Below are 56,759 nucleotides of genomic sequence, written 5' to 3'. Positions count from 1 at the left end.
GACCGGGAAGAGCCGATCCTGGTGCACCGAAATCGTGAGCACGTCCGGATCCTCCCAGTAGATCTTCTGGGCGCCGTTGCCGTGGTGCACGTCGTAGTCGAAGATCGCCACACGCGTCACCCGCCCGGCCGCGCGCAGCGCCTCGATCGCCACCGGTACGTTCGCGAACAGGCAGTAGCCGCGCCCCTGATCCGGCTCGGCGTGATGGCCCGGCGGGCGCACGAGCGCGTAGGCGTTGTCGACCGTCCCGTCGAGCACGGCTTCCGCCGCAGCGAGAGTCCCGCCCGCCGCCAGTCGCGCGAGCTCGTAGCCGCCGCGACCGAAGGGCGAGAAGCCGTCACCGGCATCGCCGCCCCCGGCCTCGGACTGCGTCCGGATCCGCTCCACGTGCCCCGGCGTGTGCACCCGGAGCAGATCCTCCTCGGTCACCTGCCGCGCGGGCACCCGCACCAGCTGCTCGAGCAGCCCGGACACCTCGACGAGGCCCGCGAAACGGGCCTTCGACTCGGGGCTCTCGAAGTTGCGGTACGGCTGCACGTACCCGCCAGACGGGTAGATGCCTGCGTGCGTGCCGGTGTCGTGCCAGGCGTACTGCTCGTGCCATACGTATCCGGTTCTGCGCTCCATTGCGAGTGTCCTTCCAGGGTTCGTGGATCCCTCAAGCGAGCCGACGCGACGTTGAGGCGAGGTGCCCACCACTGTAACCCCGTAAATTGATAAATCACAATTGAAAGTCACATTTCAGTGTCGAAACATTAATGAAACAGAAACCCTATTGACTATCGTCAGCTATTCATGGTCTTATGGGTGACGCTACAGGACCAGGGTTGGCCCAAGCCTCTACGCACCCGCGCGGAGGCCGAGCACACACGACAAGGGAGTCACACATGAAACGCTTCAGCCGCATCCTGGGTGCCGTCGCACTCACGTCAGCCGCAGCCCTCGCGCTGAGCGGCTGCACCTCCGACAGCGGGTCCGCCGGAGGCGGCGGGGACGCGGGCGGCTCCAAGGGCGCCGTCGCGATGAGCTTCGCCGGGCTCGACATCCAGATCTGGAACGACATGCTCCCCTTCATGGAGACAATCGTCACCGACGCCGGCTACGAGTTCGTCACCGACGATCCGAAGTGGAACGCGCAGACGCAGGTGCAGGACTGGGAGTCCTGGATCGTGCGCGGCGACATCAAGGCCATCATGGGCTACCCGGTGCAGTCCGACGCCATGGTCGCCGTGACCACGCAGGCGACCGACGCCGGCATCCCCGTGCTCGGGTACGGCAGCACCTGGGACGGGGTCGAAGCCGCCGTCGTGCTCGACCACGAGGCCGACGGCAGGGAAGCGGGCGAGAAGGCCGCGGAGTGGATCAAGGAGACCTACGGCGACGAGCAGGTCGACGTCGCGTTCCTGGGGTGGCCCGACACGGACCTCGGCCGCCTCCGTGGGCAGGGCATGCTCGACGCGCTGGAAGCCGCGAACCTCAACCTCAACATCACCGAGCACAAGGTGCTGAGCCTCGACGACGGCTACGCCGCCGTGCAGAACCAGCTGAACGCCGTGCCCAACACCAAGGTGTGGCTCGCGATCGCGAACGATCCCGCACTCGGCGCCTACCAGGCCCTCACCGACTCCGGTGTCTCCCCGACCGACGAGACCATGCTGCTCGCCAACCTCGACGCGACCGACGCCGAGCTGGAGATCATCCAGGAGGAGGGCTCCTTCTGGCGCTTCGCCTACATCGCACCGGCCCGCCAGCTCGCCGAGGCGAACGCGCAGATGCTCGTCGACGCGGCCGAGGGCAAGCCGGTCGAGGATCAGACGGTGCCCGTCACGGAGGTCACGAGCGCAAACGCCGAGGACTTCCTCCTGGCGAACCAGTAGCAGCTCCGGGTGCCGGGCCGCGCGCCCGGCACCCGCCCCGGTGCTGCGGCACCCCTCACCGTCGAGAGGACTTCAGGAATGGCCACTGCGGAGCATCGCCTCGCATACACCGGCGTCACCGTCGATTTCGGCGCCACCCGCGCGCTCGAGGACATCGAGTTCGCCGTCGCCCCGGGTGAGATCGTCGGTCTCCTCGGGCACAACGGCGCCGGCAAGAGCACACTGTTCAACGTCACCACTGGCGTGATCGGGGCCTCCAGCGGCGGCTTCAGCATCGACGGGGTGCACATCGACCGCCGGCTCACCCCTCGCGAGGCCGCGCAGCTCGGGATCACGGTGATCCACCAGGAGCCGGCGCTCGCCCCGAACATGTCGGTGCTCGAGAACCTCTTCCTGGCGCGCAAGGCACCGGGTGCGGCCGAGCGGCGCGCCCGCGCCCAGGAGGCGCTCGCGACCGTCGGCGCCGAGCTCCCGCTCGACATGCCGGTCGAGGCGCTCAGCCTGGGCGAGCGGCAGCTCGTCGATCTCGCGCGCGGGCTGCTCTCCGGCGAGATGAAGGTGCTGCTGCTCGACGAACCGACGGCCGCCCTCGGTCGCGCCGAGACCGACGCCCTGCACGAACTCATCCGCGGCTTCGCGGCGCGCGGCGTGGCGGTCGTCTACGTCTCCCACCGCCTCCCCGACATCATGGAGGTCTGCACGCGCATCGTCGTGCTCCGCGGCGGCCGCCTGGTCGTCGACGGGCCCGCGAGCGGGTTCACCCCGGCGAAGCTGGCAGAAGCGCTCGTGCCGGACCTGCGCTCCCTCGACTTCACGCACGTCGAGCCGGGCCGCGAGGTCATGTCGGTGACCACTCCGGGAGGTCCGATCGCGGCCCGGGCGGGCGAGGTCGTCGGACTCTTCGGCATGGCGGGCGGCGAGCAATTCGGGATCGCAGCCCAGCTCGCCGGAGCCGCCGCCTCGCCGCACGCGTACGAGCTCGACGGCACCACGCACCGCTTCGCGTCGCCCGCCCAGGCGATCCGGCGCGGCGTCTTCTTCGTCCCGCCGGATCGCGACACCGAGGGCCTCATCGCGTCTGAGACTGCGCTCGACAACGTCATGCTGCCCTGGTACGCCGCGGGCCCCTCTCGGGGCTGGTGGGTCTCGGCCCGATCCGGCGCGGAGGTCTACGCGCACGCCCGGGAGGCCCTCGACATCCGCGGGCCCTCGGCTGACGCCGAGGTCTCGCAGTTCTCCGGCGGCAATCGCCAGAAGCACCTGCTCGCGCGCTGGCTCTACCCCGCCGAGCCCGTCCTGCTCATCCTCGCCCAGCCCACCCAGGGCGTCGATGTCGGAGCCAAGCTCGACATCGTCGAGGCCGCCCGCGCGGCCGCGGGTCGCGGCGCCGCCGTCATCGTCGCGTCGAGCGAATCCGATGAGATCGCCAGCATGTGCGACCGCGCCTACACCGTGCTCGGCGACCGCCTCGCCGAGGTGCCCCGATCCGAATCCTTCAACGCCGACCTCCTGACCTCGCTGCTCACGATCGCCGAGTCGCATGCCGCCGCCTCGCATGCGACCGAGCCCCACCCGGCCACCCCCGGCCGCGCCTGAACGGAAGCCCTCATGAACGCAGAACGCATCAAGATCTTCGCCGCCAAGAACGGCATCTTCCTCGCGCTGATCGTGCTGGTCGCGGTCTTCTCGATCCTCCGCCCCAACTTCTTCAGCTTCGCGAACGGGCAGAGCATCCTGCTGCAGGCCGCCGAGCTCGGGCTGATCGCGATCCCGGCCGCCTTCCTCATCATGTCGGGCACGATCGACCTCTCGGTGGGATCCGTCGCATCCGCGGCCGCGATCACCGGCGGCCTCACGATGAGCTCGACCGGCTCGACGCTTCTCGGCTTCCTCGTCGCGATCGGCACCGGCGTGCTCACCGGGGCGCTGAACGGGTTCCTCGTCTCCTATATGGGGCTGAACTCGTTCGTGGTCACGCTGGGCGCGCTCAGCGTGTGGGGCGGATTCGCTCTGCTCCTCTCGGACGGCCGCACGATCCCGCGCGCCGAGCTCCCGGAGACGTTCCGCGCCATCGGCACGATGAAGATCGGCCCCGTGCCGATCCAGATCGTCGCCCTCGTGGTGGTCATCGCGCTCGGCTGGTACGTGCTGAACCACACCAAGTTCGGCAAAGAGGTCAAGGCGATCGGCGGCAACGAGCGCGCGGCCCGGCTCATGGGCGTGAACGTCAAGCGCTCGCGCTTCCTGCTGTTCGTCGCGACCGGGGCATTCGCCGCCCTCGCCGGCATGTTCCTCTCCGCGAAGGTGCAGTCGGCGAACCCGAACATCGGCTCGGGGCTCGAGCTCGAGGCCCTCACGGTCGTGCTGCTCGGCGGCATCGCGTTCGAGGGCGGGGTCGGCCGCATCAGCGGGGTCGTGGCCGGTCTCCTCTTCTTCCGGGTGCTGCGCGCGGGCCTCGTGTTCATGCAGGCGTCGCCGTTCCTGCAGACCATCCTCATCGGCGCAACGCTGATCGTCGCGGTCGCCCTCGACAGTTCGATCCAGCGCATGATCCGGAGCTCCTGGGCGAAGCTCGGGAAAAAGGCGGTGCGGGAGGAAACCCCGGCCGCGACCACCTAGGCGGGGCCGGGATCCTGGATCTCGGCATCCCGGACGGCTCAGGCGGTGCTCGCACGTCAGGCGGTTGGAAGCCCCGGTTTCCATCCGCCTGAGCTGTGAGCACCGCCTGAGGCGCACTCGCCCATCCCTCCAGCCGGCGGCTGTAAGCTGGGAGCCATGTCTTCCCCTGCCCTCCAGGATCCCGCCGAGCTCAGTTACGAGCAGGCACGCGACGAGCTCGTGCAGGTGGTCGGCCGCCTCGAGCAGGGCGGCTCGACGCTCGAAGAGTCGATCCAACTGTGGGAGCGGGGCGAGGCCCTGGCCGCACGCTGCGAGGAGTGGCTGCTGGGAGCGCGCCAGCGCCTGGAGGCCGCGCGGCAGGGCGCCGGCACGGCGAACGGCGCCGGCACTGACAACGCCAACACCGACAGCACTGGCAACGACAACGCCGGCACCGAGGGCACCGAGTAGCCGTGGCGAAGCAGCAGAAGCCGCCCGTGGAGGTGGCCGGTCTCGGTCGCCCGGAGACCCCCGCGGAGACGGCGGCGCGCAAGGCCATCGACTCCCACAACTACCGGGCGCGCAAGACGGTCAACAACCTCGTGCTGTCGCTGCTCGTCAGCCTGGGGCTCGTGCTCGTCATCTTCCTCATGGTTCCCCGCGGAACGGGCGGCTTCGAGGATCGCTCGGTCGACGTCGTGACCCTCGCGGCCGAGGCCTCGCCGAGTGCCGGCCGCACACTGGCGGCACCCGATGTGCCCGAGGGGTGGAAGGCCAAGCAGGCCGTGCTCCGCCAGTCCGAGGGCATCACGTACTGGCAGATCAACTACACGACCGCGGATGACGCGTACGCGGCCGTCGTGCAGGCGTTCACCGCCGACGGCTCCCCCGTCGACGAGGCCTGGATCGCGACGCAGCTCGAGCAGCAGTCCCCCACCGGCACCGAACGCCTCGGCGGCCTGGACTGGATCGTGTACGACCACTCCGACCGCAGCCCCGACCAGGCGAACATGCTCTTCGGCCTCGCCGCCGACACCGGCGACGGCGCCCTGCTCGTCTACGGCACGGACACCGCCGGCACGCTGCGGGTGCTCGCCACCGAGGTCGCCGCCTCGGTCGACGGCCCGCAGACCACCGATTCCACCCCCACCGCAGAGGAGACCTCGTGACCGCACCCCGTGTCAGCCCGCAGACCGCCTGGGACGCCCTCGCGGCGGGCAACGCCCGCTTCATCGCGGGCGGGCCGCAGCACCCGCGGCAGGACGTCGAGCGACGCAACGAGCTCGCGAGTGTGCAGAACCCGGATGCCGCCCTCTTCGGCTGCTCCGACTCGCGGCTCGCGGCCGAGATCATCTTCGACGCCGGCCTGGGCGACCTGTTCGTCGCACGCAACATGGGGCACGTCGTGGCGGAGTCGATCGTGGCGTCCATGGAGTACGCGGTGGCGAATCTCGGCGTCGCGATCATCGTGGTGCTGGCGCACGACTCGTGCGGCGCCGTTGCCGCGTCCATCGATCTGATGGCGCAGGATCCGGATCCCGTGCCGGTCGCCGTCGAGAACACGCTGCAGCCGATCCTGCCCGCTGTGCAGCACCTCTGGATGCGCGAGAACCGGAACACCCCCTACGTCGACCGCGACCTCATCGACCCCGACGCCGTCGGCCGGGTCCACCTCGGCGGCACGGTGAACGCCCTGCTCCGCAGCTCACGGATCATCAGCGACGCGGTCGCTGCGGGCCGGCTCGGGATCGTCGGCTGCCAGTACCGCCTGGCCGAGGGCCGTGCGGTGCCGATCAGCGCCGTCGGACCGCTCGACATCGCGTCGGGCGACCTGGCACTGCCCGCCCTCTAATCCGCCTGCCACGCCTGCCCGGCGTGGTCGGGCCCTCACGCTCCACCGTCGACCTGCGCGACGCCGCAGGATCCCACATCGAACCGAAGGATGAAAGTGACTGAAGAGATCGAGTACCGCATCGAGCACGACACGATGGGCGAGGTCCGCGTGCCGAAGAACGCCCTCTACGCGGCGCAGACGCAGCGCGCCGTCGAGAACTTCCCCATCTCCGGTGCGGGCCTTGAGCCCGCCCAGATCGTCGCGCTCGCCCGCATCAAGCGCTCCGCAGCGATCGCGAACGTCGAGCTCGGGATCCTCGAGGCGCCCATCGGCCAGGCCATCGTCGCCGCGGCCGACGAGATCATCGGCGGCGCCCACCACGATCAGTTCCCGGTCGACACCTACCAGACCGGGTCGGGCACGTCCTCGAACATGAACATGAACGAGGTGCTCGCGACCCTCGCGACGAAGCACCTTGGCGCCCCCGTCCACCCGAACGACCACGTCAACGCCTCGCAGTCGTCGAACGACGTGTTCCCGACCTCGGTGCACATCGCCGTGACCGGTGCGCTCATCGAGCAGCTCGTGCCCTCGCTCGCGCACCTCGCGGAGGCGTTCGAGGCCAAGTCCGAGCTCTGGAAGACCGCGGTGAAGTCGGGCCGCACCCACCTCATGGACGCGACCCCGGTCACCCTCGGCCAGGAGTTCGGCGGGTTCGCCGCGCAGATCCGCTACGGCATCGAGCGCGTCGAGGCGGCACTCCCCCGCGTCGCCGAGGTGCCCCAGGGCGGCACCGCCGTGGGCACCGGGATCAACACCCCCCTCGGGTTCCCGGAGAAGGTCATCGCCGAGATCGCGCAGTCGAGCGGACTGCCGATCACCGAGGCGCGCAACCACTTCGAGGCGCAGGCCAACCGCGACGGGCTCGTCGAGGCCTCGGGTGCACTCCGCACCATCGCCGTGTCGCTCACGAAGATCAACAACGACATCCGCTGGATGGGCTCGGGCCCGAACACGGGGCTCGCCGAGCTGCACATCCCCGACCTCCAGCCCGGCTCCTCCATCATGCCCGGCAAGGTCAACCCGGTCGTGCCGGAGGCCGTGCTCATGGTCTGCGCACGGGTGATCGGCAACGACGCGACGATCGCGTGGGCGGGCGCCTCGGGCTCCTTCGAGCTCAACGTGCAGATCCCGGTCATGGGAACCGCCCTGCTCGAGTCGATCCGTCTCCTCTCGAACGCGGCCGTGGTCCTCGCCGACAAGACCATCGCGGGCCTCGAGGCGAACCTCGAGCGCGCGGCGGCACTCGCCGGCATGAGCCCCTCGACCGTCACGCCGCTGAACCGCCTCATCGGCTACGAGGCCGCGGCGAAGATCGCGAAGCACTCGGTGAAGAAGGGCATCACCGTGCGCGAGGCCGTCGTCGACCTCGGCTACGTCGAGCGCGGCGAGGTCTCCGAGGCCGATCTCGATCAGGCGCTGGATCTCCTCTCGATGACCCACCCGGGCGTCGCGAAGTAGCTCCGCACGAACGCCGAGAGGCGCTGTCCACGATGGTGGGCAGCGCCTCTCGGCGTTTCGGCGCGCGGCGCGCAGCAGGTGGTGCCAGGCGCGGCGTGCACCTGCTCCGCGGCGCTACAGCACCTTGGAGAGGAAGGCGCGCGTTCGGCCGTGCTGCGGATGCACGAGCACCTCCTCGGGGGTGCCGTGCTCGACGACCACTCCGCCGTCCATGAAGGTCACCGAGTCGGCCACCTCACGCGCGAAGCCCATCTCGTGGGTCACCACGATCATCGTCATGCCGGTCTCCGCGAGCGACTTCATGACCTCGAGCACCTCGCCGACGAGCTCGGGATCGAGCGCGCTCGTCGGCTCGTCGAACAGCATGAGGTCCGGCTTCATCGCGAGCGCACGCGCGATCGCGATCCGCTGCTGCTGCCCGCCGGAGAGCTCGCGCGGGTAGGCGTCCGCCTTGTCGGCGAGCCCAACCTGTTCGAGGAGCGCGAGCGCGGACTCCCGCGCCTCGCTCTTGCGCTCGCCGCGCACGAAGATCGGGGCGCAGGTGATGTTCTCGAACGCCGTCATGTGCGGGAACAGGTTGAAGCGCTGGAACACCATGCCGATGTTCTCGCGCTGCTGCGCCGCGACGGACGGCTGCAGCTCGTAGAGCTTGTCCCCGTGCTCGCGGTACCCGATCAGCGTGCCGTCGACCTCGATCCGGCCCGAGTCGATCGTCTCGAGGTGGTTGATGCAGCGCAGGAACGTCGACTTGCCGGAGCCGGAGGGGCCGAGGAGACAGCTCACCTCGCCCTTCCGGATCGTCAGGTTGATGCCCTGGAGCACATGGTTGTCGCCGAACGACTTGTGGACGTCCTGCGCGAGGACCTTAACGTCGCTCATCGCTCGCTCCTTCCGTGATGCCGGGAACGACCGGATCCGCGGTCGATCCCGTGCCGGTCTCCGGGCTCGTCGTGGCGCCGGTGCGGATCGCGCCGGCCCCGCGCGCCGTGCGCTTCTTCCGCGGCGCGGCACTCCGGCCAGACTGCCCCTTCGAAAAGTGCTTCTCGAGCTGCGCCTGCCCGATCATCATCACCGAGGTGAAGAAGAGGTACCACACCGACGCGACGAGCAGCAGCGGGATCGGGTTCAGCGTCGCGGCCGAGATGTCCCGGGTCCGCGTGTAGAGATCCAGGCTGAACGGCACGGCCGTGACGAGCGAGGTCGTCTTCAGCATCGCGATCAGCTCGTTGCCGGTCGGCGGGATGATGACCCGCATGGCCTGCGGGATGACGACCTTCCGCATCATCAGCCACCAGCTCATGCCGAGGGCGCTTGCCGCCTCCGTCTGCCCGTCGTCGACCGAGAGCAGCCCGGCACGCACGATCTCCGCCATGTACGAGGCCTCGTTGAGCGCCAGGCCTATGACCGCGAGCCAGAACACCGGGATGATGTCGGCGGTCTCCAGTACGAGCCAGGGCTCCGTGAACGGGATCCCCACATTGATGGACTGGTAGATCGTGCCGAGCAGCCCCCAGAACACGAGCTGCACGTACACCGGGGTGCCCCGGAAGAACCAGATGACCCCCCAGGCGATCGCGCGCAGCACCGGGTTGCTCGTCTCGCGCATGACCGCGAGCACGATGCCGATGACGATGGCGCCGAACATCGAGAGGAAAGTCAGCGCGAGCGTGACCCCGGCCGCCGCCACGACGCGCTCGTCGAGGAGGTAGGTCGCGAACGCGGGCCAGTCGTAGGCCTCGCGCTGCGCGGCGTCGAGCACAAACGCGATGAGCAGGAAGATGAGCCCGAACGCGAGCAGGTTGCGCCACGGATGCCGGAGCGGCACCGCCGTGATTCGTTTCGGCGGTGCCACCGGGATCACGTGAGTGATCTCTGTCATCGGCTACTCCGTGCCGGCGTTGACGGTGATCGTGTCGATACGACCGGCCTCGACTCCCCAGAAGTCGAGGATCTCGTCGTAGGTGCCGTCATCGTGCAGTTCCTGCATCGCGGCGGCGAAGGCCTCGACGAGCTCGTCGTTGCCCTTCTTGAACGGCGCACCGGCGGGCAGGGTCTCGTAGATATCCGACCCGACGAGCTTGCCCTCGCTGTTCTTCACGGCGTAGCTCACGACCGGGGAGTCGGCGACGAAGGCGTACGCGCGTCCCAGCGAGACGGCCGCGACCATCTCCTCCGTCGTGTCGTAGCCCATGACCTCGATCTTGCCCTTGCCCTCGGCCAGGCACCGCTTCTCCACCTCGGGGAGGTAGTACAGAGGAGCCGAGCCGCCGTTGGGCACGGAGATCTTCTGGCCGCAGATGTCGAGCTCCGAGGTGATCGTGTTCTCCTCGAGCGAGCCGAACTGGTTGCCCGCGATGAAGAAGTCGACCATGTCGAAGTTCTCCTGGCGCTTCACGGTGTCGTAGTAGCCCGCGATGCCCGAGTCGAACTTGTCCATCTCGATCTTCGGGATGATGTTCTCGAACTTCGAGATCTGGTTGTCGGGCTCGAGGCCCAGCTTCACGGTGGCAGCGTTCATGAGGTCGACCTCCCACCCGATCGGGTTGCCGGCGTCGTCCTTGAACTCGTTCGGCGGGTAGGTCGCGTCGATCCCGAGCACGAAGGTGCCGCGCTCGGCGATGTCTGCCGGCAGCAGCGCTGCGGCTGCGTCGCTCTTCTCGATGCTCGCGAGATCGACGGCGGTGGTGGCGCTCGCGGCGCCCGCGTCGCCGTCCTTGGCGTCGGAGGCGGAGCACCCGGCGGTGAATACCAGCGCGATCGCGGCCGTTGCGAACAGTGTCTTCTTCAACATGGTGGATCCTTTCGGGGGTGATGCAGTGTGGGTGGTCGTGAGTGTGGTCATCGCGCGGCGGGGATCGTCGCGTCGTGGGCGGGGGTGACGAGGCGGCCGTCGACGTAGACGTGCTCCGCGTGCGTCGCGTGGATCTCCTCGGCCGATCCGGCGAAGGGATCGCGGTTCGTGACGACGAGGTCCGCGAGATAGCCCGGCGCGATCCGCCCGACCTCGTGATCCCGGCCGTTCGCCTCGATCCCGCCGAGCGTGTACGCGCGGAGCGCCACCGCCAGGTCGAGCTTCTCCTCGGCGAGGAAGACGCGCTCGTTGAAGTCCGGGTGCGACCGCGGCACCCGGCGGTTGACGGCGACGTGGATCCCGAGCCACGGGTCCGCCGAGGTGACGGGCCAGTCGGATCCGCCGCTGAGGTGGGCGCCGCTCCGGTGGAGCGAGCCGAACGGATACTGGTGCGCGACGCGCTCGTCGCCGAGGAAGGGCACGGTGAGATCGATCATCTGGGGGTCGTAGCTCGCCCACAGCGGCTGCATGTTGGCGGAGGCGTTGAGTGCGCGGAACCGGGCCACATCGGCGGGATTGATGATCTGGATGTGCGCGAGCAGGTGCATCGGGCCGGCATCGGCGCCGTTGCGATCCCGCGCGGCGCCGATGGCGTCGAGGGCGTCGCGCACGGCACGGTCGCCGAGCGCGTGGAAGTGGATCTGGAACCCGAGCGCGTCGAGCGCCGTGACGTAGTCGGGCAGCCGTTCGGGATCCACGAACGAGATCCCGGCGTTGTCGGAGCCGCGGCACTCGCACCCGGGCACGAGGTAGGGCTCGATCATCGAGGCCGTCTGGTTCTCGGCGACACCGTCCTGCATGATCTTAATCGTGTCGGCGCGGAACCGCCCGCCCGCCACCGCGGCGCGCCGCGCGACGAAGGCGTCGACCTGCTCGAGCCCCTGGGACCGCTCCCACCACAGGGCGCCGTTGACGCGCGCGATCAGCTCGCCGCGCTCCTCGGCCGTGCGGTACACGGTGTAGAACTCCGGGCTGTGGTTGCCGTACTGCCCGATCAGCGCGTCCTGCCAGCTCGTGATGCCGTAGTCGACGAGCTTCCGCTGCCCCACGAGGAACCCGGCGTACATGTCGTCGAAGGTGGGCTCCGGTGCGTGCGAGAGCGCGAGCATGCGCGCCCCCTCGTGCAGCGTGCCCGTGGGGGCGCCGTCGGCGTCGCGCTCGATGCGACCGTCCGCGGGGTCAGGGGTGTTCGCGTCGATGCCGCAGCGGCGCAGGGCCTCGCTGTTGAGCCACGCGCTGTGGTGATCGCGGTTCGAGAGGATGATCGGCCGGTCCGAGCAGATCGCGTCCAGATCCTCGCGCAGCGGTGCACCGCCCGGGAACGCCGCCTGCTGCCACCCCGCGCCGACGATCCACTCCACCGACGGGTGTGCGTCGACGTAGGCGCGCACGAGCTCGAGATAGTCCTCCCGGGTGTACCCGTCGGCGAGGTTGCAGCCCAGCATCTCCATGCCGGCTTCGATCGGGTGCACGTGCGCGTCGTTCATGCCCGGCAGCACCAGCCGGCCGTCGCAGTCGACGACCTCGGTCCCGGGCCCGATCGCGTCGAGCACCTCGTCGCCGATGAGCACGATGCGGCCGCCGGCCACGCCGACGTGCGTCGGCGCTGCATGGTAACTCTCGCCGTCGAAGAGCGCGCCATTCGTGAACGCGAGCTCGAGTCGCTCAGTCAACAGAAACTCCCTTAGTATCGTGATGAGTGCGAAACCACCCGTTACTTAATCGATTAAGTAATAGGCTGTAGCTTATCCAGCGACCCCGACGACGTCAAAAGTTCCAGATCACGAATGCGTAACGGGGCCGTGGTCCGTTCCCGCTCGACCCCAGGAGGCGCCCGTGCCGACCACCCTCAAAGACATTGCGAGCCACCTCGGCATCTCGGCCGCAGCGGTCTCGATGGCGCTCAACGGCAAACCCGGCGTCTCCCCCGAGACCCGTGAGCAGGTCGAGGCGGCTGCGGCCTCGCTCGGCTACCGCACCAACCGCACGGGCAAGTCGCTGCGCAGCGGACGCACCGGCACCATCGGCGTCTATTTCCCGTCGACCGTGATGGAGTACTCGCTCTACTACGCCGAGATCACGCGCGGGATCGCCGCGGGTCTCGCCGACACCGACCTCTCCCCGGTCCTGCTCCCCTCCGCACTCGAGACCGGGGACGTGCGCGACTTCCCGGTCGTCGACGGCTTCGTCATCGTCGAGCCCCACTCCGACGACCTCGGGATGCACGAGCTGCTGCGCGGCAGCACCCCCACCGTGTGCATCGACCCCCCGCCCCCGTCTGCCGCCTCACCGTGGGGCATGGTCGAGTCCGACACGGCCGCCAGCACCCGGGACTCCCTCTCCCACATGCTCGACCGGGGCACGGCGCGGCCCGGGCTCCTGACGATCGAAACGGTCTCGCAGTGGTCGCACGTCGTCGAGTCGACCTACCTGGAGTGGTGCCGGGCCCACGACGTGGATCCCGAGATCATCCGGGTCTCCGTCGGCGACAGCAACGAGGCGATCCGGGATCAGCTCGCCGCGGCGATGACCGGCGCGCCCGGCGCCTGCGACGGGCTGTTCGTCTGCGGCGACGGGTTCGCCGTGCGCATCGCCGGGGTCCTCCGCGGGCTCGGGCACGCCATCGGCGAATCCATCACACTGGTCTCCGGCGTCGACAGCACCATGATGAAGTTCCACACCCCGCCCATCACCTCCGTCGACATGGACCCGTACCTCTACGGGCAGCGCGCCGCGCAGATGCTGGCGGAGCTGCTGCGCGAGGACACGCGCCCGTCGACGCCCCGCGTCGAGCGGATCCCCGCGCCCCTCGTGGTGCGCGCGACGTAGGCGCTTCGACCCGATCGCTCGGCGATCGCGCTCAAGCCGGATCGGCGAGCGACCCGCGCACCGTCGCCGCGAGAGCCGCCGACGACGACGGGTGGAAGAGCCCCGCGAGCACGTCGCGGTAGAGCCGCGCCAGCTCGGAGTCGGCCTGGAAGCCACGGGATCCCGTGAGCCGCATGGCCACGTCGACCGCGGCCCGGGCCTCGTCGCAGACCTCGTTGCGCGCGGCGGCGAGCGCGAGGAACCAGTCGTCGCGCTCACGCCGCTCGTCGACGTCGCGCGCGAGCAGGGTCAGCGCGTCGAGCGATCGCCGGTGGCGCAGTACCGCGGCGGTGAGCGTGGCCGCCGTGTCGGGGTCGTCGAGACGGATCCGGCCGTCGGGCTCGCCCCCACCCGGCCGCGGCGCCGGTCGATTCGCGGCCGCCCGCGCGAGCTCCAGGGCCCGGTCCGCGATCCCGGCGTAGACCGATGCCGTGAGGATCGAGAACGACGAGAAGATCGCGAGCACGAGCGGATCACGCCCGTCGAACGGGGCGATCCGCGCGGCGACGTCGTCCGGGCGCACGCGCACCCCGTCGAGACGGGTCGTCCAGCTCTGCGTCGCCCGCATCCCCAGCGGATTCCAGGTGCCCGGATGCTCGATGCGTCCCTCGGCGAGCCCGGCGGACGCCGATCCCGGATCCCGCACCCCGGCTGCCTCGCGCCGGACGAACCCGAAGACGAGCTCGGGATCCGCTCCCGCCCGCTCGCAGCGCGCGTGCACCCCGAGCCGGGTCCACACCGGCGACAGCGTGGTGAAGACCTTCGTGCCCGAGATGCGGTACCCGCCGTCGGGGTGCGGCTCGGCCGTCGAGGTCGAATCCAGGAGCACCGCGTCGTTGCCGGCCTCGGAGATCCCGAACCCGAAGACCTCGCCGGCGACCGCGTCGCGGAGCACCCCGTCGAGGGTCGTGATCCCGCGATCGTGCAGGAATCGCGCCACCTGGGTCCACACGAGGTGCATGTTCACGCCGAGCGACGTCGCAGGGGCGTGGGCGGCCAGGCAGCGCTGGGCAGTCACGAGCGACTCGAGCGAGAGCCCAGATCCCCCGAGCGCGTCGGGGACGACCGCCGCGAGGTAGCCGATTGCCCGCAGCTCCTCGAAGTCTTCGGCGAAGAACCGATTCTCCGCGTCGGTCGTGGCGGCGCGGTCTCGGGCCCGGCGGAGCAGGTCGGGTGGCAGCAGGTCGTCGATCGTCGTCCCAGTCACCTTCCCAGCCTACGCCGGGCTCGAGCGCACGGGCCTACGGAGTGTCGAGCAGCTCCGTCACGAGAGCGGCGATCTCGCTGCGCTCCGAGCGGTTCAGCGTGACGTGGCCGAAGAGCGAGTGCCCCTTCAGCTTCTCGATGACCGCGGCGATCCCGTCGTACCTGCCGACCCGCAGGTTGTCGCGCTGCGCGACATCGTGGGTCAGGATCACCCGCGAGTTCTGACCGATACGGCTGAGCATGGTGAGCAGCACTCCCCGCTCGAGCGACTGCGCCTCGTCCACGATCACAAACGCGTCGTGCAGGGAGCGGCCGCGGATGTGCGTGAGCGGCAAGACCTCGATGAGATCCCGCGCGACGACCTCGTCGAGCACATTCTCCGAGACGATCGACCCGAGGGTGTCGAACACCGCCTGGGCCCAGGGGTTCATCTTCTCCTGGTGATCGCCCGGCAGGTACCCGAGCTCCTGCCCGCCGACCGCATACAGCGGGCGGAACACCATGACCTTGCGGTGCTGGCGCCGCTCGAGCACCGCTTCGAGTCCCGCGGCGAGCGCGAGCGCCGACTTGCCCGTGCCGGCGCTGCCGCCGAGCGACACGATCCCGACCGTCGGGTCGAGCAGCAGGTCGATCGCGAGCCGCTGCTCGGCGCTCCGGCCGGTGAGGCCGAAGATCTCGCGATCGCCGCGCACCAGCTCGAGCGAGCGCGACCCGTCCACCCGGCCGAGCGCGGATCCCCGCGGCGAGCTGAGGATCAGCCCGGTGCCTCGCGGCAGGTCGGCGACGGCCTCGACGTCGTCGAGCCGGTCGTCCTCCCAGAGCATCCGCATCTGCTCCTCGGTGAGCTCGACGGAGCTCGTGCCGGTGTAGCTGTCGTCGCGCGCGAGCTCCGCGCGGTACTCCTCCGAGCCGAGCCCCAGCGCCGCCGCTTTCAGACGCATCGGCAGATCCTTCGACACGACCGTCACGTCGAGCCCCTCCGACGCCAGGTTCTGCGCGACCGCGAGCACCCGGGTGTCGTTGTCGCCGAGCCGCATCCCGCTCGGCAGGGCTTCGACGCTCGTGTGGTTCAGCTCCACGCGCACGGTGCCGCCGTGCTCCCCGACGGGCACGGGGAAGTCGAGGCGCAGGTGCTTCGCGCGCAGCTCGTCGAGGATCCGCAGCGCCCGTCGGGCGAAGTAGCCGAGCTCGGGATCGTGGCGCTTCTTCTCGAGCTCCATCACCACGACGACCGGGAGCACCACCGAGTGCTCCGCGAAGCGGAAGAGTGCCGAAGGATCGCTGAGCAGGACCGACGTGTCGAGCACGTAACTGCGCTGCTGCTGCTCCACCTGCTGATCGGTCCCGGTGCGGTGCTCGTGTTCCGTGCCGCCGTCAGTCTGGGTGAGGGGGTGCTGGGTGTTGGCCACGATGGCTCCTTCGGCTGTCCGAGGCTCCAACGGGGCGTTGAAGCCGTGTCGGCTTCAACGGGCGACCCCATCTCGGTGTTCTGCCGTGAGCGAGCCACCCGCTCGTCGGGCGCGATGCCCGATACCAGACAAGGTACGCCGCGATTCGGAATCCGAATGATGCGACACGCGATCCGAAACGTGAACGACGCGCGTCCGTCGCACGAACGCCATGTCGCACGCGGGTGAACGCGCGACCCGGGAATCGTCACTGCGGGCTGCAGCGATCGCGTTCGAGGGCGCCGGTACTTCCGGTATTCTGAGAGCTGCGGCACGACCGTCCGGGATGCCCCACCGCGAGGCTCCCGGCACACCACAGAACCCAGGGGGAACCGCTTGCGCACGATCGACTGGATCGACGGGGCCATCGAACTCATCGACCAAACGCTCCTCCCGCAGCAGCTCGAGGTCCTGCGCGTCACCGAGCTCTCCGCGCTGATCGACGACATCCAGCGCCTCGCCGTTCGCGGCGCCCCGGCGCTCGGCGTCGCGGGAGCAATGGGCACGGCGCTCATCGCCGCGAGCGTCGACGCGGCGAACGGCGACGAGGAGTTCGACCGCGATGAGGTGCTGCGTCAGGCCGCCCTCCTGCGCGAGGCCCGGCCGACCGCCGTCAACCTCTCCTGGGGCGTGGATCGTGCGCTCACCCGCTTGGACGAGGGCCCCGCGGGCATCCTCGAGGAGGCCCTGCTGATCCGCGACGAGGACATCGCCGCCTGCATCTCGATGGGCCTGCGCGGCGCCGACCTGACCCGGGAGCTCACCGGCAAGGACCGGGTGCGGGTCATGACCATCTGCAACACGGGCAGCCTCGCGACCGTCGAGCGCGGCACCGCGCTCGGCGTGATCCAGACGCTCCTCGAGCAGGGCTCGCTCGAAGAGGCCTTCCCACTCGAGACCCGCCCGCTGCTGCAGGGCGCGCGCCTCACCGCCTGGGAGCTGCAGCGCATGAACGCCCCCTTCCGCCTGCTGATCGACTCCGCGGGCCCGTTCCTGCTGTCGCGCGGGATCGCGGACGCCGTCTTCATCGGCGCCGACCGCATCGCGGCCAACGGCGACAGCGCCAACAAAATCGGCTCCTTCTCGCTCGCGCTCGCCGCGCAGCACGCCGGAGTCCCCTTCATCGTCGTGGCCCCCGAGTCGACCGTCGACATGTCGACGGCGACCGGCGCGGACATCGAGATCGAGGATCGCGGCGTGGCCGAGGTCGCCGGCTTCGGCGGGGTGCGCACCGCTCCCGAGGGCATCGACGCCGTCAACCCGGCCTTCGATGTCACGCCGCACGCACTCATCACCGCGATCGTGACCGAGCGCCGCGTGATCCTGCCGGGTCGCGGCCAGACGCTGGCGAGTGTGCCGCTCTCGGACGTCCGCAGCTGAGGCGCGGCCGAGTGCCGGCGCCCGTCGCCGCGCACTCGGGCCCGCACGCACTTCTCGCCCGCACCGCAAAGGTTCTAAGCTCTACCCCAACCCCACACCACCTCGAAAGGTATCGACATGTTCTTCACCAAGCGCCGCGCCCGCGCGGCCCTCATCGCCGGTGCGGCCTCCGCCGCCCTGCTGCTCACCTCCTGCTCGGGCGGCAGCGGCGACGGCGGCAGCGACTCCGGTGATGCCGCGGCCGACGGCCCCAGCTTCATCTACATCACGAGCGACCCGATCGGCCAGAACGAGTTCCTGAAGTCGGGCAAGGTCGGCATCGACGCCGTCGCCGAGGAGTTCGAGGGCAGCTCCAAGACCTTCGAGTCGAAGGACGACGCCACGCGCCGCTCGAACCTCGAGGCCGCGATCGCCGAGGCTCCCGAGGTCGTCGTGATGCTCGGCTTCCAGTTCGGCGATGTCGCCAAGGAGCTCGCCGAGCAGAACCCGCAGCAGAACTTCCTGCTGATCGACACGTTCGTCGAGGGCGCCCCCGAGAACCTCTACCAGGCCACGTTCCGCGAGCAGGAGCCGTCGTACCTCCTCGGCGTCGAGGCCGGTCTCCTGACCGAGGCCAACAAGGTCGGCTCGGTCATCTCGCTCGACATCCCGCTGCTCGCCAAGTACTCGGGCGGCTTCGCCGAGGGCGCGAAGAGCGTGAACCCGGATGTCGACACCGTCGACCCGCAGGTCATCGGCGGCGACAACCCGTTCGCCGATACCGCCCGTGCCAAGGAGCAGGCGCTGGCCTTCGCCGCGACCGGCGTCGACCAGGTCTTCGCCGTGGGCGCTGCCGCGAACGGCGGCATCATGGAGGCCGCAGCTGAGAAGGGCTTCTCCGCCTACGGCGTGGACGCCAACCAGTGCCCGATCGCTCCCGGCTTTGTGGTCGACGGCACGATCAAGGCTGTGGACAAGGTCGTCGAGACCGTCGTCGGCGAGATCATGGACGGCACCTCAGCCGCTGAGGCGACGAGCTCCTTCGGCCTGAAGGAGGAGGGCATGACCATCGTCAGCCTCACCGAGGGCGCTGCCGACTCGCAGTGCACCGTGATGGAGAACCCCGAGGTGCTCGAGCAGGTCAAGCAGACCCGCGACGACATCGTGAGCGGCAAGATCACCGTCACCGACCCGATGGCGTAACCCGCCCTCGCAGCCGGAGCTCGGCGGGTGGGCGGATCACCGCATCCGCCCACCCGCCGAGCACGTCACCGAACGAACGACCCGAAGGAGTGAGCATGGCCGCCGAGGTTTCCATGCGCGGGATCACGAAGCGCTTCCCGGGCGTCCTCGCCGACGACCGCGTCGACTTCGAGGTCGAGGCCGGCGAGATCCACGCCCTCATGGGCGAGAACGGCGCCGGCAAGTCGATCCTGATGTCGATGCTCGCCGGCGTCTACCAGCCCGACGAGGGCGAGATCTTCGTGCGGGGCGAGCGTCGCAGTTTCGCGTCGCCGCTCGACGCCATCGACGCCGGTATCGGCATGGTGTTCCAGTCCTTCAAGCTCTTCCCGTCGCTCACGATCGCCGAGAACGTCGTGTTCCGCAGTGAGCCGACGAAGCGCGGTCTCATCGACCGCGCCGCGGCCAATCGCCGCGTCTCTGACATCGCCGCCCAGTACGGCCTCGCGATCGACCCCACGCAGCGGGTCGACTCCGTGCCCGTGGGTGTGCTCCAGCGCGTCGAGATCGTGAAGGCCCTCTACCGCGAGGCCCGCGTCCTCATCCTCGACGAGCCCACCGCCGTGCTCACCCCGCAGGAGACCGAGCGCCTCTTCGACGTGCTGCGCGCCCTCAAATCCGACGGCCGCACCATCATTCTCATCACGCACAAGCTGGGCGAGGTCATGGCGATCTCGGATCGCGTGACCGTGCTCCGAGACGGCCGCAACGTCGCGCAGCTCGTCACCGCCGAGAGCTCCCCAGCGGAGATCACCCGCCACATGACCGGCCGCGACGTCGATCTCTCGACGCCGCCGCCCGCCAATCCCCCGGGCGAGGTCGTGCTCGACGTGCGCGAGCTGACGGTGGCCGGATCGGGCGAGCGGGAGTCGGTCTCGGACGCGAGCCTCACCGTGCGGGCGGGCGAGGTCGTCGGCATCGCCGGGGTCGCCGGCAACGGGCAGGTCGAGCTCGCGGAAGCGATCATCGGCATGCGCCGCACGAGCGACGGCAGCATTCGCATCAAGGATCGCGACCTCAGTCAGTCGTCCATCGCCGAGCGGCGCGACGGCGGCATCGCCTACATCCCCGAGGACCGGCACGCCGTCGGCAGCGCCGGCACCGCGAGCGCCGTCGACAACCTCGCCCTCGGCCACCACCGGTCGGCCCCGATCCTGCAGCGCGGGCTGCTCTCGCGCGGCGCGATGGTCGAGCACGCCAAGCGGCTCATCTCCCGGTTCGGCGTGAAGATCGCTTCCCCCGCGACCGCCGTCGGCACGCTCTCGGGCGGCAACCTGCAGAAGGTCGTCGTGGCGCGCGAGCTCGACTACCGCTCCCCGCTCCTCATCGCCGAACAGCCGACCCGGGGCGTCGACATCGGCGCGATCGAGTCGATCCATCGCGAGCTCTGCGAGTACCGCGACGCGGGCGGCGCGCTCCTCCTCATCTCCGCCGAGCTCAGCGAGATCATGTCGCTGTCCTCCCGCATCCTCGTGATGTTCGAGGGCCGGATCGTCGCCGAGGTCCCCCAGGCCGAGGCCACCGAGGCGCTGCTCGGCCTCTACATGGCTGGCCACGAGCCCGACGAGCCGCACCGGCCCGGCACGTTCGCCGCGCTCGAACGCCGCACCGCGCAGAAGGGGGCCGCCCAGTGAGCGTCCTGCACCGTTTCGGCCGCTGGCTCGCCGGCCCGATCCCGATCTCCGTCATCCTCGCGCTCCTCATCGGGGCGTGCTTCATGCTCATCGCCGGGGTCGACCCGCTGAGCGGCTACGCCGCCATGCTCAACGGCTCCTTCGGCACCGGTGCGGGGCTCGCGAACACACTGGCCCGCGCGATCCCGATCATCGGCATCGGCATCGCGATCGCCGTCGCCTTCCGCGCCGGCGTGCTGAACCTCGGCACGGAGGGGCAGGCCGGACTCGGTGCGCTCGCAGGCGGGATCGTCGCGATCTACGTCCCCGGCCCGGCGCTCCTGATCGTGCCGCTCGCCTTCATCGTCGCGATCGCGGTCGGCGCCGCGTGGGGCCTGATCGCCGCGGTGCTGCAGAACCTGCTCGGCGTACCGATCCTGCTGTCGACCCTGCTGCTCAACTACCCGGCGCGCTACTTCTCGTCCTGGCTCATCCGCTTCCACCTCGACGAGCCGGTCTCCGACCTCGTGGCGAGCGAGCAGGTGCGCCCCGAGGTGCAGCTCTCGATGCTCGTGCCGCGTGATTCCGGGTTCGCCGAGACGCTGCGCAACACCTTCGGTGCGACGAGTCCGGTCACCGCGGTGCTCACCGGGGTGAACTGGTCGCTCGTGATCCTGATCCTGGTGGTGCTCGGCGCTATCTTCGTCAACCGCCGCACCCGCTACGGCTTCGAGTCGGGCCTGAGCGGCCAGAACGCCGAGTTCGTGCGCTACGGCGGCGTGAAGCCCGGGCCGCTCGTACTCCGCACCATGGCGCTCTCCGGCGGTCTCGCCGGGCTCTTCGGGTTCATGCTCGTCATCGGCGCCCCGAACACCCGCCTCATCGAGGGCTCCTTCATCCAGACGAACTACGCGTGGACCGCCCTGCTCGTCACCCTGCTCGCGCTCTACCGCCCGGTCGGCATCGTCATCGCCGGCGTCTTCTTCGCCGCGATCATGGTCGGCAGCGACGCGATGGGCCGCGAACTCGGGCTGTCCCCGCAGATCGCCGCCGTGATCCAGGCGCTCGTCATCATTCTGCTGGCGTTCCGGGTCGCGCTGCCTCGCTTCAGGAAACGCGCGGCACCCGTGGAGGACGGACCGCCCTTCGCGCAGCCGGAACCGCTCACCGACCCGCACCTCGCGCCGTCCGCGGCCGCCGTCGGGTCCGCCGCCCCCGCGGCCCTCCCCACCGAGTCGAAGGAGTCCGAGCGATGAACTTCCTCGACCTGTTCGATCAGGATCTCGTCGCCTCAGTGCTGCGCTCGCTGATCCCGATCCTGCTCGCCGCACTCGGCGGTATGCTCGCCGAGCGCGTGGGCATCTTCAACATCGGTCTCGAGGGCATGATCCTCGTGGGCGCGTTCGCCGGCGTCGCGGCCTCGTTCTTCACGCACAACTGGATCGTCGGAACGCTCGTCGCGATGATCTCGGGCGCGCTGTTCTCGCTGATCCTCGGCTACGGCGCGGTGTACCGCAAGGGTGATCCGATCGTGCTGGCCATCGCGATGAACATCCTCGCGGTGGGCATGACGAGCTTCCTCATCGTCGCCGTCTTCGGCGTGCAGGGTGTCTTCCAGGATCCCGGGATCGACGGGATCCCCGTCTGGCGCATCCCGTTCCTCGCGGACATCCCGTGGATCGGGGCGCTCTTCGCGCTCACGCCGCTCGGCTACCTCGCGCTGATCCTGGTGCCGGTGCTCTGGGTGGTGCTCTTCCGCACCCCGCTCGGCCTGCGCCTGCGCGGCGTCGGCGAGCGGCCGCTCGCCGCGGCGACCATGGGCGTGAAGCCGCAGCACTATCAGCTCGGCGCGGTCATCGCCTCGGGTGCGCTCGCCGGTCTCGGCGGCGCGCAGCTGGCCCTCGGCAACGTCGTCCAGTTCACCGAGAACATGTCGGCCGGCCGCGGCTGGATCGCGGTCGTCGCCGTGATGCTGGCCCGCGCGCACCCGGTGGGGGTGCTCGGCGCCGCGCTCCTGTTCGGCTTCGCCGACGCGGTGGGCTTCCGCCTGCAGTCCTTCGGCCTGCCCCAGCAGCTCACCGACGCCGGCCCGTACGTGCTGACGCTCGTCGTGCTGATCCTGGTGAGCCGCCGGTTCCGCAAGTCGCGCGAAGCCGCACTCGCGTGACCGGGATCCCGACCGAAGCGGCCGCCTGGGTCACCGCGCTCGGCCTCGAGCCCCTCGAGCACGAGGGCGGGCTGTTCCGTCGGATGTACCTCGACGAGCACTCGAGTGCGATCATCTACCTCCTCATCGACCCCGATTTCTCCGCGCTGCACGCGCTCGACTCGGTGGAGGTCTACCACTGGTACGCGGGCTCCCCGCTCGATCTGCTCCTGCTCCACCCCGACGGCCGATCCGAGTCCCGGCTGCTCGGCCCGGACCACACGGCCGGCCAGCTGCCGCAGCAGGTCGTGCCCGCGGGAGTGATGCAGGGCTCGTCCCCCGTCGGCGACTGGGCGCTCATCGGCACGACGATGGCGCCCCCGTTCCAGTGGGACGGCTTCGAGCTCGGCGAGCGGAGCGCACTGCAAGAACGGTACCCGGAGGCCGCTGAGCGCATCGCGGCGCTCACCCGCGTCGCGCCGGCGGGTTAGGGTAGTCCCCATGACCGACGCACGAATCGTCCGGACGCGCGCAGCGCTGCACGCGGCGATCACCCAGCTCGCGAGCACCAAGCCGGTGCCGAGCATCTCGGTGTCGGAGCTCGCGGCGCTCGCCGGCATCAACCGTGTGACGTTCTACAAGCACTTCTCGTCTCCCGCGGAGGTGCTGGGATCGGCGCTCGCGCTCGATCTCGACTCCACCCGCGAGCACTACATCTCGAGCTACGCTGAGCACTCCGGTGATCCGGTCGAGATCTTCACGGCGAGCATCGATCAGATCCTCGACCACATCGACCGCTTGCGACCGCTCTACGTGCTGTCGGTCACTACTCCGCAGGACGGCACGGTGCCGAACCTGCTGGCCGACCACTTCACCGAGACGATCTCCCAGTACCTCGAACAGCGTGCGGCCTGGCAGCCGGAGCTTCCGGAGTTCGACCGCGCGGTGGTCGCCCGCTTCTTCGCGCACGGCCTCGTCGGGGCGATCAAGGCCTGGGTGCAGAGCGGTTCGACGGCGCACGAGCCGTTCCTGCGCTCGGTGCTGATGAGCGCACCGGCGTGGTGGTTCCCCGCCGCCGCATAGGCGCTCCGGAGTCGATCGACTGCTCCGACCCGGGTGCTCCGGGTCGGAGCCGCTCAGGCGGCCGGAGCGGCCCGCCGCGACGGGGCGAGCGCGGGCTCGCGACGGAACTGCCCGGTGAGCAGCAGCACCGCGGTGACGACCGCGATCACGATCCACCCCGCGGCTCCGAGCGGGCTCACCAGGGCCGGGTCGACAGGCGCCCCCGCGGCGGCGACGATCACCACGAGCGACGCCGAGGCGTTCAGCGCCCCGTGCCCCACGACCGCGGGCCACACCGATCCGGTCCGCAGCCGCGACCACCCGAAGAGCACACCCCAGGCCGTGCAGCCGACGGTCATGAGCGCGACCCCGCGCCAGTCCGTCAGGCCGAAGTTGTAACCGAGCAGGATCAGCGGCGAGTGCCACAGCCCCCAGATGGCACCCGACAGCAGCAGCGACGGCCAGACGCCGAGCGGGCGGAGCGCCGGGACGAGCCACCCGCGCCAGCCGATCTCCTCACCCGCGGCGAAGACGGAGTTGATGACCGCCCCGAGCGGGATCGCCGCGAGTTGCGCCGCGACGAGCACGCCGATCGGCGGCAGGGCGACACCGGTGGCGGGCAGCGCGCCCTCCAGCGACTCCGCGAATCCGGAGAAGTGCACCAGGTCGAGGGTGGTCCACCCGAACAGGGCGGCGACGCCGACCGAGGCGGCCACGAGGATCGCGGGGGCGAAGATCGCTGCGACGGTCCACCACACGACCCGCTTCGCGGGCCGCAGCGGCCACATGCCCAGGAAGCGGAGACGGGATCCCGTCGCGGGTACCCGAAGCAGGAACGTCACGGCGAGCACCGCGAGGGTGGGTGTGAACATCATGGCCGACGCGATGAGGCCGAGCAGGAGCGGGAAGGCGTCGTGCTCGGGGCCCAGCACCCAGAGCGGCAGGGCGACGAGCCAGGCGAGCCCGAACGAGAGGAGCACGAACAGCGCGACGGCGCCCCACGGGACTCGGGCCGGGATTGCGGCCGGGCCCTGCGTCGCGGCGAGGTGCTGTGCCGGGTCGGCCGCGGTCACCTCCGGCCCCTGCTCGGTCGTCGGTGTCACATCTGGCCCCTGCGTCATTCCCTCTCCTCTCCCGGTCCCCCTTCGATCCTATGGGGGCGCGAGCGGGGCCGGCCAGTTCGCCGCTTGCCCGCCACGGCGGCGCCCCACCACCACTGCACCACCACTCCGGCGCCAAACACACAGGAGAACTCACTCCTTCGGGACCGGATCCGCGGATCTCGACCGTCAGGAGTGAGTTCTCCGAAATGTGTGACCGATCACCCGTCCCCGAGGACGGGCACCCAGCTCTGACTAGAACGCAGCGATCCCCGTCAGTTCACGCCCGATCACGAGCTGGTGCACCTCGTCGGTGCCCTCGTAGGTGCGCACGGACTCGAGGTTCGCCATGTGGCGCATCACCGGGAAGTCGCTCGTGATGCCGTCGCCGCCGAGGATCGAGCGGGCGTTGTTCGCGATCTTGATGGCCTCGCGCACGTTGTTGAGCTTGCCCACCGAGATCTGACCGTAGGTGAGGTTGCCCGCGTCCTTCAGCCGGCCGAGGTGCAGCGCGAGCAGCAGGCCCTTCTGGTACTCGAGGAACATGTCCGCGAGCTGCGCCTGGATGATCTGCTTGCCGCCGATGGGGGTGCCGAAGACCTCGCGGGTCTGCGAGCGCTCGACGGCCACCTCGAGGCAGGATCGGGCCGCGCCCATCACACCCCAGGCGATCCCGTAGCGCGCCTCGTTCAGGCACTTGAAGGGCGACGACAGGCCCTTCGACTTCGGCAGGATCGCGTCGAGCGGCAGCCGCACGTCGGTGAGCTCGATCTCGGTCTGCAGCGAGGCGCGCATCGACAGCTTGTTCTCGATCGCGGTGGCCTGGAAGCCCGGGGTGTCGGTCGGCACGACGAAGCCGCGCACGATCCCCTCCTCGTCCTTCGCCCAGATGACCCCGACGGAGGCGATGGTGGCGAGGCCGATCCAACGCTTCTTGCCGTTCAGCACCCACTGGTCGCCGTCACGGCGGGCGGTGGTGAGCATCGTGTTGGGGTCGGAGCCGCCCTGGGGCTCGGTGAGCCCGAAGAAGCCGATCGCCTCGCCGCGGCCCATCGCGGGCAGCCACTGCTGCTTCTGCTCCTCGGAGCCGAACTTGTAGATGGCACCCATCGCGAGCGAGCCCTGCACGGACAGCGCCGTGCGGAAGCCGGAGTCGACCGCCTCGAACTCCATCGCGACGAGTCCGTAGGCGACCGAGGACGCCCCGCGCAGGCCGTACCCCTCGAGGTACATGCCGAAGGCGCCGAACTCGCCCACCTCGGGCAGCAGCTCGACGGGCAGGCGGCGGTCCTCGAAGGCCTGGTCGATGATGGGCCGGATCCGCGTCTGCGCGAACTCACGCGCCTTCAGCTGCCACTCGCGCTCCTCCTCGGTGACGTAGTCGGCGACGTTGAACAGCTGGTCGATGGTGGTGGTCATGGTGCTCCTTGGTCTGGGGGGGGGTGACGTCAGTGGGTGGTGGGGCGCGGGATCCAGCTCGCACCCTGATGCTCGCCGACACCGGGCGGCGGCGCCTGGTACTGGGCGGGGGTCGCGGAGAAGTCGATCGGGGTCGCGATCGAGCGCAGGGTCTGCGGTGTGCCGTCGGGGGCGACCGCGGGGGTCTCCGCGACGATCCCGAGTCCGAGGGACTCCGCGAGATCGATCGCCTGCCCGATCGTGTTCACGCGCCCGGCGGGGATGTTCGCGGCGGTGAAGGCCGTGATCCACTCCTCCGCCGTGCGCTCGCGGAGCGGCACCTCGAGCGCCGCACGCAGCTCGACCCGGTGGGCGACCCGATCCGGGTTCGTCGCGAAGCGCGCATCGGTCGCGAGCTCGGGCACGCCCAGCACCTCGCAGAGCCGGGCGAACTGGCCGTCCGTGCCGACGGCGAGCGCGATCGACTGGTCGGCGGCGTCGAGGGTCTCGTAGGGTGCGATCGACGGGTGGGCGTTGCCCATGCGCGTCGGGGAGACCCCGGTCTCGAGCGTCGAGGAGGCCTGGTTCGCGAGCGCCGACAGCAGTGACCCGAGGAGCGTCACCTTGACGTGCTGGCCGCGTCCGGCGGTCGGCGAGCCGGCCGTGTCGCGGGCGCGGAGGGCGGCCTGGATCCCGATCACCGAGTTGAGTCCGGTGAGGATGTCGACGAGGGCCACGCCGACCTTCATCGGCTCGCCGTCGGAGGCGCCCGTGATGCTCATGAGCCCGCCGACGGCCTGCACGAGCAGGTCGTAGCCCGGGAGGTCCTTGCCCGCCGCGTCGCCGAAGCCCGAGATCGAGCAGTAGACCAGGCCGGGGTTCTGCTCCGCGAGGGCCTCGTAGCCGAGACCGAAGCGCTCCATCGTGCCGGGCTTGAAGTTCTCGATCACCACGTCGGCGGTCCTGGCGATCTCCGCGGCGCGTGCGAGCCCGTCCGGGTCGCGCAGGTCGCACACGACGGATCGCTTGCCGCGGTTCACCCCGGCGAAGTAGGTGCTCTGCCCGATCGCGTTCACGGGCGGGCGCCACTGCCGCGTGCCGTCACCCTCCGGGCTCTCGATCTTGATCACGTCCGCGCCCAGATCCGCGAGGATCATGGTGGCGTGCGGTCCCGCGAGCACACGCGAGAAGTCGGCCACGCGGATGCCGCTCAGGGCGCCCCCGGGCTGTGTCTGTGCAGATCCCTCGCTCACGAAGTCCCTTCGGCCGGTCCGTCGGGCACGCCGCCGGGCGACGCGCCCCCCGCATCGCATCGATGTCTCGGGTGACCCCAGTCTACGAGCGTGGCCTCGGCGCTCGGGCGCAACCTTGCATACCAACCGGCATCGAGCCTGTGCAAGAATCGCTCTATGGTCACGCTCTCGCACTTGCTCGCGCTCCCCGGGCTCGGCCTCCGCCTCGTGCAAGCCGGGCCCGGCGATCCGGAGCTCTCCTGGGTCTCCACGACCGAGCTGCTCGACCTGAGCGAGTACCTCGAGGGCGGCGAGATCATCATGACCACCGGCCTGACGCTCGGCGCCGACGACCCCCGCTGGCGCGATTTCGTCGCAGCCCTGAGCCGCGCGCGCGTGGCCGCGATCGGCTTCGGGGTCGGCGTGAACCACGACCGGATCCCGCCCGCACTCCTCTCCGCGGCGAGCGCCTACCGCGTGGCGCTCTTCGAGATCCCCCTTCCCACCCCGTTCATCGCCGTCAGCAAGGCGGTCGCCGAGCTGCTGCGAGCCGACGAGCTCCGGGCCGCGCGCGGGGCGCTGCAGGCGCAGCAGCGACTGCTGGATCGCTCGCGCGGAGACCAGGACCCGGCGGAGGTGCTCGCGAGCATCGCCCAGGCGACCGGGCGGCACCTCGCGCTCCTCGGCTCGGACGACACGGTGCTCGCCAGCACCGCCGGGTTCTCTGCGGAGCACACCGGCGGCACCACCGAGACCATCGCTCTCGACGCGGAGGGTGCGCTGCGCCTCGCCATCACGGGAGACGCCCCGCTCACCCCCGAGGGTCGCTCGGTCGTCGCCGCGGGATCGATGGTGCTCGGCGTGGGACTCCGCGGCGACCGCGCCGAGGAGACGCGCGAGCGCGAGCGCTGGGAGCGGTTCACGGCCAGGCTGCTCGCGGGGACGGCATCGCCCCGAAGCGCCGCGATCCTCGCACCCGCGCTCGACCTGCCCGCACGGATCCGGGCGATCGCGCTGCAGGGCACCGCGGAGGACGTCGCGTCCTGGCGCCGCCGCCCTCGGAGCGGCCTCGACCGACTGATCGCCCCGGGGGCCGATGCCCCGCGCGCGCCGGGCCTGAGCCTCGCCTGGCAGCTGTGCAGCGACACCGACACCGCGGTCGAGCACGCGCTCGGGGTCGCCGCGGCGCACGGACTCGACGCCGTCGTCGGGCGCGGGGCGCTGCTGGAGGACGCGGTACTCAGTGCCCGGTCGGCGGGCGCGCGCCTGCAGTCGCTCTCGCTCACGGCACCGCTCTACACCGCGCCTCGAGTACCCGAGGTGGTGTGGGCGGATCGGGACACCCCGCTGCTCGAGGCGCTGCTCAGCATCGACCTCGCAGCGGGCGTCACGGGTTCGGCGCAGCGCGCGCTGAGCGCCCGGGTGCTGGGCCCGCTCTCCGTGCACCACGGCACGGAGCCGACCGGGGATCGTGTGCCGCTCTCGGCCGCGGATCGTGCGCAGCTGCGGGAGACCCTGCTCGCCGTGTTCCGCGCCGACGGGCAGCGAGGACCGGCCGCGACCGCGCTCGGGATCCACCGCAACACCCTGCGGGATCGCCTCACGCGCATCGAGCGGCTCACCGAGCGCTCCCTCGCCGACGCCGATGACCGCGCCGAGCTGTGGTTCGCGCTCCGCCTCGAGGATGCGGGCTCAGCGGATCTCGCACCTGCGAGCCGACAGTAATTGCGGAGATCTCACCCTGGGAGGATCGATTCCGGGGATTCGATCCTCCAGAACTGAAATCTCCGCCGTGAATGGCGCAGCCAGCGTGGGGTGGTCGTGCGATGGTCGTGCGGTGGCCGCCCGGATCTACTGACCCGGCACGGCCTCGCCCGGAACGGCCTCATTGTGGGGCTCGTGCAGTGCGTGCAGCGCACCGTTGACGTCGCCGTGCAGCAGGTCGTCGATGAGCTCGTCGACCGCGACCGACTCGCCCGTGCCCTGAGGGATCTCGACTCGGATCCCGGTCTCTGATGCTCGTTTCCTGTCCATGCTTCACGATACCTCCGTTCGGCGCGGACGGGGCGACGAATCGCGATATGACCGTTCGGGGCCGCGATCACCAGGCGGGATCGCGTACCCGGCGGAATTCCCGCCGCGTCGCCTAGCATGACGGTGTGACCCCAGCCCACCGATCCCGCGCGGCACAATCCCGCGCCGAACGACCCGCCGCTGCACTCGCGCGCGTCGTCGCGGTCGCGACCACCGGCGCACTCCTCGCGCTCGGCCTCGCCGCCTGTGCGGCCGACCGCCCCGCCACGGCGCCGCCCGAATCGGCATCCGTCACCGCGGCCGAATCCGAGCCGCCGGCCCCCACCACCGCACCCGCGAGCATCGGCGTCGCCCTGCCCCCGGCCGGCGCCGCGCCCGACTACCAGCTCGGCGGCGCGTATCCCCCGGCGGAGGGCGTCGGGATCGTGGCCCGCGACCGCAGAGATCCGCCCGCCGACGGGATCTACTCGATCTGCTACGTCAACGGCTTCCAAACGCAACCCGGTGAGCTCGCCGATTGGCCGGAGACCGCACTGCTGCAGCGCGGCGGAGCGTCCGTCGTCGACCCGGAGTGGCCCGACGAGATCCTGCTCGACACCTCCACCCCGGAGCAGCGAAGCGAGATCCTCGACCGCGTCACCCCTTGGATCACGGGGTGCGCGGCCGACGGCTACCACGCGGTGGAATTCGACAACCTCGACTCGTACACCCGATCGCACGGCGCGCTCACGTTGGAGGACAATCTCGCGCTGGCCGCCGCGTTCGTCGAGGTCGCTCACGGCGCGGGGCTCGCTGTGGGGCAGAAGAACGCGGCCGAGGACACGACCGCGCTGCGGGAGCAGGCGGGCTTCGACTTCGCCGTCACCGAGGAGTGCGCCGCGTTCCGCGAGTGCGGCACCTACGCGGCGGCGTACGGGCCGCACGTCATCGACATCGAGTACACGGAGGACTCCGATCGCACGTTCGCCGAGTTGTGCGCGCAGGCCGATGCCCCCGCGTCGATGGTGCATCGCGACCGGGATCTCACCCGCCCGGGTGACCCGTCGCACGTCTTCGAGCTGTGCGGCGCACGGTAAGAGAGGCCCGAACACGCGCGGTACGCTGGAGGGTATGGAGCGCATCGACCGGGAGTACACCCTCGGCGAGGTGACCATGGCCTTCACCGATCTCCGCGGGAGCGGCGATGTGGTGTTCGTCCTCGTCCACGGCATCGGGATGGGCCGGATCGTCTACTCGGAGACCGCCGAGATGCTCGCCGGCCGGGGCCGCGTGCTCGCCGTGGATCTCCCGGGGTTCGGCGACTCCCCCGAACCCGGATCGGCCGCGACGCTCACGGAGACCGCCGAGGTCGTGGCGCAGTTCATCCGTGACGAGTCTCCGCGCCGAGTCGTGCTCGTCGGACACTCCATGGGAACGCAGATCGTGGCCGAAGTGGCCGCGCGCCACCCGGAACTCGTCGACGCCCTCGTGCTGATCGCGCCGACCGTGAACCGGCACGAGCGCACGGCCCACCAGCAGGCGCTCCGCATGATCCAGGATCTGGCCGGCGAGGGCCCGAAGGTGCTCTTCACCGGGCTCTGGGCCTACGCCAAGACGAGCCCCATGTGGTTCATCAACAAGCTCCGCTTCATGCTCGACCACCGGATCGAGGATCTCTGCCCCGAGATCGAGACCCCGACCCTCGTGCTGCGCGGCGAGACGGACCGCGTGTGCCCGCGCGACTGGGTATCGGAGGTCGCGTCCGCGCTGCCCCACGGCACGATGGACGAGATCCCGGGTCGAGGGCACGAGGCGATGATCAAGAGCCCCGAACCCGCGGGCTCGCTGATCCTGGACTTCCTGGCCGAGCACCCGGCTCGCCCCTGAGGCTCAGTACAGCAGGAACTGCGCGGTCCCGGCTCCATCGACACCGGCCGCGACGACCCGAAGGTGGTACGACGCGCCCCCGGCGACCACCGGCTCGCGCGTGATGTCGCAGGTGTCCGGGGAGGATCGGGTGCGATCCCACGCGAGAGGCTCGCTCGTGAGCGGCTCGTTCGGCTCCAGGATCACGGCGAGGGATTCGGGATCGACCTGGCAGTCCGTGGAGCGCCACACCTCGTCGTCGCCGCTCGACACCGCGAACTGCATGCCCGCGGTCCCGAGGTCCGCGGAGCACGCGTCGCCCCCGACATTCGTCACCGTGAGCGACAGCTGGGGCAGCACCCCCTCGACGTACTCGGTCTGATCGGTGACCGCCTCGACCCGGAGGCTCCCGGGAGCGCACGCCGGCACCTCGTCGTCGTCCTTCGGTGTCGGCGAGGTGCTCCCTGCCAGGTCGCTCGGCACCTCGACCTGGGCCGCATCCTTGACACCACCGCTCGAGCCGGGCTTCACGAAGATGAGCACCACCAGCGCGATCACCGCGACCAGCACGGCGAGCACGATGATCCGGCGCCGGATGTAGACCTTCCGGTCCTTCGGTCCCACGGGATCTCGCAGCGTCGACATAGCGCCAGCGTAACCGGGTTCGCGCGTCAGAGGCGCTTCAACATGCGCGTGTTGCCGAGGGTATTCGGCTTCACACGGGCGAGATCCAGGAACTCGGCAACACCCTCGTCGTTCGAGCGGAGGAGCTCGGCGTAGACGTCGGCGGCGACGAGCGCCGTATTCTCGCTGACCTCCTCGAAGCCGTGCTTGCCGAAGAAGTCGGTCTCGAAGGTGAGGCAGAAGAGCTGGGTCAGCCCGAGCTGCTCCGCGCGCGCCTCGAGCGCCTGGAGGAGCCGGTGGCCGACGCCGCGGCCGAGGTGCTCCTCCGAGACGCCCAGCGTGCGCACCTCGCCCAGCTGGTCCCACATCACGTGCACCGCCCCGTAGCCGATCACGGTGGCGTCCTCCCCCGCGCCGTCGTCGAGCGTCGCGACCAGGAACTCCGGGACGGCCCCGTAGAGCTCCACCAGATCCTTGCCGAGCAGGATTCGCCTCGCGACGAGCGGCTCCATCAGCTCGACCATGCGCGGCACATCGGCCGTGCGCGCGGTGCGGATCTGGATCTCGGGGCCTCGGGTCATAGGAACCAGCCTATGCCCTCCGGGCGGCCGGATCCGCGTCGCCCGACCGCCTCGACATCCACGCGAGCGTGATGCTACCCGTGGCTCGGCATCAGCGATTCCCGGGATCCCCGGATGCACACGAAAGCGACGATCGCCGCCACGACGAGCGCCCCGGAGGCAACGGTGAAGACGAGCCCGTACCCGCTCGCGAGCGCGGTTGCAGCACCGGCACCGCCCGACACCGCGGCCGATGTGGCAGAGGCCGCGACGAGCGCGAAGAGGGAGAGCCCGACCGACCCGCCCAGTTGCATCGACGCGTTCACCGTGGCCGAAGCCGCACCGGCGTCGGCCGGGGCAACTCCGATGAGGGCGAGGTTCTGCAGCGGCACGAACGTGATGCCGATGCCGGCGCCGAGCAGGATGAGGCCCGGGAGCATCTGCGTCGCGTAGTCGCCGTCGGCGGTGATCCGTCCGAGCCAGAGCATCCCCGCTGCCGCGAGGAGCGGCCCGCCCACCATGAGCGGCCGTGGGCCGACCGCGGCGAGCACCCGCGTGAAGACGGGCACCACCACGAGGGTCGCCACCGTCATCACGACGGTGGCTGCGCCGGCCATCAGCGGCGCCATGCCGAGCACGAGCTGCAGGTGCAGTGTCATGTAGAGGGTGCTGCCGATGAGCACACTCCCGATGATCGCCTGGATCACGTAGGCGCCCGCGCGCACTCGATGGCGCAAGACTCGGAGCGGCAACAGGGGCTGCGCGACGCGGGACTCGATCCAGACGAAGAGCCCGAGGAGCACGATCCCACCCAGCAGGCAACCGAGCGTATCGACGCGCAGCCAGCCGCCCTCCGCAAGGGTGAAGCCGTAGACGAGCGTGCCGAAGCCGAGGGTCACGGTGACGGCGCCCCAGACGTCCAGGCGGCCCCGCCCCGGTGCCCGGCTCTCCTGCAGCACCAGCGCCCCGACCAGCACGGCGATCGCAACGAAGACCAGATTCACGAGAAGGCACCAGCGCCAGCTGGCGAACTCGGTGAGGAGCCCGCCGAGCAGCAGCCCGACCGCCGCACCGCTGCCGGCCACCGCGCCGTAGACGGCGAATGCGGTGTTCCGGTCGCGCCCGAACGGGAAGGTCACGGTGAGCAGTGCGAGGGCGGCGGGCGCGAGCAGCGCCGCGAAGAGTCCTTGGAGTCCGCGCGCGACGATGAGCTCGGTGGCTCCCTGCGCGAGCCCACCGTACAGGGAGGCCGCGCCGAACCCGACCATGCCGACGAGGAACGCGCGCTTGCGGCCCCAGTAGTCGGCGATGCGCCCGCCGAGCAGCAGGAGCGCTCCGAAGACGAGCGCGTAGGCCGTGACCACCCACTGCCGTTCGCCGTCGCTCAGCCCGAGATCCTGCTGCGCCTTCGGGAGCGCCACGTTCACGATCGTGCCGTCGAGCACCACGACGAGCTGGGTGAGCGCGATCACCGCGAGCGCCCACCACCTGCGCGACGTCGACGGAGCGGGCGCCGGTCCGGATTCGGAGCCGGATGCCGGTGCGACGGGAATCGTCGCGGTGTCGTTCGGGATGGTCACGGTGCCTCCTTCAGGCATTGGATAATGCTGAAGGTTTCAAGCCTCGGATCGACAGCGGGAGCAGGGCTCCGGCCGGACGGACCACCCCACGATCGTCCGCGGGCAGATCTCCGAGTATATCAAAACGGGCCCACCGCCGAAGCGATGGGCCCGTCCGTCGAGCGGTGTCCTACTCGGCGTTGCCCGGCGTTGCCGCCGTCGAGGCGACCGCGGCCGCGGCCGACGCCGAGGTCTCGCCGTGCGCCTTCTCGGCGTCGCGGTTCGTCTCGAAGGTGAACTCGCCGTCGGCGAAGTCGACCTTCACGAGGTCGCCGGCCAGCAGTTCGGCACCCAGGATCCGCTCGGAGAGGCGATCCTCGATCTCGCGCTGGATCGCGCGACGCAGCGGCCGCGCCCCCAGCGTCGGGTCGTACCCGATCTCGGAGAGCCGCTCGCGGGCCGCGGGCGAGACCTCGATGTGCATGTCGCGGTCGAGCAGACGATCCTTGAGCTGCTTCACGAAGAGATCGACGATCTGGAGCAGTTCCGGCTTCGACAGCTGCGGGAACACGATCGTGTCATCGACACGGTTCAGGAACTCGGGCTTGAAGTGCTTCTTGAGCTCCTCCGTCACCTTGCCCTTCATCATGTCGTAGCCGATCTGGCTGTCGCCCTCGATCTGGAACCCGACCGGGCCGCCCGCGATGGACGCGGAGCCGAGGTTGGTCGTCATGATGATGACGGTGTTCTTGAAGTCGACCACGCGGCCCTGGCCGTCGGTGAGACGCCCCTCTTCGAGGATCTGCAGCAGCGAGTTGAAGATGTCCGGGTGGGCCTTCTCGATCTCGTCGAACAGCACCACGGAGAACGGCTTGCGGCGCACCTTCTCGGTGAGCTGACCGCCCTCCTCGAATCCGACGAACCCGGGAGGGGCGCCGAAGAGTCGCGACACCGTGTGCTTCTCGCCGTACTCCGACATGTCGAGGGAGATCAGGGCACCCTCGTCGTCGAACAGGAACTCGGCGAGCGCCTTGGCGAGCTCGGTCTTGCCGACGCCCGTGGGGCCGGCGAAGATGAACGAGCCCGACGGACGCTTCGGGTCCTTGAGGCCGGCGCGCTGGCGACGGATGGTCTTCGCGAGCGCCGAGATGGCTTCGTTCTGACCGATGACGCGCTGGTGCAGCGCCTCCTCCATGAACCGGAGACGGCTGGTCTCCTCTTCGGTGAGCTTGAAGACGGGGATCCCGGTGGCCTGCGCGAGCACCTCGGCGATCAGACCCTCGTCGACCTCGGCGTTCGTGGTGACGTCACCCGCGCGCCACTGCTTCTCGAGCCGCAGCCGTTCGGCGATGAGCTTCTTCTCCTCGTCGCGCTTGTTCGCGGCCGCCTCGAAGTCCTGCTGCTCGATCGCCTGCTCCTTGTCGGCGCGGACGACGGCGATCTTCTCGTCGAACTCGCGCAGCTCGGGCGGGCTCGACAGGATCGAGAGCCGGAGCCGCGCGCCGGCCTCGTCGATCAGGTCGATCGCCTTGTCCGGGAGGAAACGATCTTGCACGTAGCGATCCGCGAGGTTCACCGCGGCGACGATCGCACCGTCGGTGATCGACACCTTGTGGTGCGCCTCGTAGCGGTCGCGCAGCCCCTTCAGGATGTTGATGGAGTGCGGCAGCGACGGCTCGGCGACCTGGATCGACTGGAACCGGCGCTCGAGCGCGGCGTCCTTCTCGAAGTGCTTGCGGTACTCGTCGAGCGTCGTGGCGCCGATCGTCTGCAGCTCGCCGCGGGCGAGCATCGGCTTCAGGATGTTCGCCGCGTCGATGGCGCCCTCGGCCGCACCGGCGCCCACGAGCGTGTGGATCTCATCGATGAAGATGATGATGTCGCCGCGGTTGCGGATCTCCTTGGTGACCTTCTTCAGGCGCTCCTCGAAGTCGCCGCGGTAGCGGCTGCCGGCGATCATGGAGCCGAGGTCGAGCACGTACACCTGCTTGTCCTTCAGCGTCTCCGGCACCTCGTTCTTGATGATTGCCTGCGCGAGACCCTCGACGACGGCGGTCTTGCCGACGCCGGGCTCGCCGATCAGCACGGGGTTGTTCTTCGTGCGACGCGAGAGGATCTGCATGACCCGCTCGACCTCTTTCTCGCGCCCGATGACGGGATCGAGCTTGCCCTCGCGCGCGGCCTGGGTCAGGTTGCGGCCGAACTGGTCGAGCACCTGCGATCCCTTGGCCTCGCCGCCCGTCTCCGGGGCGCCGACGGTCGCGCTCTCCTTGCCGGCCTGGTAGCCGGAGAGGAGCTGGATCACGGTCTGACGCACGCGGTTGAGATCGGCGCCGAGCTTCACGAGCACCTGCGCCGCGACACCCTCGCCCTCGCGGATGAGGCCGAGCAGGATGTGCTCGGTGCCGATGTAGTTGTGGCCGAGCTGCAGGGCCTCGCGGAGGCTGAGCTCGAGCACCTTCTTGGCGCGCGGGGTGAACGGGATGTGACCGGCCGGCGGCTGCTGCCCGGTGCCGATGATGTCGGTCACCTGCGCGCGCACGGCGTCGAGCGAGATCTCGAGCTGCTCGAGCGCCTTGGCCGCCACACCCTCACCCTCGTGGATGAGGCCGAGCAGAATGTGCTCGGTCCCGATGTAGTTGTGATTGAGCATCTTCGCCTCTTCTTGGGCGAGGACGACGACGCGACGAGCACGGTCGGTGAATCTCTCGAACATCTCTCTACCTCCCTGCGGTTCCCGTTGCACGGTGGGATACCGCCGATGAAGCAAGGCTACGGGGTGATCCCGGATCGCGGGGCCGTGTTCGCCGCAGGCGTGACACGCAGCGACTCTGTGGGGCACGCGGATCGGGCGAGCACCCGCGTCCCCCACCGATTCGCCACGGACCGGCCACCTCGCGTTCACCGATCCCGCCTATCGTGTTCGCATGCCCGCACCGGACCTCGACGCCCGCCCCGATCTCTCCACCGCGTCGGCCTCGATCCCCTCGGGGTCCGCTCTCGCCGTGATCCGCGCGCTCGCCGGCGGCCTCGGGCCCAGCGAGGGAGCCGTCGCCCGCGTAATGCTGGAGCGCGCCGACGAGGTGCCGCAGTGGTCGACCCAGGATCTCGCCGCCGCCGCGGGCACCTCGACGGCGACGGTGATCCGGGCCTGCCAGCGGCTCGGATTCCGCGGCTTCCAGCACGTCCGCCTCGAGCTCGCCCGTGAGCCCGCGCCGACCGCGCCGCACGAGGGTTCCGCGGGCGACATCGTCGACCGGGTGTTCGAGAGCGCCCGGGTCGCGCTGCTCGTCGGCCGGCAGACCGTCGACCGCGACGCGCTCACGCGCGCCGCGGGCGCCCTCGCCGGCGCGCGTCGTGTGGTGTGCACCGCCAACGGATTCTCGGCTCCCCCGCTCCAAGACGCGGCGATGCGGTTCTCGACCGTGGGCAGACCCGTCGAGGCTCCGCTCGATATCCTCGCCCAGCAGTTCGCCGCGCACAGCGTGACCGGTGACGACGTCTGCCTGGCTCTGAGCCACTCGGGAGCGAACGCGCACACTCTCGCCACCGTTCGCGCGGCCGCACGACGCGGCGCCCGGGTCATCACGGTGGGGAGCTACGCGCGATCCCCCTCGCGGACCTCGCCGACATCGCGCTCTGCACCGGCGCCATCGGCACCGAGCACACGGTGGATCCCTTCTTCAGCCGGCTCGGTCACTCCGTGCTCCTGCAGGCGCTCGTCACCGAGGTCGCGCGGCGCACCGAGCCCGCCGACACGCTCGAGATGCGAGAAGTCGTGGCCGACGCACTCGCCGAACCGACCGCATAAACCACCTCTGATCGGGAGATCTCGCGAGGTTATCCCGACCGTCACCCGCGATCCCCTCGCCGTTCACGAACCCGACACCCGGTCCCGAGATGCTGCTCTTGTAACCGCATTTCACGCTCGATGTAATGGGCGGCAATCGACAGGAGCTCTCCGCAGTGCACGTCATCTCGCTCGACGACAGCTACAACACCCGAGGCGTCGGCTCCGCGGCTCGACCCTGGGTCGTGCGGTCCGCGGCACTCGACACGCTCACCCCCGATGGTGAACGGCTGCTCCGTGATCTGGGTGTCGGCCTCGTGATCGATCTGCGCGAGCCCGACGAGCACGGGCCGCGCTCCCACGGCATTCCCGTGCGCTCCGCACCGCTCTACGGGCAGGCGCCGCCGAGCTCGGGATCGCTCGAGACGATCTACGCCGGGCTCGTGACCGAGCGTGCGGCGCGACTCACCGCCGCGGTCGTGGCGATCGCCGAACATCCCGGCGTCGCTCTCGTGCACTGCACGGCGGGCAAGGACCGCACCGGGCTCGTCATCGCCCTCGCGCGTCTGGCCGCGGGCGACGACCGGACGGCGGTCGTCGCCGACTACGCGAGGTCGGGCGAGACCGTGCGGCCGGTCCGCTCGGCGATCGCCGCCGCGCAGCTCGACGCCCTCGCCCTGTCCGCGGCGGAGCGCGCCGCGGCCGAGCGCCTGCACCTCGACAGCCCGGCCGAAGCGCTGGAGTCGGCGCTCGACCTGATCGATTCGTTCGGGGGCGTCGCGTCGTACCTCCTCGCGCACGGCGCCGAGTCGCACCATCTCACGGCGCTGCAGCAGCGCGCGGCGGGATCCCGAGCCGCCTGCCCCGCAGCACTGGCCGCGGAGCCCGTCGCGTGAGCCGGGATACGGGCCGCTTCACGGTGCTGCACCTGAGCGACGTGCACGCGACCGACTCCGGCCTCCTGTACGACGCGGTCGACGGAGTGGGGCGCATCGAGCGCGTGGGCGACTACGCGAGCGCGGCAGGCATCACGCCGGAAGCGGTCGTGATCACGGGCGACCTCATCGAACGCGGGCACACAGGCGCCTACGCGGCGGTGGGTGCGGCGTGCCGCCGGCTGGAGGAGCGGCTCGGGGTGCCCGTGCTCACCGTTCTGGGCAACCACGACGATCCCATCGCGGCCCGCACCCTGCCCAGTCACGCGTCCGGCCACTTCGGCGCCCATCACGTCGACGGCACCCGCGTCATCAGACTCGACTCTCACCGTCGCACCGTCGACGCGGCGCAACTCGAGTGGCTCGCGGACGAGCTCGCGATTCCCGCGCAGGCCGGCACCATCGTCGCACTGCACCACGCCCCGATCGCGTCCCCGCTCCCCACGCTGCGACGCCAGGGCCTCGCGAACGCCGACGCGCTGCTCGACGTCCTCGCCGGCACCGACGTGCGCGCGATCCTCGCCGGGCACTACCACCACAGCCTCTCTGCCTCCGTTCAGGGCATCCCCGTGTTCGTCGGTCCGTCGCTCGCCTACCACCAGGTGATGGACGCGGGCCCGGACGCGGTCGCCGGTCACGATTCCCCCATGTTCTCGCTCGTGCAGTTCACGAGCGCAGGTGTCAGCGCGTCGACCATCGCCCTGCACTCCCCCGAGCCTCTCTTCACACAACCCATCAGCAGCACCGCACAGAAAGTGACTCATGTCTCGTAACCGCACCACCGGCGTCATCGCCGCCTTCGCCCTCTCGGCCCTCGCACTCACCGGCTGCGCCACCTCGGCCGACGCCGCGGGATCCGACGCGGCCGACACCGCCGAGGCCTCCACCATCACGCTCTACACGTCGGAGCCGCAGGAGAAGATCGACGCGGTCATCGCCGCATTCAACGCGCACCACCCCGCAATCACCGTCGACGTGTTCCGCGCCGGCACCGGCGACCTCACCGCGCGAATCGCGACCGAGGAGAAGGCCGGCGACATCGGCGCCGACCTGCTGCTCGCGGCGGACGCCGGCACCTTCGAGGACTACGCCGAGCGCGACCTGCTCCTTGAGTACGCATCTCCCGAGGCCGAAGCGATCCAGCAGGATCTCATCGACCCCGAGCACTTCTACGTCGGCACACGCCTCATCCCCACCGTCATCGCGGTGAACACCAACGTCATCACCGATGCACCCACGTCGTGGCAGGATCTCACGGACGCGCAGTACGCGGGCAAGATCGCCATGCCGAATCCGGACGTCTCCGGCGCCGCGGCCTACAACGCCGCAGTCTGGCTCGATGACGCCTCGCTCGGCACGACCTGGCTCGAGGGCCTCGCCGCCAACCAGCCGCTGATCGCCGAGAGCAACGGCCCCGTCTCGCAGGCCGTCGCCGACGGCAGCAGCCCGGTCGGGATCGTCGTCGACTCGCTGGTGCGCGACCTCGCCGCCGCGGGTTCGCCGATCGAGGCGATCTACCCGAGCGAGGGCGTGCCCTTCGTCTCGCAGCCGGTCGGCATCTTCGCGAACACGGACGAGGCCGAGGCGTCAAAGCTCTTCGTCGACTTCCTCATCAGCCAGGAGGGCCAGGAGATCGCCGCGTCGCAGTCGTACCTGCCGATCCGGTCCGACGTCGACAGCCCCGAGGGCGCACCTGCCATCGCCGACATCGACTTCCTGAACCCCGACCTCGAGACCATCCGCGCCTCGCAGGCCGACGCCGTCGAGACCTTCAATGCCCTCTTCCAGTAGCACTCTGGAGCGCAGCTCCGCGGGTCCGGTCGACCTCGATCGGGCCCGCGGGCCGCGCTCCGGCGCCCGCACCCTCGACGGCTTCTCCGCCGCGCGCCTCGCCCTGTGGTGCGCGGTCGCCGCACTGATCCTGGTGCCGATCATCGCCATCGTTGTGCTCGCAATCAGTGGCGGCGGATGGACGGCGCTCGGTGATCCCGATGTGCTCACCGCCACCGGCAACTCGCTCGTCTCCGCAAGCGTGTCGGGTGCGCTCGCGGTCGTCGTCGGCACCGCCCTGGCGCTGCTCCTCGAGCGCACCGATCTGCCCGGTCGCCGCGCACTGCGGCTGCTGGCGCTCAGCCCCATGCTCATGCCGCCTTTCGTGGGGGCGATCGCGTGGCTGAGCCTCCTCGGACCGTCCTCGGCCGTCAACACCTTCTGGGCGACCCGCTTCGGCGGTCCGCTGTGGAATCTCTACGGCGGCGACGGCGTCGTCTTCCTGCTCACGCTGCACAGCTATCCCATCGCCATGATGATCGTGACAGCCGCGCTGCGGCGCGTGCCCGCCGACCTCGAGCAGGCGGCGCGCATCGCCGGGTCCTCCGCTCCGCGCGCGCTCTGGGAGGTCACCACACCGCTACTGCGGCCCGCCATGCTCTCCTCGTTCACCCTCATCGCGGTGTCGAACCTCGCCGACTTCGGGATCCCGTCCATCATCGGACTCCCCGAGCGCTACGTCACACTGTCGACGCTGGTCTATCGCTACCTGCAGTCGGGCACGGTCGAGGACCCACTCGCGGTGGTCGCCGCCATCGGATTCGTGCTGCTCGCAATCGCGCTCGTCGGGGTGGTCGTGGACCTGCTCCGCGCCCGGACCCGCGTGGAGCTCGACGCGCAGGCCGGGCCCCCCGCGCTGCTGCCGCTCGGGCGTGCCCGCATCCCCGCGGCCGTCGTCACCGCACTCGCCGTCCTGGCCGTCACGGTGCTCCCGCTCATCACGCTCGCGATCCAATCGCTGCTGCCGGCCCCCGGGGTGCCATTCACTCCGGAGACCGTGACGCTCGCCAGCTTCGAGCGCGCGCTGTCGGCATCCGGCACCCTCCAGGGCATCGGCAACTCGCTGATGCTGGCGACGCTCGCGGCGCTCGGCTGCGGTGTGCTCGGGCTCGGGATCGGCACCTTCGTGACGCGCACCCGCGCTCGTGGCAACGCGGCCCTGCTCAGCCTGTCGCTGCTGCCCCAGGCCATCCCGGGCCTCGTCATCGCCGTCGCGTGGCTCGTGATCGCCCCGCGTATCGGCCTGTACAACACGCCCTGGATCATCCTGTGCGCGTACCTCACGTCGTTCCTCGCGCTGGTCGTACAGTCAGTGCACGCGCCGCTCTCCGCGACCCCGACCACCGCCGAAGAGGCCGCGCGGGTGTCGGGCGCCTCTCGGCTGCGAGCGCTGTGGGACATCTCGTGCCGGATGGCGGTTCCCGCGGCGATCTCCGGTGCGATCCTCGTCGGGCTGACCGCCGTGCGCGAGCTCACCCTCTCCGTACTGCTGCTCTCCCCAGGATCGCAGACCCTCGGCGTCGTCATCTTCAATCTGCAGCAGGCGGGCGCCTACAACGCCTCGTCTGCACTCTCCCTCATCGTCGCGGTGGTCGGCCTCGCCGGACTCGGCCTCACCGCCCGCACCCAGCGTTAGGACTCCCCATGTCATCCGTCACCCTCGACTCCGTCAGTCTCGCCTACCCCGGCGGCCAGCTCGGCCTCGCCGACGTCGATCTCACGATCGCCGACGGCGAGTTCATCGCGCTCGTCGGGCCCTCGGGCTCGGGCAAGACCACGCTGCTCCGCACCGTCGCCGGGTTCGTCGCGCCGACGGCGGGACGCGTGCGCATCGGCGACGCCGTCGTGTCGGAGCCCGGACGCAGCGTCGAGCCGGAGCGCCGCGGTCTCGGCATGGTGTTCCAGCAGCACGCGGTGTGGCCGCACTGGAACGTCGGCCGCAACATCGCCTACCCGCTGCGGCGCGCGGGGGTCGCACGAGCCGAGCGCGCTCGCCGGGTCGCGGAGGCGCTCGAGCTCGTCGGGCTCCCCGGCGCCGAGCGCCGCGATCCCGCGACGCTGTCGGGCGGGCAGCGGCAGCGGGTCGCCATCGCGCGAGCCATCGTGGCCCGGCCGCGCGTCCTGCTGCTCGACGAGGCGCTCTCCGCACTCGACGAGCCGTTGCGGGATCGCCTCCGGCTCGAACTCCGCGCGCTCACCCGCAGCCTCGGACTCACCGTGCTGCACGTGACGCACGACCGCAGTGAGGCGCTGGCGCTGGCCGATCGTGTGGTCGTCCTCGACGGCGGACGGGTCCAGCAGGTCGGCGCACCCGCCGATCTGCTGGATCGCCCGGCATCACCGTTCGTGGCCCGATTCATCTCAGATGCGACGGTGCTTCCCGGTCGGCTCGACCGGGCCGGTTTCCACGCCGACGGACACCCGATCAGCATCGCAGCGGACCGCCTCAGCGCGAGTGGGCACGACCCGGCGCGGACGGGCGCCGGCGGCCCCGCCGACCGAGCCGCCGTCGATCTCCTCGCCGAGATGGCCGACGAGGTCGACGTCGCCGTGCAACCGGAGCACGTTCGCGTCGTCCCGGATCCCATGGGCCCGGCCACCGTGACCTCGTCGTTCTTCGGCCGCGGCGGCGACGAGCTCGTCGTGAGGTGGGGCGACCTGCAGCTGCGATCCCGCATGGGAAGCCTGCGCTGCGCGGTCGGCACCCGCGTGCGCGTCGAGATCGAGCGCGCCGCCCTCTTCAGCTCGGCGACCGATCGCACGGCGGCGCCAGGGGACGCGTTGTCGGCACGGCTTCCCTGCGTGTCACAGCTCGGCGTGCGCAGCGGGGCCGTGAGGCGACCGGCTAGCGTAGGAGCATGAGCGACCCCGCACGTCCCGCACGCATCGCACGCCCCGCAGCATCCATCGTCGTGGTGCGACACGGTGAGACGGACTGGAACATCGGGCGCCGCATCCAGGGGCGGACCGACATCCCGCTGAACGAGCGCGGCCGCGCGCAGGCCGGCGAGATCGCCGAGCTGCTCGCCGACTCGGGTCCGTGGTCGCGGGTGCTCGCCTCGCCGCTCGATCGCGCCCGCACCACCGGCAGCATCATCGCCGAGCATCTCGGACTGCCGCACCCCGAGGTCGTCGCGGACCTCATCGAGCGCGACTTCGGTTCGGCCGAGGGGGTGCTCGTGGACGACGCTTCGGCCCGGTGGCCGGGTCTCGAGGTCGACGATGCGGAGGGGCTCGACGCACTCGCGCGGCGCGGCGCGGACGCCTTCGCGCGCGCACTGCGGGACGCGCCCGGGTCGATCGTGGTCGCGCACGGCGCGCTGATCCGCTCCGCCCTGACCCGGCTCGGCGGCGCCCCGGCGCCCCGGATCCTGAACGGCGAGGCATGGCTGATCAGCGAGCGCGATTCGGCGGCCGACTCGGCGACCGGCGTGACGACCGGCGTGACGACCGGCTCGACTGCCGGCTCGACGAACGGTTTGACGGAGGGCCGGATCTCGATCAGCCGGCTCGGGACCCCGGCGATGCAGCACGCCGTCTGAGCGGATCCCTCCCCCCCTCCCTCCCACTGCACTCTCCTTTCGACTTCCCACGGCACTCTCCTTCCCCCCCCCTTCCCCTTCCCTTCTCCTTTCCCATTCCCATTCCCCTCTTCCTTTCCCCCCTTCCCCTTCCCCTCTTCCTTTCCCCTCCCCCTGAACTCTCCTTTCCCCATCCCCCTCCCCTTTCCTATCCGCCCTCATGCAGAGATCTGCACTCCTGCTGAGGAAACCCGTCGGCCCGGTCAGCAGGAGTGCAGATCGCTGCATGGGACGCGGTCGCCGCGCGTCCCAGCCCCCAGCCCCCCCCCCGAGTGCACCGCGTCCTTCCGCGTGAGTCCCCGCCTGCCGAGTGCACCTCGTCCCGCATTCTTCGTGCACAGATGTCGCAGTGCGCAGTCAACGCGGTTGTATCCACGGGTACTTCGGGTCGAGACCACCGCTCCCGGCATCCGCGCATGCTGGAGGCATGGATTCACGCACCGCACTCTCCCGCAGCCGCGGGATCGCGCGCTCCGCTGCGCTCGCAGAGCTCGGCGTGTCCCGTCACGCGATCGACCGCGGTCTCGCTGCCGGCCTCCTGGTGCGTCCGCGTCGGGGGTGGATCGCACTGCCCGGCACCGACCCCGAGTTGCTCTCCGCAGCGGAGCATGGCGCCATTCTCAGTTGCATCACGCAAGCGCGCCGGCTCGGGCTCTGGGTGCACCGCGAGGATCGACCCCATCTAGGATCTCGCACCCCGGTGACGCACACCTCGGCGCCGGGGTGCAAGATCCACTGGGGAACCCCACTATTGCCGCGCGATCCTCACGTCCTCGAAGACTCTCTGGAGAACGTGCTCGGCTACGTCGCCGCCTGCCAGCCCTGGGAGTCGGCGCTCGCGATCTGGGAGTCGGCGCTCAACAAACGCCTGACGACCCTGAGCCGACTGGCGCGCCTCCCTTACACGGGGTCGGCACGACGGCTGATCCAGGCGAGCACGCCGTTCTCGGACTCGGGCGTCGAGAGCATCTTCCGCACGAGATTACGATGGCTTCGGATCCGGATCGTGTCTCAGGCGTGGATCGATGGCCATCGGGTCGATTTCCTGATCGGAGAGCGTCTCGTCGTGCAGATCGACGGAGGAACGCACGTCGGACCACAGCGCACCTCGGACAATCAGCACGATGCCAGACTGCATCTCAACGGGTACCACGTCATCCGCGTCGGCACCTGGCAGGTGTTGGAAGACTGGCCCGCGGTGCAGTCCTCCGTCATGTCCGCGATCGCGCAGGGTTTTCATCTCGGGTCGCGGCCATGAGCGGCCCCGGGATTGAAGCAGAGATCTGCGCTCCTGCTGAGAATCTTCGTCGATCTGATCAGCAGGAATGCAGATGTCTGCCGGAAGGCCGGGTGCTGCGGTTGGACGGCCGTGCGCGGCCGCCGGCACGCCGCGCGCCCCTCCGACCGAAGGCCGGGCGCTGCAGCCGCAGGCAGCCGCAGGCAGCCGCAGGCAGCCGCAGACCCCGCGCGCCCCCGCCTAGCTCTGCGGCTGCGAGGGGTTCGCCGGCGCCTGCGGCTCGATGGGCTCGATCACGACGGCGGTGCCGTAAGCGCAGAACTCGGTGAAGTTGCCGATCGATCCGGAGTCGAATCGCATGGCGATGACGGCGTTCGCACCACGGGACTGCGCCTCGCCCCACATGCGCGTCATGACCTCCCAGCGGGACTCGTAGATCACCTTCGTGTACTCCGGCATCTCGCCGCCGCCGAGCGACCGGAAGCCGGCGGTGAAGTTCTGCCCGAAGTTCGCGGAGCGCACGGTGAGGCCCATGACCTCGCCGAGCACCTGGGTGATGCGGTATCCGGGGACGTCGTTCGTCGTGACTGCAAACATGCTGGTGCCTTCTTCCTGGTCGTCCGACGGGAGGATCGGCCCGCCGCCGTGCGGTGCCGCAGCACCGCACCTCACAACCTACCGCTCACCCCGGTGCAGTGCCCAGGACGCGGTTTCGAACGCACGAACCGTCCAGAACAGCTTCTCGGCGTCCTGCGGCGTCGGCCAGCTCGAGACCTTCACCCCGACCACACCCGTCACCCGGTTCATGTAGATCATCTGACCGTGGATCCCGAGCGCGAGCATCACGTCCGAGCTCTCCCCCGGGAACCAGAAGCCGTTGCGGTACATCCCGCCGGGCATGAGGGTCGGCTCGAGGGCATTCGCGAAGGCCTCGCGCGAATCCGGGCCCCCGGCATAGGTGTCCTCCACCCACCACTCCGGCAGCACGGCTGCCCCGTCGAGGGCGGCTCCGCCGGACACGAAGAGGTGGCCGAATCGGGCGAGATCCCGCATCGCCGCCGAGACACCCCCGTCGAACATGCCGGCCCCGACCGAATCGACGCCCACGTGCGCGTCGAACTCGGCCCCCATGGGCTGCCACAGACGCTGGGACATCACATCGGCAGGATGCTGCCCGGAGGCGCCCTGGATCACAAAACCGAGCGCGTCGGTCTCGCAGGACTTGTAGTCGAAGGCCCCGCCGTGCGGGCGATCCTGCCCCAGGGTGGCGAGGAAGCCGAGGAGCGAGTCGGGCACCTCGGGGTGCCGCTTCGTCGCCCAGCCGATGGCCTCCTCGAGCAGGCGCACCTCCGCGTCGGCGTTGAGGTACTCCTCCGAGAAGCGCACGCCGGTGCGCATGTCGACGAGGTGTCGCACGAGCGCTCCGGTGTAGCCCGAGCCGGCGAGCTCCGGAACGTAGTCGGTGACGGGGCGCTCGAGATCCAGCTCCCCGCTCGCGGCGAGCAGCCCGGCCGTCGTCGCGGTGAGCGACTTCGAGACGGACATGAGCAGGTGCACGGTGCTCGGCGTCAGCGCCCCGAGGTACTGCTCGCCCACGATCGTGCCGCGGTGCGCCACGAGCCATCCATCGGTGTGGGTCGACTGCATCACCTCCGCGAACGTCGCCGAGCGCTCCTCCCAGGGGTGCGCCACGGGCAGCGACTCGAGCTCCGTCGGGCGGTGCGCGAACTCGGTGACGCGCACCCCCCGGTGGATCGGGTGGACCGGCAGGAAGCTCTGGATATTCTGCATCGACCACTCCAGGTACGGGGCGACCTGCCACTGGTCCAGCGTCGGGATCTCGAATCCCGCAGTCGTGCCCGTGCCGTATCCGCTCTCGAACGTCATCCGATCAGTATCCCACGCCACCTACTTGCCCTTCGCGGGGGCCGGTCTCGGCGCGGGCTCCTCCCCGTCGATCGGCGTCACCGCGTACATGCCGCGAATGGCATCAACGAGGTACTTCGCGTGCAGGGTCAGCCCGCCGTGGCTCGCCTCGAGGTGCGCCTTCGTGACCAGGATCCCGAGATCCGCGCCCTTCCAGCGATAATCGCCCTCGCGATAGATCCGGAGGAAGAACGCCTCCGCCTCCGTCGTGAGCAGGTGCCAGTCGAGATCGCCGTGACTGTACACGAGGTTGCCGAAGTGGTCGAGCACGTAGCGGCCCGTGAGCGGAGCGGAATCGATGCGCTCGACCGTGTCGGCCGTGTGCTTGATCACCATGTGGCTCCACTCGTCCTCCGAGGCGAGCTCCTCCCAGCGCCGGTTGATCTCGTCGATGTCGACCTCGAAGTCGATGCCGGAGTACTCGAGCAGGTGGAACGCAAAGAGCGGCACGTCGGCGTAGGCGCCGGCGGTGACGTTGGTGATGGCCGAGGCCCCACTCACCCGGGGATTGAGCTCGCCGAGGTAAACGTCGCCGGTGTCGGTGTCGAGCAGCACATCGACCTCGAAGAAGCCGCGGTACCCCTCCTTCCCGAGACGGTCGCCGAGCTTGCGCACCAGTTGCACCGCGGCGTGCCGGCTCTCGTCGTCGAGCACGGTCGGGAACATCTCGTTGCCGGCCCACCCACCGCGGTATGGCGTGAGGTCCGCGTGCCCCGTGATCTCCGTCATGCACGGGCCCACGATGGTGCCGTGCCGCGTCTGCACCGCCTCGATCGCGATCGGGCGGTTGTTGATCCGCTTCATCACCTTGATCTCTTCGCCCACGACCTCATCGGCGATCGCGGCGAACTCGGCCTCACTGGTCACGAACCAGGTAGTCTTGCCCGAGTCGCCGTACGCGGTCTGGATCACAAGATCCTGTCCGAGCTTCGCGCGATCCGTCACCGCGACGAGCTCGGCCCAGTCGGCCACCCGGGTGAGGATGTTCGGCACGCTCGGCACGCCGACGGAGTCCGCGATCTGGGTCGTGACGATCTTCGAATCGAGACGCTCGCGGAGTGCGTGACTCGGCATGATCAGGTCGTAATCGAGTTCCTCGCAGATGCGCTCGGTCTCCTCGTCGAAGAACACCATGACCACCTGGGGCCGCTTGCCCGGAGGCGTGCGGCGCTCGATGTGCGCCCGCACCTCGTGGTTGCGAAGCAGCCAGTTGTTGATGTCTTCCCCGCTCTCGAACTCGATGTACGGCCGCTCGGTCGGGCTGAAGACCCGCGGATGCGTGCCGTCCCAGCTGTCGTAGTAGGAGATGTAGGAGAAGCCGCGGACCCAGCGGTCAAGGCCCAGGAGATTGAACGCGGTCGCGCCGACGAAGAAGACTGGGGTATCGCTGGTCCGGAGGTAGTGCCGGATCTCGGAGATGTTCTTGAGCTTGGTGAAGCCGCTGCGGCCGATGGTTACCGGACCGGTGCTCGGCGCCTTCCGCGGACGCTTCCCGCGCAACAGCCCCTTCTTCGGGGCCGGGGCGGGCGCCGGGACCGCGGCCGGTGCCGCTGCTGCCGGCGCTGCTTCCGCCGGCTGTGTCGCGGCCTTCCGGGCCGAGGCCCTCCGGACCGCGGGCTTCTTCGCAGCCGCGGCGCTCTTCGCCGCCGCGCTCTTCGCCGCCGCGCTCTCCCCCGACCCGGGTTTCTTCGCGGCCGCCGGTTTCTTCGCAGCCGCAGGCCGCTTCGATGCCGCGGGCGTCGTCGCCGCGGGATCCTTTCCTAGGGACTCGCTCTGAGCCGGTGATGCGGTGGACGGGGAAGCAGTCTGACGCGCCATTGCGTTTCCTTCCGACGAATTCGGTACAGGAATCGTTGCACGATCCTCGTCGGATTCCAAAACGAGAATCCGGTGCTCGGAGCGGCCGCGCGGCACCCGATTCCAGGGGCGGATTCCGTCGCCGCCGATTCCACCGGCGCGCGCGTCGAGCACCGACGATTTCGTCGCCGTTCGGCCCTGAATACGCCGGTTTGCGTACTACTGCAGCGCGGAGGTCAGACGGGCGAGTCCGTCGAGCAGTTGCGACCGCATCGGCTGCTTCTCCCACTCCTCGAGCGTCAGTTCGCGGGAGTTCTCGCGGTAGTAGTCGCTGACCTTGTCGAGGTCGCGCACAAAGCTCTCGCCGTGCACCACCATCGAGATCTCCATGTTGAGACCGAAGGAGCGCTGGTCCATGTTCGACGAGCCGACGACGGCCGCGGCCTCATCGACCGTGAAGTGCTTCGAGTGCAGGATGTACGGCGGCCGGAACATCCAGATCCGGACACCGGCTCGCAACAGTTCCTCGTAGTACGAGCGCTGCGCGTGATAGACGACCGCCTGGTCCCCCGTCTCCGATACGAAGAGCTCGACGTCCACTCCCCGGGCCGTGGCGGCCCGGAGCGCGTTCATGATCGAGCCGTCCGGCACGAAATACGGGCTCGTAATGCTGATCCGGCGACGCGCCGTGTAGAGCAGGGCGACGAAGACCTGCAGGTTGTTCTCCCCCGCGTACCCCGGGCCGCTCGGCACGATCTGGCACTCGAGTTCGCCGGGCAGATCGGCCTCGAACTCCTCCTCGGCGAGGTGCGTCAGGTACTCCCCGGTCTCGAGATACCAGTCGCCCTGGAACACAGCCTCGAGGCCGAGCACGATGGGGCCCTCGACCCGCACCATCAGGTCCTTCCAGTGCAGTCCGCGGCGCTGGTTCGAGGGCTTGTTGTAGCTGGAGTCCACGAGGTTCTGGGATCCCATGAAGCCGACGCGGCCGTCGACCACGATGAGCTTGCGATGGTTGCGCAGGTCGGGGCGCTGGTACTCGCCGCGCCACGGGCGCACGGGCAGCATGTAGGCCCAGTCGGCTCCGAGGTCGGTGAGGCTCCGCGCAGTGCGCTTCGCGCCGGGGTTCCGTACCGCGGAGATGTGATCCAGCAGCACACGCACATGCACCCCGCGCGCGACGGCCTCGCGCATCGCCACGAAGACGTCGTCAGTGGTGTCGTCGTGCACGAGGATGTAGAACTCGACGTGGACGTAGTGCTCGGCCTTCCGGATCTCCGCGGCCATCTGGGCGAACGATGCCTCGTAGTCGATGCAGATCGAGGCCGTGTTGCCCTTCAGCATCGGCTGCGCGCCGAGCGAGCGGCCGAGGCGCACGGCGCTCTGGAGACCGGGCTGCAGACCGTCTTCGGAGGCGACGAGATTGCTCTCCTCGCGCTCGGAGATCTCGGCGACGAAGGCATTGATCGCCTCCTGCTTCTGCTCGCGACGCTTGGGCAGGCGTTTGCTGCCGATGATGAGGAAGAGCAGGAGACCGGGAACCGGGAGGAAGAAGATGGCCATGAGCCAGGCCATCCCCGCGGTCGGTCGGCGATTGCGGGGCACGACGAAGAGCGCGATGATGCGGATTACGTTGTCGATCACGTAGATCGAGATCGTCCACACGTGCGGCCAGTTGTCGACCAGCCAGGTGAGATCCAACTCGGTTCCCTCCCCCTCAAGCACTGTCCCAGTTGACAGTACTCTATCGGGAGACGGCGGGGTGGTTACGCGTCGTCGCGCGCCGGGAGCCCCGCCTTCGCGCGCTCCTCGTCCTCGATCTCGCGGTAGACACGACGCTCGGTGCGGTCGGCGCGGAGGATCAGACGGAGCACCATCCAGAAGAAGAGCCCGATCAACACGGTCGGGGTCAGTGACCAGACCGCGTTCAACCACCAGTTGTCCATAAGCGTCAACTGTATCCGTTCCGCCTCAACGTCCCCTGAGCCGGCCTACTTCACGAGCGGGAAGAGGATCGTCTCGCGGATCCCGAGCCCCGTGAGCGCCATCAGCAGACGGTCCATGCCCATGCCCATGCCGCCGGAGGGGGGCATGCCGTGCTCGAGCGCGCGCAGGAACTCCTCATCGACGCTCATCGCCTCGACGTCGCCCTTCGCCCCCTGAGCCGCCTGCTCTACGAAGCGCTCGCGCTGCACCACCGGGTCGACGAGCTCGGAGTACCCGGTCGCCAGCTCGAAGCCGCGCACGTACAGATCCCACTTCTCCACGACCCCGGGGATCGTGCGGTGGTGCCGCGTGAGCGGGCTCGTCTCCACGGGGAAGTCCATGACGAAGGTCGGACGCGTCAGTCCGTCCTTGACGAAGTGCTCCCACAGCTCCTCCACGAGCTTGCCGTGGTTCGGCAGGTGCACCTCGACACCCTCGGCGTCGGCGAGCTGCTGGAGCTCCGCGACCGAGGTCTCGGGGGTGATCTCACGACCGGCGGCCTCGGAGAGCGTGCCGTACATCGAGATGCGATCCCACTCCCCGCCCAAGTCGAAGAGCGTGCCGTCGGCCCACTCAACGGTGTGGCTGCCCTCCCGCTCGGTGCCCCGGTTCGCCGCAAGCGCGGCGTTCTGGATCAGTGTCTGGGTCAGGTCCGCGATGCCGTGGTAGTCGCTGTACGCCTCGTAGGCCTCGAGCATCGCGAACTCGGGGCTGTGGGTCGAGTCCGCCCCCTCGTTGCGGAAGTTGCGGTTGATCTCGAACACCCGCTCGAGCCCGCCGACCGCGGCGCGCTTCAGGTAGAGCTCCGGTGCGATGCGGAGGAAGAGCTCGGTGTCGAACGCGTTCGAGTGCGTCACGAACGGACGGGCCGAGGCTCCGCCGTGCATCGTCTGCAGCATCGGCGTCTCGACCTCGATGAACTCCCGCTCGGCGAACGTCTCGCGCAGGCTGGCCATCGTGCGCGCCCGCGTGACCACGTTGCGGCGGGCCTGCTCGCGCTGGATCAGGTCGAGGTAGCGCTGCCGCACGCGGGTCTCCTCGTTCAGCTCCGCGTACATGTTCGGCAGCGGGGCGATGGCCTTCGCCGCGATCCGCCACTCGGTGACCATGATCGAGAGCTCGCCGCGGCGGCTCGAGATCACCCGGCCGCTCACGAACAGGTGGTCGCCGAGATCGACGAGCTCCTTGTAGGCGGCGAGCGACTCCTCGCCCACCTCCGCGAGGCTCACCATGACCTGGATGCGATCACCGTTGCCCGCCTGCAGGCTGCCGAAGCAGAGCTTGCCGGTGTTGCGCTGGAATACCACACGACCGGCGATCCCGACCATCGTGTCGGTCTCCTCGCCCGGCTCGAGCCCGCCCCACTGCGCGCGCACGGCCGAGATGGTGGTCGTCACGGGCACCGCGACGGGGTACGCACCCCCCGCGAGGTCGCCGGCCGCGTTCAGCCGGTCGCGCTTCTCCATGCGCACGCGCTTCTGCTCGAAGATCTCCTCGGCGCTCTCGACGTCGGCGGTGATCTCGGCGCCTGCGGCGTCGGGTGCGGTCTGCTCGCTCATGTACGCGGGTTCCTTCGGGGTTCTGCAGCTACGGCTCGGGGTCGCGCCCATCGCATCCGGCGTTCCAGCACGGTGCCGATGCGCAGGCGACCCGATCTATCCTACGGGTCGGGGGTGGGACCGGGATCCGCGGCGGCGAGCAGCAGCTCCTCCTCGATCGCGGCGCGGACGACGCCCTCGATGACCCGGTCCGGGCGCTCCAGGCCGATCCCGCGCATGGCGTCCGCCGCCTGACGCACCACCGCCCGGGAGAACTCGGTCGCCGCCGCCATCGCCTCGGCGTAGGCCGGCCGATCCTCTTCTCGGACGATCACCGGCTCGGCGCCCATCTCGACGGCGAGCGCCTGCCCGATCGGCAGCACGGGGGCCGGCGCGGTGACCGCGACCGTGGCATTGCTCAGTCGACTCAGATCGAGGCTGGTGCCGGTGAACACGATCGCGGGGTGCAGGGCGAGCGGGATCACCCCGGCGGCGAGCGCGGGCGCGAACACCCCGAAGCCGTGCTCCGGTGCGGTGTGCAGGGCGAGCTGACCCGGCTGCCAGGCGCCGAGCGCGGTCAGTCCGGTCACGAGCTCGGCGAGCTCCTCCCCCGGGATCGCGAAGAGCACGAGCTCGGATCGGCGGACGATCTCGGCGACCTCGAGGATCGGGACCCCGGGCAGCATGCTCTCCGCGCGCTCGCGACTCTCCTCGCTGATCGCACTGATGCCGGTGATGGCGTGCCCCGCTCCGGCGAGCGCCCGCGCGAGCACGGGACCGACCCGGCCGGCACCGATCACCCCGACGCCGAGCCGGGACGCGGCGTTCACGCCGGTCACGACCGCGACCGTCGCTCCGCGTCGGCGGACTGGACGCGGAGCACCGTGGCCGCCAGCTCGTCGAACGTCCGCTGCGCCTCGACGAGCTCGATCCCCCGCATCTGGAGCATGACCGGGCCGAGCACCGTGTGGGCCTGGATCGACGCGAGCCCGATCATGCGGTGGACGAGCGGTCGGCGCAGCTGGATCGACTGGGCCCGGACGATCGGCATCACCGACAGGGAGCGGGTCATGACCCCGCGGCGGATCCGGAGCGTGGACTCGCCGAGATCGCCGTCCTCATCGGCGACGATCCGGATCCCGGCGCGTCGACGGCCCCACCACAGCACCCAGCCCGCACGCGGTCCCGCGCCGACGTAGCCCTCGGCGGCCCCCGTGAGGCCGTCGCGCAGCGCCTGGATCTCGGCGGGATCGTCGCCGACCCCGGGAAGCAGGGTGTCGATCACCCGAAGCACATCGTCCTCGAAGCCGACCGGCAGCACCACATTCTGCGAGCTGTTCTGCCCGCCCTGCGCGACGGAGTGCCCCGCGATCGTGATCCGCACCTTCCACCACTTCGCCGGCCGCCACATGAGCGGCTGACGCGCCTCGATCGCGTGAATGCGGCCGAACGGGATCGTCTCGGTCGCCGTGGCGGTGAGTCCGGCGCCGGTCCGCACGGCGTCGCTCCCCCGCGACAGTGTGAAGTTGAAGCCCTTGTTGAACTGGGAGAACATGATGCTGATCATGACGATGATGAGCGGAATGATGCCGAAGATGATCGCGGGCTCGATGACCGTGCCGAGCACGATGACCCCGACGAGGATGAGCGCCGTGATGATGGCCTCCCAGCTCAGCGCGATGCTGCCCAGGAGTCGGCCGACCGGGACCTTCACGAGTGCTTGCGCGGAGATCGCCTCGGGATCCACGTCGAGGTCGGCGAAGTCCTGCGCGCGTTCGGTGAGCCTGCTGCTCGCCTCGCCGTACACGTACCCGTCGTACCCGACGGCCGGTGGAGCGGTGACCTCGGTGTGCTCGGTCCGGCCGGCAGCGCCGGTCGCAGCGGCCCCGGCCAGACCGGGGGCACCACCGCCGTCGAGGGCATCGGCGGCGGCCGCCGGCGATGCCGCAGCGGGTCCCGCTGCGCGGCGGCGGGTCGCGGCGGCGCGGCGCAGGATCTGCTCGCGCACGATCTTGGCGTCGCGGTGCCCGAGGTAGGAGAGCTCGACCTTGCCGCCCTGCCCCGCGGTGAGCACCTCGATCTTCGTGAGCCCGAGCGCACGGGCGAGCAGCGGCCGCTGCAGGTTGACGCTCTGGATGCGCTCGAGCGGCGCGCGGCGGTGGGTGCGGAACACCACCCCGCTGCGTCCCTCGACCGCGGACTCGGTGATGCGGTAGGTGTGGAACCGCCATGCCACCCAGGAGAAGACGACGACGAGCAGGATCACTCCGAGCACGACGGCCAGCGCCACGAGCAGGAGCCCCTCGCGCGCGAGGTAGTCGAACATGTCTTGTTCTTCGACGACCCCCTGCAGTTCCCCGCTCTCCCAGAGCTGCTCAGCGAAGAACACCTCGATGATCCGATCGCGGAAGTTCGCGATGATGATGCCCGCGATGACGATCAGTGCGAGGCCGCCGCGCAGCAGCGGCGAGAACGGGTGGAGGCGCCGCCAGCCGTCGGCGTCGGCGGTGCCCGGCAGCTCGGCGTCGAGCGCTGCGGTGACGGACGGATCCGGGTGCGTCGACGCGGCGTCATCTGCCGCGGCGGGCGTCGCTGCGGCGTGCTCCGAGGCGGCGGGCTCCGCAGAGGCGTCTCGCGGTGCGGCCTCGTCGGGATCCGGCGTAGTGGTCACAGCCCGGACCGCCGGGTCTCGGCGAGCTCGACGAGCCGATCGCGCAGGGCCTCTGCGTCCTCCGCCGGGAGCCCGGGGAGCTGCACGCCCGTGGCCGCAGAGGCCGTGACGAACTTCAGGGTCGACAGCCCGAGGGATCGCAGCAGCGGTCCGCGGTTCACGTCGACGAGCTGGAGCCGGCCGTAGGGAACGGCGATCACCCGTTCGAACATGATGCCGCGGCGGAAGAGGAAATCGTCCTCGCGCAGGATGTACCCGATCGCGCGCACCCGGCGGAACGCCAGCAGCGCATTGATGATCAGGATCACGATGACCGCGGGCATCGCGATGAGCGGCGCCAGCGGGGTGTGCGGCGCGGTCGTCACGATCACGATGACGAGCGCAGCGCAGACGAGCAGCACGAACAGCAGGTTCAGCACGAGGTCGGCCCACGCGTACTTGGGCGAGACACGCTGCCAGGGCGTGACGCCGTTCGGCCACGGGTCCTGCGGGTCGACGTGCTCGGGAGCCGGTGTAGTCATACCTCCAGCTTAGGGGGCCGGTCCGCGCGGCGGACCCGGGGATCCGGCACTCGCACCGGCCCGCCCGGACGCGTCAGCGCTGCCGATACGCGGCCTGATCCGCGGGACCCGGCTCGCCCTCGGGCCCGGCCTCCTCGCCCCCGCTCTCACCCGGAGGCACCCGGCAGAGGCGCTCGGCGATCATCGCAGCAGCGACGAGCACAACGCCGCCCGCGAGTGCGAGCACCATCGGCAGCCAGGTCGCGGTGGGCGCTGGCACGCTCCGCCCGAGCAGCGAGAGCGCCAGACCGCCGCCGAAGCCGCCGAGCGCGGCGCCGACGAGTTGCCCGGCGCGCGCCGCGGCGAGGAGCCGCACCGCGTGGAACGGGTTCACCGCGCCCGCCCGCTTCGCGACGTTCCGGCGCAGCCGGATCCCGAACCCGAGGAGGATCGCGGAGATGAGCACGAGTGTGGCGGGGAGGGAGAGCGGCGGTACGAGCGGCGGGTTCCCCCGACTCGACAGCGCGAACTGCACGACGAGTCCGATCGCGACGCCGATGGCTGCCGCCGCGAGCACGGCGAGAGGGTTCAGTCGCTCAATGCGTCGCATCGCGGGGCTCCTCGAAACTGCGGGTCGTGTCGCCGACTCGGGCGAGCAGCGCGGCCACCCGGCCGTGGCCCATCAGCACTGCCTCCGGGTCGAGGTCGAGCCACGGCGCGAGCACGAAGTCGCGCTCGAAGGCGCGCGGGTGCGGGATCTGCAGGCGTGCATCGCTCACAACACGCCCGCCGTAGAGGATGATGTCGATGTCGAGGGTGCGATCGCCCCAGTGCTCGGTGCGTACGCGGCCGTGCGAGGCCTCGACGGACTGCAGCAGGTCGAGCAGCTGGTGCGGATGGAGGGTCGTCTCGGCGGTCGCCACCCCGTTCAGGTACCGGGGTGCGGACTCGTCGGGGCCGTCGGCGGTCAGCGCGATGGTCTCGCGGAGGG

At 70.2% G+C, this 56,759-nt stretch carries 53 protein-coding genes and 1 pseudogene (2 of these 54 cut by a window edge); 28 read left to right on the top strand and 26 right to left on the bottom strand.

Features of this window, described 5'->3' with window-relative positions; genetic code table 11:
- On the bottom strand, window positions 1–627 hold the 5' portion of the coding sequence (locus MUN76_RS13965) for a class II histone deacetylase (RefSeq protein ID WP_244685502.1). Its footprint begins 495 nt before the window's first position; 627 of the gene's 1,122 nt are visible here — the first part of the coding sequence; the start codon lies at window positions 625–627; its stop codon lies beyond the left edge, outside the window.
- Window positions 628–887: 260 nt separating this feature from the next.
- Here MUN76_RS13965 and MUN76_RS13960 point away from each other — a divergent pair, with 260 nt between their 5' ends.
- From MUN76_RS13960 to MUN76_RS13930, 7 genes are all read left to right on the top strand, one after another.
- The gene (locus MUN76_RS13960) at window positions 888–1,877 is read left to right on the top strand and encodes a sugar ABC transporter substrate-binding protein (RefSeq protein WP_244685500.1); all 990 of its coding nucleotides are present in this window, start codon (window positions 888–890) and stop codon (window positions 1,875–1,877) included.
- 78 nt (window positions 1,878–1,955) lie between these two features.
- Window positions 1,956–3,473, top strand: coding sequence for an ATP-binding cassette domain-containing protein (locus MUN76_RS13955; RefSeq protein ID WP_244685498.1), 1,518 nt, complete (start codon window positions 1,956–1,958; stop codon window positions 3,471–3,473).
- Between the two features lie 12 nt (window positions 3,474–3,485).
- Complete coding sequence (locus MUN76_RS13950; protein ID WP_244685496.1) at window positions 3,486–4,496, top strand: ABC transporter permease; 1,011 nt, start codon at window positions 3,486–3,488, stop codon at window positions 4,494–4,496.
- A gap of 156 nt (window positions 4,497–4,652) precedes the next feature.
- Complete coding sequence (locus tag MUN76_RS13945) at window positions 4,653–4,946, top strand: exodeoxyribonuclease VII small subunit (protein ID WP_244685495.1); 294 nt, start codon at window positions 4,653–4,655, stop codon at window positions 4,944–4,946.
- A gap of 2 nt (window positions 4,947–4,948) precedes the next feature.
- Window positions 4,949–5,644 (top strand): DUF4245 family protein, encoded by a 696-nt coding sequence (locus MUN76_RS13940; protein ID WP_244685493.1) that lies wholly within the window; start codon window positions 4,949–4,951, stop codon window positions 5,642–5,644.
- A complete protein-coding gene (locus tag MUN76_RS13935) occupies window positions 5,641–6,327 on the top strand; it encodes a carbonic anhydrase (protein WP_244685492.1) in 687 nt (228 codons plus the stop codon). The genes MUN76_RS13940 and MUN76_RS13935 overlap by 4 nt, the downstream gene beginning before the upstream one ends.
- Window positions 6,328–6,423: 96 nt before the next feature.
- A complete protein-coding gene (locus MUN76_RS13930) occupies window positions 6,424–7,830 on the top strand; it encodes a class II fumarate hydratase (RefSeq protein ID WP_256451793.1) in 1,407 nt (468 codons plus the stop codon).
- 114 nt (window positions 7,831–7,944) lie between these two features.
- Here MUN76_RS13930 and MUN76_RS13925 read toward each other — a convergent pair whose 3' ends face one another.
- The 4 genes from MUN76_RS13925 to MUN76_RS13910 are packed head-to-tail and all read right to left on the bottom strand — an operon-like array spanning window position 7,945 to window position 12,354.
- Window positions 7,945–8,709: an amino acid ABC transporter ATP-binding protein gene (locus tag MUN76_RS13925; RefSeq protein WP_244685490.1), complete on the bottom strand. Its 765-nt coding sequence runs from the start codon at window positions 8,707–8,709 to the stop codon at window positions 7,945–7,947.
- Window positions 8,696–9,709: an amino acid ABC transporter permease gene (locus MUN76_RS13920; RefSeq protein WP_244685489.1), complete on the bottom strand. Its 1,014-nt coding sequence runs from the start codon at window positions 9,707–9,709 to the stop codon at window positions 8,696–8,698. The genes MUN76_RS13925 and MUN76_RS13920 overlap by 14 nt, the downstream gene beginning before the upstream one ends.
- Window positions 9,710–9,712: 3 nt before the next feature.
- On the bottom strand, window positions 9,713–10,621 hold the full coding sequence (locus MUN76_RS13915) for an ABC transporter substrate-binding protein (RefSeq protein ID WP_244685488.1): 909 nt from the start codon (window positions 10,619–10,621) through the stop codon (window positions 9,713–9,715).
- Window positions 10,622–10,668: 47 nt separating this feature from the next.
- Window positions 10,669–12,354: an amidohydrolase gene (locus MUN76_RS13910; protein WP_244685486.1), complete on the bottom strand. Its 1,686-nt coding sequence runs from the start codon at window positions 12,352–12,354 to the stop codon at window positions 10,669–10,671.
- Window positions 12,355–12,517: 163 nt separating this feature from the next.
- Between MUN76_RS13910 and MUN76_RS13905 the strand changes: the two genes are divergently transcribed.
- Window positions 12,518–13,510 (top strand): LacI family DNA-binding transcriptional regulator, encoded by a 993-nt coding sequence (locus MUN76_RS13905; protein ID WP_244685484.1) that lies wholly within the window; start codon window positions 12,518–12,520, stop codon window positions 13,508–13,510.
- Between the two features lie 31 nt (window positions 13,511–13,541).
- On the opposite strand, the gene MUN76_RS13900 is transcribed toward MUN76_RS13905, so the two are convergent.
- Together MUN76_RS13900 and phoH2 are read right to left on the bottom strand one after the other, a co-directional pair.
- Window positions 13,542–14,756 (bottom strand): acyl-CoA dehydrogenase family protein, encoded by a 1,215-nt coding sequence (locus MUN76_RS13900; protein WP_244685482.1) that lies wholly within the window; start codon window positions 14,754–14,756, stop codon window positions 13,542–13,544.
- Between the two features lie 34 nt (window positions 14,757–14,790).
- Entirely contained in the window at window positions 14,791–16,086 is a 1,296-nt protein-coding gene (phoH2, locus tag MUN76_RS13895) for an RNA 5'-3' helicase PhoH2 (RefSeq protein ID WP_244688794.1), read from the bottom strand.
- Between the two features lie 453 nt (window positions 16,087–16,539).
- Between phoH2 and mtnA the strand changes: the two genes are divergently transcribed.
- The 7 genes from mtnA (at window position 16,540) to MUN76_RS13860 (ending at window position 23,646) form a co-directional block, all read left to right on the top strand.
- Window positions 16,540–17,583, top strand: a complete 1,044-nt coding sequence (mtnA, locus tag MUN76_RS13890; protein ID WP_244685480.1) for an S-methyl-5-thioribose-1-phosphate isomerase — start codon at window positions 16,540–16,542, stop codon at window positions 17,581–17,583.
- 117 nt (window positions 17,584–17,700) lie between these two features.
- Window positions 17,701–18,765 (top strand): BMP family ABC transporter substrate-binding protein, encoded by a 1,065-nt coding sequence (locus MUN76_RS13885; protein WP_244685478.1) that lies wholly within the window; start codon window positions 17,701–17,703, stop codon window positions 18,763–18,765.
- 95 nt (window positions 18,766–18,860) lie between these two features.
- The gene (locus MUN76_RS13880; RefSeq protein ID WP_244685476.1) at window positions 18,861–20,438 is read left to right on the top strand and encodes an ABC transporter ATP-binding protein; all 1,578 of its coding nucleotides are present in this window, start codon (window positions 18,861–18,863) and stop codon (window positions 20,436–20,438) included.
- Window positions 20,435–21,673 (top strand): ABC transporter permease, encoded by a 1,239-nt coding sequence (locus MUN76_RS13875; RefSeq protein ID WP_244685474.1) that lies wholly within the window; start codon window positions 20,435–20,437, stop codon window positions 21,671–21,673. The genes MUN76_RS13880 and MUN76_RS13875 overlap by 4 nt, the downstream gene beginning before the upstream one ends.
- Entirely contained in the window at window positions 21,670–22,584 is a 915-nt protein-coding gene (locus MUN76_RS13870) for an ABC transporter permease (RefSeq protein ID WP_244685472.1), read from the top strand. The genes MUN76_RS13875 and MUN76_RS13870 overlap by 4 nt, the downstream gene beginning before the upstream one ends.
- The gene (locus MUN76_RS13865) at window positions 22,581–23,054 is read left to right on the top strand and encodes a cupin domain-containing protein (protein ID WP_244685471.1); all 474 of its coding nucleotides are present in this window, start codon (window positions 22,581–22,583) and stop codon (window positions 23,052–23,054) included. The genes MUN76_RS13870 and MUN76_RS13865 overlap by 4 nt, the downstream gene beginning before the upstream one ends.
- Before the next feature lie 10 nt (window positions 23,055–23,064).
- The gene (locus MUN76_RS13860) at window positions 23,065–23,646 is read left to right on the top strand and encodes a TetR/AcrR family transcriptional regulator (RefSeq protein WP_244685469.1); all 582 of its coding nucleotides are present in this window, start codon (window positions 23,065–23,067) and stop codon (window positions 23,644–23,646) included.
- A gap of 53 nt (window positions 23,647–23,699) precedes the next feature.
- On the opposite strand, the gene MUN76_RS13855 is transcribed toward MUN76_RS13860, so the two are convergent.
- The 3 genes from MUN76_RS13855 to MUN76_RS13845 all read right to left on the bottom strand — a co-directional run bounded on the left by MUN76_RS13855 (window position 23,700) and on the right by MUN76_RS13845 (window position 27,376).
- Window positions 23,700–24,746, bottom strand: coding sequence for a CPBP family intramembrane glutamic endopeptidase (locus tag MUN76_RS13855; protein WP_244685467.1), 1,047 nt, complete (start codon window positions 24,744–24,746; stop codon window positions 23,700–23,702).
- Between the two features lie 234 nt (window positions 24,747–24,980).
- The gene (locus tag MUN76_RS13850) at window positions 24,981–26,144 is read right to left on the bottom strand and encodes an acyl-CoA dehydrogenase family protein (RefSeq protein WP_244685465.1); all 1,164 of its coding nucleotides are present in this window, start codon (window positions 26,142–26,144) and stop codon (window positions 24,981–24,983) included.
- A gap of 29 nt (window positions 26,145–26,173) precedes the next feature.
- Entirely contained in the window at window positions 26,174–27,376 is a 1,203-nt protein-coding gene (locus tag MUN76_RS13845) for a CaiB/BaiF CoA transferase family protein (RefSeq protein WP_244685463.1), read from the bottom strand.
- Between the two features lie 156 nt (window positions 27,377–27,532).
- Between MUN76_RS13845 and MUN76_RS13840 the strand changes: the two genes are divergently transcribed.
- Entirely contained in the window at window positions 27,533–29,080 is a 1,548-nt protein-coding gene (locus MUN76_RS13840) for a PucR family transcriptional regulator (protein ID WP_244685462.1), read from the top strand.
- A 126-nt stretch (window positions 29,081–29,206) separates the two neighbouring features.
- On the opposite strand, the gene MUN76_RS13835 is transcribed toward MUN76_RS13840, so the two are convergent.
- Window positions 29,207–29,389, bottom strand: coding sequence for a hypothetical protein (locus MUN76_RS13835; RefSeq protein ID WP_244685460.1), 183 nt, complete (start codon window positions 29,387–29,389; stop codon window positions 29,207–29,209).
- A gap of 125 nt (window positions 29,390–29,514) precedes the next feature.
- On the opposite strand from MUN76_RS13835, the gene MUN76_RS13830 reads away from it, so the two are divergent.
- Entirely contained in the window at window positions 29,515–30,465 is a 951-nt protein-coding gene (locus MUN76_RS13830) for an endo alpha-1,4 polygalactosaminidase (RefSeq protein ID WP_244685458.1), read from the top strand.
- A gap of 34 nt (window positions 30,466–30,499) precedes the next feature.
- On the top strand, window positions 30,500–31,255 hold the full coding sequence (locus MUN76_RS13825; RefSeq protein ID WP_244685456.1) for an alpha/beta fold hydrolase: 756 nt from the start codon (window positions 30,500–30,502) through the stop codon (window positions 31,253–31,255).
- A 3-nt stretch (window positions 31,256–31,258) separates the two neighbouring features.
- On the opposite strand, the gene MUN76_RS13820 is transcribed toward MUN76_RS13825, so the two are convergent.
- The 4 genes from MUN76_RS13820 to MUN76_RS13805 form a co-directional block, all read right to left on the bottom strand.
- Window positions 31,259–31,879 carry a hypothetical protein gene (locus MUN76_RS13820; RefSeq protein WP_244685454.1) on the bottom strand — a complete coding sequence of 207 codons (621 nt, stop codon included), beginning with the start codon at window positions 31,877–31,879 and terminating at the stop codon, window positions 31,259–31,261.
- A gap of 26 nt (window positions 31,880–31,905) precedes the next feature.
- A complete protein-coding gene (locus tag MUN76_RS13815; protein WP_244685452.1) occupies window positions 31,906–32,439 on the bottom strand; it encodes an amino-acid N-acetyltransferase in 534 nt (177 codons plus the stop codon).
- A gap of 74 nt (window positions 32,440–32,513) precedes the next feature.
- A complete protein-coding gene (locus MUN76_RS13810) occupies window positions 32,514–33,998 on the bottom strand; it encodes an MFS transporter (RefSeq protein ID WP_244685451.1) in 1,485 nt (494 codons plus the stop codon).
- Window positions 33,999–34,167: 169 nt separating this feature from the next.
- Window positions 34,168–36,693 carry an ATP-dependent Clp protease ATP-binding subunit gene (locus MUN76_RS13805; RefSeq protein ID WP_244685449.1) on the bottom strand — a complete coding sequence of 842 codons (2,526 nt, stop codon included), beginning with the start codon at window positions 36,691–36,693 and terminating at the stop codon, window positions 34,168–34,170.
- A gap of 211 nt (window positions 36,694–36,904) precedes the next feature.
- Between MUN76_RS13805 and MUN76_RS13800 the strand changes: the two are divergent.
- The 9 genes and pseudogenes from MUN76_RS13800 to MUN76_RS13760 all read left to right on the top strand — a co-directional run.
- Window positions 36,905–37,132: pseudogene (locus MUN76_RS13800) on the top strand (hypothetical protein); the annotation flags it as partial.
- A 515-nt stretch (window positions 37,133–37,647) separates the two neighbouring features.
- Window positions 37,648–37,788, top strand: a complete 141-nt coding sequence (locus MUN76_RS13795; RefSeq protein ID WP_244688821.1) for a hypothetical protein — start codon at window positions 37,648–37,650, stop codon at window positions 37,786–37,788.
- Window positions 37,789–37,913: 125 nt separating this feature from the next.
- Window positions 37,914–38,663 (top strand): tyrosine-protein phosphatase, encoded by a 750-nt coding sequence (locus MUN76_RS13790; RefSeq protein ID WP_244685447.1) that lies wholly within the window; start codon window positions 37,914–37,916, stop codon window positions 38,661–38,663.
- Window positions 38,660–39,475, top strand: a complete 816-nt coding sequence (locus tag MUN76_RS13785) for a metallophosphoesterase family protein (RefSeq protein ID WP_244685445.1) — start codon at window positions 38,660–38,662, stop codon at window positions 39,473–39,475. Before MUN76_RS13790 ends, MUN76_RS13785 begins: the two co-directional genes overlap by 4 nt.
- Window positions 39,465–40,493 carry an ABC transporter substrate-binding protein gene (locus MUN76_RS13780; RefSeq protein ID WP_244685443.1) on the top strand — a complete coding sequence of 343 codons (1,029 nt, stop codon included), beginning with the start codon at window positions 39,465–39,467 and terminating at the stop codon, window positions 40,491–40,493. Before MUN76_RS13785 ends, MUN76_RS13780 begins: the two co-directional genes overlap by 11 nt.
- Window positions 40,477–42,168, top strand: coding sequence for an ABC transporter permease (locus MUN76_RS13775; RefSeq protein WP_244685442.1), 1,692 nt, complete (start codon window positions 40,477–40,479; stop codon window positions 42,166–42,168). The genes MUN76_RS13780 and MUN76_RS13775 overlap by 17 nt, the downstream gene beginning before the upstream one ends.
- Before the next feature lie 8 nt (window positions 42,169–42,176).
- A complete protein-coding gene (locus MUN76_RS13770; RefSeq protein ID WP_244685440.1) occupies window positions 42,177–43,394 on the top strand; it encodes an ABC transporter ATP-binding protein in 1,218 nt (405 codons plus the stop codon).
- Window positions 43,391–44,074, top strand: coding sequence for a histidine phosphatase family protein (locus tag MUN76_RS13765; RefSeq protein ID WP_244685438.1), 684 nt, complete (start codon window positions 43,391–43,393; stop codon window positions 44,072–44,074). The genes MUN76_RS13770 and MUN76_RS13765 overlap by 4 nt, the downstream gene beginning before the upstream one ends.
- A 466-nt stretch (window positions 44,075–44,540) precedes the next feature.
- A complete protein-coding gene (locus tag MUN76_RS13760) occupies window positions 44,541–45,371 on the top strand; it encodes a DUF559 domain-containing protein (RefSeq protein WP_244685436.1) in 831 nt (276 codons plus the stop codon).
- A 219-nt stretch (window positions 45,372–45,590) separates the two neighbouring features.
- Here the strand turns inward: MUN76_RS13760 and MUN76_RS13755 are convergent, their stop codons facing one another.
- The 3 genes from MUN76_RS13755 to MUN76_RS13745 all read right to left on the bottom strand — a co-directional run bounded on the left by MUN76_RS13755 (window position 45,591) and on the right by MUN76_RS13745 (window position 48,776).
- Window positions 45,591–45,947 carry a YbjQ family protein gene (locus MUN76_RS13755; RefSeq protein WP_244685434.1) on the bottom strand — a complete coding sequence of 119 codons (357 nt, stop codon included), beginning with the start codon at window positions 45,945–45,947 and terminating at the stop codon, window positions 45,591–45,593.
- 78 nt (window positions 45,948–46,025) lie between these two features.
- The gene (locus tag MUN76_RS13750; RefSeq protein ID WP_244685432.1) at window positions 46,026–47,237 is read right to left on the bottom strand and encodes a serine hydrolase domain-containing protein; all 1,212 of its coding nucleotides are present in this window, start codon (window positions 47,235–47,237) and stop codon (window positions 46,026–46,028) included.
- A 21-nt stretch (window positions 47,238–47,258) separates the two neighbouring features.
- Window positions 47,259–48,776: an ATP-binding protein gene (locus MUN76_RS13745; RefSeq protein WP_244685430.1), complete on the bottom strand. Its 1,518-nt coding sequence runs from the start codon at window positions 48,774–48,776 to the stop codon at window positions 47,259–47,261.
- Between MUN76_RS13745 and MUN76_RS13740 the strand changes: the two genes are divergently transcribed.
- The gene (locus MUN76_RS13740) at window positions 48,727–49,053 is read left to right on the top strand and encodes a hypothetical protein (RefSeq protein ID WP_244685429.1); all 327 of its coding nucleotides are present in this window, start codon (window positions 48,727–48,729) and stop codon (window positions 49,051–49,053) included. The two genes, MUN76_RS13745 and MUN76_RS13740, sit on opposite strands and share 50 nt — an antisense overlap.
- A 239-nt stretch (window positions 49,054–49,292) precedes the next feature.
- Here MUN76_RS13740 and cls read toward each other — a convergent pair whose 3' ends face one another.
- The 8 genes from cls to folK all read right to left on the bottom strand — a co-directional run.
- Complete coding sequence (cls, locus tag MUN76_RS13735) at window positions 49,293–50,774, bottom strand: cardiolipin synthase (RefSeq protein ID WP_244685427.1); 1,482 nt, start codon at window positions 50,772–50,774, stop codon at window positions 49,293–49,295.
- Between the two features lie 65 nt (window positions 50,775–50,839).
- Window positions 50,840–51,019 carry a hypothetical protein gene (locus tag MUN76_RS13730; RefSeq protein ID WP_244685425.1) on the bottom strand — a complete coding sequence of 60 codons (180 nt, stop codon included), beginning with the start codon at window positions 51,017–51,019 and terminating at the stop codon, window positions 50,840–50,842.
- Between the two features lie 45 nt (window positions 51,020–51,064).
- Entirely contained in the window at window positions 51,065–52,618 is a 1,554-nt protein-coding gene (gene lysS, locus MUN76_RS13725) for a lysine--tRNA ligase (protein WP_244685424.1), read from the bottom strand.
- Between the two features lie 101 nt (window positions 52,619–52,719).
- A complete protein-coding gene (locus tag MUN76_RS13720) occupies window positions 52,720–53,436 on the bottom strand; it encodes a Rossmann-like and DUF2520 domain-containing protein (protein WP_244685423.1) in 717 nt (238 codons plus the stop codon).
- A complete protein-coding gene (locus MUN76_RS13715) occupies window positions 53,433–55,268 on the bottom strand; it encodes a PH domain-containing protein (RefSeq protein ID WP_244685422.1) in 1,836 nt (611 codons plus the stop codon). Before MUN76_RS13715 ends, MUN76_RS13720 begins: the two co-directional genes overlap by 4 nt.
- Window positions 55,265–55,789, bottom strand: a complete 525-nt coding sequence (locus MUN76_RS13710; RefSeq protein ID WP_244685421.1) for a PH domain-containing protein — start codon at window positions 55,787–55,789, stop codon at window positions 55,265–55,267. Before MUN76_RS13710 ends, MUN76_RS13715 begins: the two co-directional genes overlap by 4 nt.
- Window positions 55,790–55,862: 73 nt before the next feature.
- Complete coding sequence (locus MUN76_RS13705) at window positions 55,863–56,378, bottom strand: DUF3180 family protein (protein ID WP_244685420.1); 516 nt, start codon at window positions 56,376–56,378, stop codon at window positions 55,863–55,865.
- Window positions 56,365–56,759: the 3' portion of a 2-amino-4-hydroxy-6-hydroxymethyldihydropteridine diphosphokinase gene (folK, locus tag MUN76_RS13700; protein WP_244685419.1), read on the bottom strand. It continues 127 nt past the right edge of the window; 395 of the gene's 522 nt are visible here — the last part of the coding sequence; its start codon lies off the right edge, out of view — the gene reads right to left on this strand; it ends in the stop codon at window positions 56,365–56,367. The genes MUN76_RS13705 and folK overlap by 14 nt, the downstream gene beginning before the upstream one ends.

It is taken from the genome of Leucobacter rhizosphaerae (assembly GCF_022919175.1).
Taxonomy (GTDB): domain Bacteria; phylum Actinomycetota; class Actinomycetes; order Actinomycetales; family Microbacteriaceae; genus Leucobacter; species Leucobacter rhizosphaerae.
This window is presented reverse-complemented; position numbering and strand designations above follow the sequence as displayed.

What these genes read in the sequence shown, in the direction of transcription:
- MUN76_RS13960 (WP_244685500.1), top strand. Translation starts at nt 888, where the DNA reads ATGAAACGCTTCAGCCGCATCCTGGGTGCCGTCGCACTCACGTCAGCC.
- MUN76_RS13955 (WP_244685498.1), top strand. Translation starts at nt 1,956, where the DNA reads ATGGCCACTGCGGAGCATCGCCTCGCATACACCGGCGTCACCGTCGAT.
- MUN76_RS13950 (WP_244685496.1), top strand. Translation starts at nt 3,486, where the DNA reads ATGAACGCAGAACGCATCAAGATCTTCGCCGCCAAGAACGGCATCTTC.
- MUN76_RS13945 (WP_244685495.1), top strand. Translation starts at nt 4,653, where the DNA reads ATGTCTTCCCCTGCCCTCCAGGATCCCGCCGAGCTCAGTTACGAGCAG.
- MUN76_RS13925 (WP_244685490.1), bottom strand. Translation starts at nt 8,709, where the DNA reads ATGAGCGACGTTAAGGTCCTCGCGCAGGACGTCCACAAGTCGTTCGGC.
- MUN76_RS13920 (WP_244685489.1), bottom strand. Translation starts at nt 9,709, where the DNA reads ATGACAGAGATCACTCACGTGATCCCGGTGGCACCGCCGAAACGAATC.
- MUN76_RS13915 (WP_244685488.1), bottom strand. Translation starts at nt 10,621, where the DNA reads ATGTTGAAGAAGACACTGTTCGCAACGGCCGCGATCGCGCTGGTATTC.
- MUN76_RS13885 (WP_244685478.1), top strand. Translation starts at nt 17,701, where the DNA reads ATGTTCTTCACCAAGCGCCGCGCCCGCGCGGCCCTCATCGCCGGTGCG.
- MUN76_RS13880 (WP_244685476.1), top strand. Translation starts at nt 18,861, where the DNA reads ATGGCCGCCGAGGTTTCCATGCGCGGGATCACGAAGCGCTTCCCGGGC.
- MUN76_RS13870 (WP_244685472.1), top strand. Translation starts at nt 21,670, where the DNA reads ATGAACTTCCTCGACCTGTTCGATCAGGATCTCGTCGCCTCAGTGCTG.
- MUN76_RS13860 (WP_244685469.1), top strand. Translation starts at nt 23,065, where the DNA reads ATGACCGACGCACGAATCGTCCGGACGCGCGCAGCGCTGCACGCGGCG.
- MUN76_RS13855 (WP_244685467.1), bottom strand. Translation starts at nt 24,746, where the DNA reads ATGACGCAGGGGCCAGATGTGACACCGACGACCGAGCAGGGGCCGGAG.
- MUN76_RS13850 (WP_244685465.1), bottom strand. Translation starts at nt 26,144, where the DNA reads ATGACCACCACCATCGACCAGCTGTTCAACGTCGCCGACTACGTCACC.
- MUN76_RS13840 (WP_244685462.1), top strand. Translation starts at nt 27,533, where the DNA reads ATGGTCACGCTCTCGCACTTGCTCGCGCTCCCCGGGCTCGGCCTCCGC.
- MUN76_RS13835 (WP_244685460.1), bottom strand. Translation starts at nt 29,389, where the DNA reads ATGGACAGGAAACGAGCATCAGAGACCGGGATCCGAGTCGAGATCCCT.
- MUN76_RS13825 (WP_244685456.1), top strand. Translation starts at nt 30,500, where the DNA reads ATGGAGCGCATCGACCGGGAGTACACCCTCGGCGAGGTGACCATGGCC.
- MUN76_RS13820 (WP_244685454.1), bottom strand. Translation starts at nt 31,879, where the DNA reads ATGTCGACGCTGCGAGATCCCGTGGGACCGAAGGACCGGAAGGTCTAC.
- MUN76_RS13815 (WP_244685452.1), bottom strand. Translation starts at nt 32,439, where the DNA reads ATGACCCGAGGCCCCGAGATCCAGATCCGCACCGCGCGCACGGCCGAT.
- MUN76_RS13805 (WP_244685449.1), bottom strand. Translation starts at nt 36,693, where the DNA reads ATGTTCGAGAGATTCACCGACCGTGCTCGTCGCGTCGTCGTCCTCGCC.
- MUN76_RS13790 (WP_244685447.1), top strand. Translation starts at nt 37,914, where the DNA reads ATGGGCGGCAATCGACAGGAGCTCTCCGCAGTGCACGTCATCTCGCTC.
- MUN76_RS13780 (WP_244685443.1), top strand. Translation starts at nt 39,465, where the DNA reads ATGTCTCGTAACCGCACCACCGGCGTCATCGCCGCCTTCGCCCTCTCG.
- MUN76_RS13775 (WP_244685442.1), top strand. Translation starts at nt 40,477, where the DNA reads ATGCCCTCTTCCAGTAGCACTCTGGAGCGCAGCTCCGCGGGTCCGGTC.
- MUN76_RS13770 (WP_244685440.1), top strand. Translation starts at nt 42,177, where the DNA reads ATGTCATCCGTCACCCTCGACTCCGTCAGTCTCGCCTACCCCGGCGGC.
- MUN76_RS13765 (WP_244685438.1), top strand. Translation starts at nt 43,391, where the DNA reads ATGAGCGACCCCGCACGTCCCGCACGCATCGCACGCCCCGCAGCATCC.
- MUN76_RS13760 (WP_244685436.1), top strand. Translation starts at nt 44,541, where the DNA reads ATGGATTCACGCACCGCACTCTCCCGCAGCCGCGGGATCGCGCGCTCC.
- MUN76_RS13755 (WP_244685434.1), bottom strand. Translation starts at nt 45,947, where the DNA reads ATGTTTGCAGTCACGACGAACGACGTCCCCGGATACCGCATCACCCAG.
- MUN76_RS13750 (WP_244685432.1), bottom strand. Translation starts at nt 47,237, where the DNA reads ATGACGTTCGAGAGCGGATACGGCACGGGCACGACTGCGGGATTCGAG.
- MUN76_RS13740 (WP_244685429.1), top strand. Translation starts at nt 48,727, where the DNA reads ATGGTTACCGGACCGGTGCTCGGCGCCTTCCGCGGACGCTTCCCGCGC.
- MUN76_RS13730 (WP_244685425.1), bottom strand. Translation starts at nt 51,019, where the DNA reads ATGGACAACTGGTGGTTGAACGCGGTCTGGTCACTGACCCCGACCGTG.
- lysS (WP_244685424.1), bottom strand. Translation starts at nt 52,618, where the DNA reads ATGAGCGAGCAGACCGCACCCGACGCCGCAGGCGCCGAGATCACCGCC.
- MUN76_RS13710 (WP_244685421.1), bottom strand. Translation starts at nt 55,789, where the DNA reads ATGACTACACCGGCTCCCGAGCACGTCGACCCGCAGGACCCGTGGCCG.
- MUN76_RS13705 (WP_244685420.1), bottom strand. Translation starts at nt 56,378, where the DNA reads ATGCGACGCATTGAGCGACTGAACCCTCTCGCCGTGCTCGCGGCGGCA.